Here is a 57,671-nt window from a genome sequence, read left to right as displayed (position 1 = left end):
TGACTGCGGCCACAAAACTCTTCACTTTGTTTGATAGCATGTTGAATTCCCTCCCCATGAAAACTGGGCTTGATTGATGACCGGCAAATTGGTCATACCGGTCTTACCAGTTGATACAGCCTATGTGCTGACTGTTCAAGAAAATACTCTGCAACCCTGTCTCATCGGTGTAAGGGGGAACGCGATGGCAACGACACAGGACCAACAACGACATGATTGACCGGACGCCCGTCTCGCAAGCTGTTGCGCGCAAGATTCAATCGCTGATCCAGCGTGGTGAGTTCTCTCCATCCAAGCGCCTGCCTTCTCAACGCATCCTGGCCGAGCAGCTGGGCGTATCACGTCCCTCCCTGCGCGAGGCTTTGATGACGCTTGAAACCCTCGGACTGATCCACACCTATCCTGGCCGGGGTACCTTTGTAGCGGATGACGGTGCCACGCCCGAAACGCCGGATAGCAGCCGCTGGCGTTATGCCGAACGTTACGCCATGCAGGATGTTTTTGAAGTACGCATGTTGCTGGAGTGCCGGCTCGCGCGGCATGCCGCAGAAATGGCGACCTTTGACGACATTGCCTATCTGGTGGCGGCGACCGATGCGATGGAGGCCGCATGGGCCCGCCAGGATCTGATCGTTAACGTTGAAGAAGACCTCAAATTCCATCGTCATATTGCCAGCAAAAGCCGCAATGCCCTGTTGTCTCAGCAATATGAACAGGTTGCGGCCTATCTTGCTGAAACCCAGCGGCAACCGATCCCGTTTACCGCAGTGAACCGTATGGCCGATTCCATCGCCGAGCACCGCGCTGTAATCCAGGCATTGAATGATCGCGATGCCGATGCCGCCGAAGCTGCGATGAAGGCGCACATACGTAACACCGCAGCCTGCACCGGACTATCGGTCTGACACACTCGTACAGGCCGATGTTACCTTGGGCTGAGCCTGCCCGGCATGCGCCCCAATCTGTCGGATGATCCGGTCGATCACGTCGGAACCTTGGGCTTTTGCCTGCCACTACTGAATGTCGACAGGATCACATTTCTTTGCCTTGGTTGCATCAACGATGCGGTCACAGCCGGCAGACACATTGCAACGGTCTGAACCTGCTCTGCTCCTGAGGCGCATAAGATGCCACGATACGCCAAGATCACTCTTTTTGGTTCAAATCTGCACGCGGTTGTAACCAACCCGTTCGCTAACCGTTCTTCCAACTGGAGGTAAAACCCTAACGAGGGGCTTCATGTCTCTGAAATATTTCCTGCATTTTGGGTTCTCGCAATACCGCTGCAGGCTTCATTCCCGCAAGTTTTGTGAGATCGGTTACACCGGTGAATTGGGCGCAGAGAAAACTGCCCGTGTAACAGGCATAGAAATCTCCTTGCTGACGATCAAACCAAAAGACGCGGCGTTTGTAGTAATTCCCAAAGACGAGCGGTTCATTCGGGCGATTCAATCTGTCGATCTCGTGAAAGTCCCACGCCCCCGCCAGACGCAGGGCTAAATCACGGAATGCTGTGGCACCGAGGGGCCAGTCGATCGCGCCACGCTTGCCATTCGGATGGGCAACGATCAACGGCAGCCAATTCAGCAATATCTCGTTTTCCAGATTGCTCCGTCCACCCGGTTCGCGGGATTCATCGGCTGTGAAGACTACGACTGTTTTATCGAGTAAACGACGTGACTGCAGCCCCTCTATCAGCTTTTCGGCTGCAAGGTCCGCATATCTGATGGCCCGCAGGCGACTGGGTGCTTCCGGCATGAAATTGGCAGGAACGTTATACGGGGCGTGGGTGCCAGAGGTCAGCAGTGAAACCAACCAAGGCGCGTCCCGAGGAAGCCCGTCAATGTATTCAAGTGACGCCTCAAACAATCCCAAGTCATCGATCCCCCAGCCGTTCTCGGAATGGAAATCCGTCCAGGCTTCGCGGCCTTTGACCTCTTGAAATCCGAGTTGGGAAAGATGGGTCGCCTTTTGCATGAACGCGAGATCAGCGCTTTGCAAAAACGCCGTGGTATAACCGCGGCTTGCAAGGATGTTGGGCAGTGCTGCGCGTGCGGCAGGTGTATCGGCGTGCAAGCTGTCCCAGGGGGAGGAAACCCCAAGGAAATTCGGGTAATGGCCTGTCAGACTGGTATATAATCCATTGTTGGTTTGCAGTTGATTGCCAAAATAACGGGTAAAGGACAGGTTGTCGGCCGCAAGCTTCTGAAGAAACGGCATATCGCCGGTGGTCAGGCTGTATTGCGAAACGCCTTCCAGATAGACCACCAAGACATTGTAGACGGGACCGTCACCCGAAAGCGGCGCAAGAGAGGCGCTGTCCAGGGCATTTGTCGGGAAATCCTGTTGGCCAACCGCAGTCCGGTCAGCGCGAACAGAGAACGCCAAAGGATGGGTTTGCATCCAGCCCGGATCAAGCGGGCTGAACTCCTGCGGCAAGAGATAGACCGCCCCACACAGGGCAGCCGCGATAAATCCCGCAAAAGCCCTGACCAGCGCCGAATGGGTGGCGCGATATATGACCACGGCAATTGCCGACATTGCAAAAAGATTGAGTAGAAAAGCCGGCGTGAGGCCCGAACCTTCAATGAAAGTCGGATTGAGCGCCATATGTAGCGTGCCAAGACGGATGTGTGAAAAATTGTAATGCAGATGTTCCGTATTTGCCGCGTAAAACAGGCAAAGAACAATCAAGAACAGGATGGTCAGACGCGACTTGAAAATGAAGGCCAGGCAGGATGCAATGAGCACAAAAAGGATATCACTACGCAAACCAACCAGTATCGCGGTTTGGTTTTGCGGCCACCAGGCCTTGTAAAGAGCGATTTTGGTTTCCGCACCATGATAGACGGCGCCAAAATTATAAGTCGCATCGAGGTCCAGGACCAAAAACCGATGCACCAGAGTCAGCACCAATAAAGGCAAAATCAGCCGCAAATATCGGTGAAGGCCACGAAGTAGATTAGGCATAATGTGTTCTACACCAGATCGCACATCATCCGCATTTGCTGTGCCCGCAAGACCCACAGGTCATGCATCCTTCGACCATGCGCAATTCATATTGACCGCAGCTCGAACATGCTTTCCCGCGCGGTGCATCCAAGCCGACGACTTTGGCATGCGGATCCGCCTTCAGCCCCATACCTTCGCCGGCGATGAAGCCTGTGGCGATCATGTGCTGTTCGATTACACCGCCAATGGCAGCCAGGATCGACGGGATGTATTTGCCGCCCATCCATGCGCCCCCACGGGGGTCGAATACGGCTTTCAACTCCTCAACGACAAAGGACACATCACCACCACGACGGAACACAGCCGACACCATGCGCGTCAGGGCAACTGTCCATGCGAAATGCTCCATGTTTTTTGAGTTGATAAAGACTTCGAAGGGGCGCCGGTGGCCATTCAGCACGATGTCGTTGATGGTAATATACAACGCATGTTCGCTATCGGGCCATTTGACCTTGTAGGTGTTGCCTTCCAACTCTTCGGGACGGTCCAGCGGTTCGGACATATAAACCACCTCGCCCCCTTCGGTCACCGGCACGGGTTTGTCAGCTTTGGTTTCTTCGGAAACACTTAACACCGATCCTGTCACTTCATTCGGTCGATAGGTGGTACAACCTTTGCAGCCGGTATCCCATGCTTCCATGTACACGTCTTTAAAGGCATCAAAGCTGATGTCTTCGGGACAATTAATGGTTTTTGAGATACTCGAATCCACCCATTTTTGCGCAGCGGCCTGCATTTTCACATGATCCAGTGGCGCAAGTGTCTGTGCATTCACAAAATAGTCCGGCAAAGGTGCGTCGCCTTTCAGGTCGCGCCACATCTGAACGGCGTAATCGACAACTTCTTCTTCGGTGCGCGAACCGTCCTTTTGCAATACCTTACGCGTGTAGGCATAGGCAAAGACCGGTTCGATTCCGCTGGACACATTGCCCGCATAGAGGCTGATCGTTCCTGTGGGGGCTATGGACGTCAGCAGGGCATTGCGGATCCCATGTTCACGGATGGCATCGCGCACATCATCGTCCATTTGCGTCATGGTCCCGGAGGCCAGATAGGCCTCAGCGTCAAACAGCGGAAACGCCCCCTTTTCCTTGGCCAACTGCACCGAGGCCAGATAGGCCGCCCGCGCAATAGCCTTGAGCCATACTTCGGTTTGTGCCGCAGCTTCATCGCTGCCATATCGCTGCCCCACCATCAACAAGGCGTCAGCAAGGCCTGTCACACCAAGACCGATACGACGTTTCGCCTGAGCTTCGCGTTCTTGTTCGGGCAGCGGGAATTTGGAAACGTCTACCACATTGTCCATCATCCGTACTGCGGTGGCGACCAGATCCTGCAGCGCGGTTTCATCCAGGCACGCCGCGGCCTCAAAGGGGTTGGAAACCATCCGCGCAAGGTTGATCGAGCCCAGCAAACAGGCTCCGTAGGGCGGCAGAGGCTGTTCGCCACAGGGATTTGTCGCCGAAATCGTTTCGCAGTAATTCAAGTTGTTGGCAGCATTGATCCGGTCGATAAAGATGACCCCCGGTTCAGCATAGCTGTAGGTCGCCATCATCATCGTATCCCACAATTCGCGGGCCTGTACCGTTCGATACACCTTGCCATCAAATACCAGATCCCAAGGTCCATCCGCTTTTACCGCATCCATGAAAGGGTCAGTGATCAAAACGGACATGTTGAACATGCGCAGCCGTGCGGGATCCTGTTTGGCTGCGATGAAATCCTCTACATCCGGGTGATCGCAACGCATCGTTGCCATCATTGCGCCGCGCCGCGATCCTGCCGACATGATCGTTCGGCACATCGCATCCCAGACATCCATGAACGACAACGGCCCGGAAGCATCCGCAGAGACACCCAAAACATCCGCACCCTTAGGCCGGATCGTACTGAAATCATAACCGATTCCGCCGCCCTGCTGCATGGTCAAAGCTGCCTCTTTCAGCATATCGAAAATGCCGCCCATGCTGTCGGGCACAGTGCCCATCACGAAACAGTTGAACAGCGTCACGCGCCGCGCCGTACCTGCCCCCGCGGTGATGCGTCCGGCGGGCAGGTATTTGAAATCTTCCAACGCGGAATAGAATTTTTCTTCCCAGACTTCCGGCTGTTCCTCGACCTGTGCCAGATCCCTGGCGATACGCCGCCATGTGTCTTCAACTGTCACGTCATGCGGTGTGCCTTCTGCATCCTTGAACCTATATTTCATATCCCAGATCTGTTCAGCGATGGGTGCGGCAAATCGGGTCATGGTATGGCTTTCTAAATTGGATAGATGTGGGCAGAGCAGCAGGATATAGAGGGAACAGGGATTCTGGAAGCTGCATGAATATCTATATGTTGTAGATCAACCCAACTCAACCACTATATAGGCGATATTTTGAAATTATTAGCCTTGAACATATCCGTCATGAATGGCATGCAAATGTATGGGTAAAACCGTCAATCTGATCAAACTCTCTGTCGGCACCGAAACAGTCGAAGACCTTGCCGCGTGGCAAGCGACCAAGCGTGCGCAGGCAGCGGACGGACATCCGCGTCATGTGACGCGGATGTGGCCCAAGCGCGAAGCTGAAATCGTGAATGGCGGTTCGATTTACTGGGTGATCAAAGGAGCAATCCAGTGTCGACAAATCGTAAATCGCCTTGACGAAGTCATCGGGGCTGACGGCATTCGCCGCTGTGCAATCGTATTGGAACCCGAGATCATTCGAACCCAGTCGAGCCTGAAGCGTCCCTTTCAAGGATGGCGGTATCTATCCCTGGAAGATGCCCCGATGGACCTCCCGGATGGACGCGCCGAAGAAGATGCATTGCCGGTCGAGCTTAATCAGGCACTGGCGGAGATTGGCGTGCTGTAACCGCCCGACCGCCGTGCAACTTTTCCATCAAAATGGCCAGCGCCTCCGTTTCCGCGGTATCAAAAGGTGCGGTGCGGCTGTGCCAAAGGGTAGCTTGCGATTGCAAAACCAACGCATCGGTCAGAATCTTTAGATGATTGGCGCGCAGTGTCTCTCCAGTTGAGGTAATGTCGGCAATCGCTTCTGCCGTTTCATTCGCGACGGTGCCCTCAGTTGCGCCTTGGCTATCAACCAGGGTGTAATCGGCGACTCCGTGTTCACGCAGAAATTCCCGGACCAATCTGTGGTATTTTGTGGCAATCCGAAGTCGATGTCCGTGTTCTGCGCGAAAAGCCGCCGCTGCCGCGTCCAGATCGTCCAGTGTATCCACATCAATCCAGCATTGCGGGACGGCAATAATCAGATCCGCATGGCCAAAGCCCAACTTTTCGATAGGCGTGACAAGCTGTTGCCACAGCGCCAGCTTTTCGTGGATGAGATCCGTACCCGTCACGCCCAGATGAATACGCCCCGCTGCCAGTTCGCGAGGGATTTCGCCAGCAGACAACAGGATCAGGCTTACCCCCTGAATGCCTTCAACACGGCCCGCATATTCGCGTTCCGACCCCGTACGTTCCAAGGTGATGCCGCGTTCTCCGAACCAGTCAAAGGTCTTGTCCATCAACCGGCCCTTGGACGGTACGCCCAATTTAAGCGTCATGCCGCGCCCTCCAGTTCCAACATCAAGCCCGGCCGCATCACACCGCCTACAGCGGGAATTTCACCGCCATGGCCGAGTTGGCGGGTCAAGGCATCATAGCGGCCACCGCTGGCAATTGCGGGCAGATCCGGACGCATTTCCGACCGAAAACCGAAAACAAATCCGTCATAATATTCCATCGACGAACGACCAAAGCTGGCCTCGAACATCAAGGTCTCAGTGTTGATCCCCCGCGCTTTCAAAGCCGCCTCGCGCAAAGCGACACGTGCCACAGATTCTTGGATTTGTGGCAGGTCCATCGCCAGATCACGTAGACGCCCAAGAACTTGCGGCATGGTGCCCTTGAGATCAAGTAGCCCCTCGATCAGATCCACCTCGCGGGTTGAAATCGGCGGCGATGCTGCATCAGAACGAAGCGCTTCGATGCGTGTATCGATCTCGCTTTGTGCCCGTTTTCCGATAACCGGCGTTTGCGCCGTCACTTCACCAGCCAAGAGCGCAGCACGTGTCTTCGGCATGGGTGCGCGCCCGGCATACCGCTCAAGCAGTTGGCGAAAGCGTTTGGGTCGCCAGATATGACGCATCAGCGCCTTTTTGCGCGCATCAGTGGTTTGCAACCCATCAACTGCCGCCAAAAGCACCCCGATGTCACCCGTCACGGGTGTCACCTGCAACCCGGACAAGGCCTCTGAAATCAATGCAAAGACTTCAGCATCCGCCGCCGCCGGGTCAGTGCGGTCAAACACTTCATACCCCACCTGTATATATTCATTCGCGCGTGCAGGGTCGTCTTCTTGTCGGCGAAATACCTCGCCTGCGTAGGTATAGCGTGCGGGATCCGCCCCATGCGCCATATGCATCTGAACAACGGGCACCGTGAAATCAGGCCGCAGCATTTGTTCACCGCGCAAGGCATCAGAGGTCACATAGGCGCGCGCGCGAATGTCCTCGCCGTAAAGGTCCAGCAGCGTATCAGCAGGCTGCAAGATCGGCGGTTCGACCAGAGCCGCGCCTTGCGTTTCGAACATGCTGCGAAGCGACGTCGCCTTTGCGAGGGTTTGTGAGCGTGTTGGCATCAATTCTGGCTGTCCAGAATTTCGCGCACCCTGGCGATTAATTGATCGCGGGGCACTTCATATTGACTGGGACGTTCGTTGTATTCTTCCAGCGTTGCATTTTCGGCCAACTTTGCACCAAGGATCAGGTCCTTGATCTGGATAACGCCTTTTTCATATTCATCCCTGCCTTCGATGACGGCAATGGGAGAGCCGCGTTTGTCAGCGTATTTCAGCTGGTTGCCAAAGTTCTTGGGATTGCCGAGGTAGACTTCGGCGCGAATGTCCGCATCACGCAATTCCGCGACCATTTTCTGGTAATCGGCCATACGGTCCTTATCCATGACCGTGACGACAACAGGTCCGGACGGCGCCTTGTCAAGGCGGCCTTTGGCGTCAAGTGCCGCCAACAAGCGGTCCACACCGATGGAGACACCCGTCGCGGGCACTTCCTGTCCGGTGAAGCGTTTGACCAGGTCGTCATACCGCCCCCCGCCAGCAACGGAGCCGAAGTTGCGGGTGCGCCCCTTTTCGTCTTTGATCTCGAAGGTGAGTTCGGCCTCAAAGACGGGGCCGGTGTAGTAGCCGAGGCCTCGGACGACGGAGGGGTCTATGACGATGCGGTCTGCTTCGTATCCACCGGCAATTAAAAGGCTTTCAATTTCAGCTAGTTCTTCGACGCCACTTCGACCTATAGGAGACTCGGAAACGAGTTCAGATAGATGCGCAGTCACTAATCCATTCCACTGAGACCTATATGAGATCGCATCTTCGCGCTCCAAAAGATGTTGGACGTCACCGGCATCAGCGATTGCGTTCGCGACACCGGCCATAGCAGGATCTTCATCAGATAGCTGTCTTGCTTCATCACGAAGCTTTTCTAGTACTGCCGCATTAGCATTTACAAACCCCATCACAGCATCGGCCTGCGCCTCGCTCAGCCCTGCACCCTTCGTAAAATCCCCACTCTCGTCCTTACGGCCCTCACCCAATAGCGCGCGCACGCCATCAACACCCAACCGATCCAGCTTATCAATCGCACGCAGCACAATCCCGCGCTCGGCCTCTTTGTCGTCGCCCGACAGGCCTGCAACCTCCATCACCCCATTCAACACCTTGCGGTTGTTAACCCGCACGATGTAATCACCGCGCTCGATGCCGACTTCCTCAAGACAATCCGCCAGCATCGCGCAAATTTCGGCATCCGCCGCAACGCTAGAGGCACCAACCGTATCCGCATCGCACTGATAGAACTGGCGAAACCGCCCCGGTCCGGGCTTCTCATTCCGCCACACTGGCCCCATCGCATAGCGACGGTAGGGTTTCGGCAGATCGTTCTGATGCTGCGCATAGACCCGCGCCAATGGGGCCGTCAGATCGTACCGCAGGGCCAGCCAATCGCCGGGTTTGTCGGCGTCCGCGTCTTCCTGCCACGCAAAAACCCCCTCGTTCGGGCGGTCCACATCGGGCAGGAACTTGCCCAGCGCTTGTACTGTTTCAACACCGGAAGACTCCAACGCATCAAAGCCATAGCGGTGATAGACGGCGGCAATCTTGGATAGCATGTCAGCGCGATGAGTGACTTCGGTCCCGAAATAGTCGCGAAATCCCTTGGGCGTTTCTGCCTTGGGGCGGGGGGTCTTTTTTACCTTGGCCATGGTGGTCCTTTTGGGGTCCGGTGCATCTTTGCTGCGCATCTAGCGGATGGGGCGCGGTGGGGCAAGGTTATCCCCCTTACCGCCGCTGAAAACACATGGTACAGCCACGGACATGGAAAAGTTAGAAGAACAGATCGCGCATTTGACGCGCACCGTTGATGACCTGAGCGACATCGTGGCGCGGCAGGAGGCGGAGATTACGACGCTGAACCGGCGGGTCCATATGCTGATGCAGCGCGAGGGTGAGCGGGAAGCTTCGGGCAGTGGTGCAGTCGTCATGGGCGACGAGCAGCCACCGCACTATTAAAGGGTCACCTATCAACGGATCTGGTTTTGTTAACCAAAATCGAAACTTGGTGAAGCTCCCTCTGCCCGGTCAGCCGCTGCTCTTCATGGCACTCGCCAGAACCTGACCATCGTGAATCAACTGTTCTGACCAACGATTGTTATCATCCTGACGTCCATAGGCGTTCACAAATATTGTTTCTCGCTCCAACCGTTTCATTTTCGCGCCGCAAGGCTTGCCTTTGCGGACACCGCAAATCCGTCCCTTTATCTTTTCATAGGCACGATCTGTCTCTCCGATCGGAAGATGTTGTCCTGCGGGACCGTAATACAACTGTTCATAAAACGACGGTTCACCCAATAAAACATGGGCAGCGGTCAATTGGCGCGGGCAGCCATCATCAAAGCCGGTAATATAAAAGGTGCGCGGGCCGGCAGCACCGGGGTTGGTATCATAGAGTTTGTAACCGCTTGCCGGCGCGGCATCCACCTTTCGTCCCAGTGGTTGACGCCTGGACGCGCAACTCCGGGCGATCACGCCATAGGGCAATTGGGTACCGTATTCGACTTCAGGCAAGTTACTTTCTCGAGCCTGTTGAGATGTCGTTGCAGAACGTGAATTGGCCAGCCGACCAAACAGCCCGCGTTTCACTGGCTTCGTGGTAGTAGCAATCTCTGCAACAGGATCTGAAGCTGAGGTCAGTGATGCCAGCGCGGTTGGCTCTTGCGTTGTTTGGTCTTCCGATACGACAGGCTCGGCAGCCTTGGCCGCCTCGAACGCATCCTCTGACAATGTATCTTTGGCCCCTGTGGCCCCTGGCTGGCGCTCGGTCGTTGCACGTCGCAACAACCCAAGCAATCCTCCAGATCGCGGAGCGGCTTGGTCCACCTTCGCAGGCTGGCTCTGAGCTGTATCAAGCTGTTTGGGAGGATCTATTGCACCTGAATCCAGTTGCGACGAAGGGGTGTTAAAAAAACCCTCGCGGGAAATTTCCTCTGCTGTAGGAAGAGCTTGGGCAGTAGGGTCCGTTTCGACGAGATCAACTTCGGAGATGCGCGGCACCCCCGCCAACGGGTCACCGCAGGCCGCAAGCACCATCAAAAATCCAACCGCGAAACCGATTTTACCCATGATCATCCCACATTCGTTAAGGCCTCGTTTACCTTATCCTACATGAGAGGTCCACGCACATCATCGCGCAGTTTCAGATCTCTTCGACCTCCAGAACACCGCCCAGGGACCTGATCGCACTTTTGATCTTCGGTGTCACAGGGAATTCCTGACCCAGATCGACCTCGACCTCTCCTGGCAGGTTCGGGTCCATCAAGCATAACTGTACTGGTCCGCGCCCCGCTGTCTTGGCCGCACGACGCGCACTGTCCAGTACATCGGCCACAGCACCAATCGCTTCTGCACCGTCAATGAAAACGCGCAGCCCCATGTTGCCCGCATCGGCGACCGCGGCATCTACCGGTGCCACCGACCTGCCCAATAACTTCAACTGGTCCGCTTCCATCGTCGCCTCTACGGTCACGACAACCTTGGCACCGGTTTCCAAATGGTCACGCGCAGCTTCAAGCGTATCAGAAAACAACGTGACCTCGTATCCGCCCGTCGGGTCGGACATCTGGGCAAAAGCAAAACGGTTGCCGCGTGCGGATTTCCGTTCCTGACGTCCTGCGACCACACCCGCAAGGCGCGCGTTCATGGCCCCCCGGTCTGTCACTTTCTCAGTCAATTCATCCAAAGTCATGAAGGGCACACCCGCGTCCCGCCCCCATTTGCGTTTCAGCGGGGTCATGTAATCGTCTAACGGATGACCGGAAAGGTAAAAACCAACCGCCTTGAACTCTTCAGTCAGCCGCTCGGCGGCTTCCCAATCATCACAAGGCATCATACGGGGCTCTGGCAAATCTTCCCCGGCTTCGCCAAACAGCGACACTTGATTTGACGCTTTCTGTTCATGGATCGCAGCAGAATAACTTACCAACGAATCCAGCGCCTGAAACACACGACGGCGATTTGTGTCTAGTTGGTCAAATGCCCCGGAACGCGCCAGCATTTCGAGCGGCCGTTTGCCGACACGTTTCAGGTCAACCCTACGAGCAAGATCATACAGGGTCGCAAAGGGTTTGTCCTCCGCTTCAAGCTTGCGTCCTTGGGTGATCAGCTTCATCGCTTCTGTACCGACGTTTTTCAACGCGCCCAGCGCATAGACCAATGCGCCGTCAACCACCTTGAAGGTCGCGTCAGAGCGGTTCACGCAGGGCGGAACCCAGGGAAGTTCCAACCGTTTACGTACCTCTTCGAAATATACTGACAGCTTGTCAGTCAGATGAATATCGCAATTCATCACCCCGGCCATGAACTCGACCGGATGGTTCGCCTTGAGCCATGCGGTCTGATAGCTGACCACGGCATAGGCCGCCGCGTGGGACTTGTTGAAACCGTAGTTGGCGAATTTTTCCAACAGATCGAAAACTTCCGTGGCCTTTTTCTTGTCAACGCCATTGGCCATCGCGCCCTTTTCGAATTTCGGGCGTTCCTTGGCCATTTCCTCGGCAATTTTTTTACCCATCGCCCGGCGCAACAGATCCGCTCCGCCAAGTGAATACCCCGCCATGACCTGCGCAATTTGCATGACCTGTTCTTGATAAACGATAATGCCTTGGGTTTCGGCCAACAGATGGTCAATCGACGGATGCACCGATTCAATCTCGCGCAAGCCATTCTTGACTTCACAATAGGTCGGAATATTTTCCATTGGCCCTGGGCGATACAGCGCGACGAGCGCCACGATATCTTCAATACAGGTCGGTTTCATGCGTTTCAGGGCATCCATCATGCCACTGGATTCAACCTGGAAAACTGCGACGGTCTTTGCACTGGCATAAAGCTTAAATGACGCCTCATCATCCAGCGGGATCGTGGCAATGTCGTCCAACAGGCCTTGCGGCGGCTCGAACAATTCCGTGCCGTCCGCAGCCAGATGCAGGTGACGCCCCGAGGCTTTGATCTGGTCCACAGCGTTCTGGATCACGGTCAGCGTTTTGAGTCCCAGGAAATCGAACTTGACCAAGCCCGCCTGTTCAACCCATTTCATGTTGAACTGTGTCGCAGGCATATCCGACCGCGGATCCTGATAGAGGGGCACCAACCGGTCCAACGGCCGGTCGCCAATCACCACCCCCGCCGCGTGGGTTGACGCATTCCGCAGCAATCCTTCGACCTGCTGCCCGTAGTCCAGCAATCGGGCCACGACCTCTTCGTTCCGGGCTTCTTCGCGCAGACGCGGTTCATCGGCGAGGGCCTTTTCGATCGACACCGGCTTAACCCCTTCAACGGGGATCATCTTGGACAGACGGTCCACCTGACCATAGGGCATTTGCAGGACGCGACCGATGTCGCGTACCGCCGCTTTGGAGAGCAGCGCACCAAAGGTAATGATTTGCCCAACCCTATCGCGGCCATATTTCTGCTGAACGTATTGAATGACCTCTTCGCGACGGTCCATGCAAAAATCGATGTCGAAATCCGGCATCGATACACGTTCCGGATTCAAGAACCGCTCAAACAGCAGCGAATAGCGCAGCGGGTCAAGGTCTGTGATCAACAGAGCATAGGCTACCAGCGACCCCGCGCCCGACCCCCGCCCCGGCCCCACGGGAATGTCGTGTTCCTTGGCCCATTTAATAAAATCCGCAACAATCAGGAAATAACCGGGGAACCCCATGCCCTCGATTATGCCAAGTTCGAAATCCAGCCGCTTCTGATACTCTTCCACAGGTGCCGCATGTGGAATGATAGCAAGTCGCGCCTGCAATCCCTGCTGTGCCTGCCGGCGCAATTCCGCAATCTCATCGTCAGCGAATTTCGGCAAGATCGGGTCGCGGCGATAGGTCATAAAGGCACAACGCCGCGCAATCTCGACGGTGTTTTCAACCGCTTCGGGCAGATCGGCGAATAAGGTCACCATCTCGGCTTCGGACTTGAAATAATGCTGATCTGTCAGTCTGCGCCGGTTTTCCTGTTGGTCCACGTAGGCACCATCCGCGATGCAAATCAGTGCATCATGGGCCTCGTACATCGTAGCTTTTGGAAAATAGACATCATTGGTCGCAACCAATGGTATCTCCAATGCATAGGCCATTTCGACAAAAGCTTGTTCGGTGGTGCCTTCGCTTTCCGGCCTGCCCCCTTCGCCTGGATGGCGTTGCAGTTCGACATAAAGTCTGTCGCCAAACATGCCTTTCAATCGGATCAATAGCGTTTCGGCGGCGGGACGCTGGGAGTTTTGCAACAGCCGGCCAATTGGCCCGTCTGCCCCCCCGGTCAAACAAATAATATCTTCTGACAAAGCCTCCAGTTCGTCCAGCGTAACCTGTGGCAAGGCTCCACCCTTGTCGAGGTAGAGACAGGAGTTCAGTTTCATCAGGTTTTCATATCCTGTCTCGGTTTGCGCAAGAAGCACCACGGGTGCCGGGTCTTTGGGCCGCTCCCCTGCTTGCGGGGTCAGGTAGGCCAGATCAACCTGGCACCCCATGATCGGCTGCACCCCAGCACCGGCCATTCCGACAGAAAACTCCAGTGCCGCAAACATATTGTTGGTATCGGTAAGCGCGAGCGCCGGCATACCCGCATCCCGGCACATCTCAGGCAGTTTTTTCAGGCGCAGCGCCCCTTCCAGCAAAGAATATTCGGAATGGGTGCGAAGGTGGATGAATCGGGGAGTTTTTGTCATGCCCCAAGATTAGACGCAGCGCGCGCCCGCCACCAGTGCCAGCGTAGGAGCCACGCATTTTTTCTTGCAATTGAACCGGCCCTGCGCGTAGCCTTGTCATCAACGCCCTGCACCCGTGTTCTACGTCGCATCGGACACAACTGCCATTAGGGGGCACCTGTACCGCGACAGGCCAACACCATGGACGTCACGTTTCTGCTTAACGGAACGCATGTCTCCCTTTCAGACATTTCTCCTACCACTACATTACTTGACTGGCTGCGCGAGGAACGCCACCTTTGCGGCACAAAGGAAGGCTGCAACGAAGGTGATTGCGGCGCTTGTACGGTGATGATCACCGACACTGAAGGTTCGCGTGCCTTGAACGGCTGCATCCTGTTTTTGCCCCAAGTGAACGGTAAACAGGTCACCACCGTCGAAGGCCTTGCCGCGGCCGATGGTGCCCTGCATCCGGTACAAACCGCGATGATTGACCATCACGCCAGCCAATGCGGCTTTTGCACACCGGGGTTTGTCGTCTCCATGGCCACGGCACATCTGAACGGGGCCACCGACCATGACACCCAGCTTGCGGGTAACCTGTGCCGTTGCACCGGTTATGCCCCCATCATCCGCGCCGCCGTTGCCGCAGAGGGTCAACCGGTACCACAACACCTTATCTCCTTGGCCAAAAATCCCACTGCACCACAGCAACCCCAACCGCAACCTGATGACTCCAGACACATCCAGCCCCGCACATCGGACTCGCTGGCACGTTGGTACGTCGACAACCCCGACGCGACCCTCGTTGCAGGTGCGACCGACGTAGGTCTGTGGGTGACAAAACAGTTCCGTGACCTGGGGCCGATTGCTTTCCTCAACAACTGCGCGGATCTGCGCGGCTTGCAGGAAACCGTCAGCGACCTCAAATTCGGAGCGATGACCACAATGTCCGATGTAGAGACAGCCATCGCCCCTCATTTTCCCAGCTTTGCGGCGATGATCCGCCGCTATGGGTCCGTGCAGGTCCGAAATGCCGCGACCATCGGTGGCAATATCGCCAATGGCTCGCCGATCGGCGATGGTCCGCCTGCCCTGATCGCACTGGGGGCCACGCTGCACCTGCGCAGGGGCGACAGGCGTCGTACTCTCCCCATTGAGGATTTCTTTATCGAATACGGCAAACAGGACCGGCAGGCAGGTGAATTCGTCGAAGCAGTCAGCATCCCCAAGCAACCCGACACCCTGCGTTGCTACAAACTGTCAAAGCGCTTTGATCAAGACATTTCTGCAGTCTGCGGCTGTCTTTCCATGGACCTGTCGGGGGGCAAAGTCACTGCTGTCCGTCTTGCCTATGGTGGCATGGCAGGCATTCCCAAACGTGCCGCGCATGCAGAAGCTGCAATCATCGGCCAGCCCTTCACCGAGGAAACAATGCGCCACGCAATGGCGGCAATGGCGGATGATTTCCAGCCACTTAGCGACATGCGCGCATCTGCCGCATACCGTTTACAAACAGCGCAAAACCTGTTGCTGCGCTACTTGTACGACATTAACGGCACTGCAACCAATGTTCAGGAAGTCCGCCCATGAGCATCGCCAAGCCGTTGCCGCACGACGCCGCCCGCCTGCATGTGACCGGTCAGGCGAGATATACCGACGATATACCGACGCCAGCGGATGCTTTGCATCTCGCTTTTGGCACAAGCAAAATTGCCGCGGGCACTCTCACCGCTTTGCACCTGGAGGCGGTTACGAACGCGCCAGGTGTGGTTGCTGTCCTGACGGCGCAGGATTTGACACATGATTGTGACGTCTCGCCGTCCAATCAGGACGAACCCCTGCTTGCCGCTGGCAGCGTTCATCATGTTGGACAACCCCTGTTTCTCGTGATTGCAACCAGTCATCTTGATGCGCGACGGGCCGCTGCCCTGGGGCGGGCCGACATCGCCGCAACCAAGCCAATCCTGAGCGTACAAGACGCGCTGGACGCCAACAGCAGGTTTGAAGACGGCCCACGGATCTATCAGAAAGGGGACGCCAAGGGCGCTTTGGCGTCAGCTTCTCAAATTCTGACCGGGCGCCTCATGATGGGCGGGCAGGAACATTTCTACCTTGAAGGGCAAGCGGCTCTGGCTCTGCCACAGGAAGGTGGCGATATGCTGGTTCATTCTTCCACACAGCACCCCACTGAAATTCAACATAAAGTGGCCCATGCCATCGGCAAACCCATGCACGCCGTGCGCGTTGAAACCCGCCGCATGGGTGGTGGGTTCGGTGGCAAGGAAAGCCAGGGTAATGCACTGGCAGTGGCCTGTGCTGTCGCGGCGCAAAAGACCCAAAAACCCTGCAAGATGCGCTATGACCGCGATGACGACATGATCATCACTGGCAAGCGCCATGATTTCCAGATCGACTATTCCGTCGGTATCGAACCGGACGGCCGCATCACCGCAATGGACGTGACGCATTATACCCGCTGCGGCTGGGCACAGGATTTGTCCCTGCCCGTTGCGGATCGTGCGATGTTGCACGCTGATAACGCATACCATCTCAACAATGTGCGCATAGTCTCGCATCGGCTCAAGACCAATACCCAGTCGGCCACTGCCTTTCGTGGATTTGGCGGCCCTCAAGGGGTGCTGGGCATCGAAAAGATCATGGACCATATCGCGCAGCATCTTGAACTTGATCCTTTGGCTGTCCGCCGCATCAATTATTATGCAGACCGGGTTGTGCCATCTGAACCCGTCGCAGTACCACCGCCGCAACCGATCCATAACAAGGCAGCCGACATGACCTCGCGCGGTTCTGAAAAACCGCGCCCCTCTTCTGTACCGGCCGCATCAGAAACCGCGCAAACGACGCCCTATCATCAACCCGTCACGGATTGCATCATCAACGCGTTAACCGACGAGTTGGCAATCAGCGCGGACTATTCCAACCGACGCGCAGCCATTGCCGAATGGAACGCGAAAAATACCGTCTTGAAACGGGGCATTGCCTTCACCCCGGTGAAATTCGGAATTTCCTTTACGCTCACCCATCTCAATCAGGCCGGTGCGCTTGTGCATGTCTATCAGGACGGATCCATCCATCTGAACCATGGCGGCACCGAGATGGGTCAGGGCTTGTTCCAGAAAGTCGCCCAGGTTGCTGCCAGTCGGTTTGGCGTGCCGATCGAGATGATCAAGATCACTGCAACCGATACTGCCAAAGTGCCCAATACATCGGCCACCGCCGCTTCTTCGGGGTCGGACCTCAACGGCATGGCAGTGCAGAACGCTTGCGATGAAATTCGATTGCGTATCGAGGCGCATCTGGCGGAACGCTATCAGACCCGTGACATCACCTTTGCGGATGGGATGGTCAAAATCGGTTCTGAAACGATCACTTTTGCGGATGCTGCGGCCCTTGCCTATCAATCCCGTGTCTCCCTTTCGGCCACCGGCTTTTACAAAACTCCCGACATCGAATGGGACCGTATCGCAGGCAAAGGGCGACCGTTTTTCTATTTTGCCTATGGAGCGGCTTGTACTGAAGTCGTGATCGACACACTGACAGGGGAAAACCGTATCCTGCGCACCGACATTCTGCATGATGCGGGTGCCTCGCTCAATCCGGCTCTCGACATTGGCCAGATCGAAGGCGGTTATGTTCAGGGTGCCGGTTGGCTCACGACCGAAGAACTGGTCTGGGATGACAAGGGCGCTTTGAAAACCCATGCTCCCTCAACCTACAAAATTCCGGCCTGCTCTGACCGGCCTGATATTTTCAACGTCGCTCTTTGGGACCAACCCAACCCGGCCCAAACAGTCTACCGATCCAAAGCCGTAGGCGAACCGCCCCTCATGTTGGGTATTTCCGCCTTCCTTGCGCTCTCCGATGCCATTTCGGCGACCGGCCCTGGTTACGGCGACCTGCAGGCCCCTGCAACCGCTGAGGCGGTTCTTGCAGCCATCGGGCGGGCCCAAAAATGAGGTGGATCACAGTTGAGATCAGCGCAACACAAGGCTCTGCTCCACGTGACGCGGGTACGGTCATGCGGGTAAGCGAAACCTGCGCTGAAGGGACGATCGGCGGTGGCGCCCTGGAACATCAAGCGATGGCCACAGCGCGCCGGATGCTGCGCGAGGGGCGTAGACACCACCAGGAAAAGCTGCCGCTTGGGCCAAATCTGGGTCAATGTTGCGGTGGGGCCGTAACCCTGGAATATTCTGATCGCCCGCTTTGCGTAGATGCCGCACATCCGATCCCTATTGATCCAGGGCTGTTGCCCGACACCCTTTTGGGGCCGCTGTGGATTTGGGGTGCTGGTCATGTGGGCCGCGCAGTTGTACGTAGCCTGTCTGTGGTGCAAGCCTTTGACATCACCTGGATTGATTGCGCCGCATCGCGTTTTCCAAAGGAAATTCCACCTTTGCTTCGCATACTGCCAACTGTCGACATGCCCCGCCTTGCGGGGTTTGCACCGGTATCGGCACATCACCTCATCTTCACCTATTCACACGATATCGACCTGGCGCTGTGCGCCGCGCTTCTAAAGCGAGGTTTTGCCTCATGTGGCCTGATCGGATCGGCAACCAAATGGATGCGTTTCCAAAAACGCCTGCGGGCACATGGCCTTGACCCCAACGCCATCACCTGTCCAATCGGTGATCCGCGTGCCGGCAAACATCCCGATCAAATCGCCCATTCCAGTGCAACCGCGCTCTTGCGTTTTGCGCAGACTGTGCAAGATAAATCCGAAACAGAAAGAGCAGCCTGCTGATGACGGATGTCCCTCTCCTTGACCTATCTGGCTTGACCAAGGCCTATCCCGGCGTTGTCGCAAATGACAATGTTTCCTTGCAAATAGCACCCGGCGAAGTCCATGCGTTGCTTGGCGAAAACGGTGCCGGAAAATCGACATTGGTCAAGATGATCTATGGGCTGGTTAAGCCGGACGCGGGCAAGATGCAGATGTTCGCCGCTCCCTTTGCCCCCGCAGAACCACGCGCGGCGCGGGCGGCCGGGGTTGGTATGGTATTTCAACATTTCTCTCTGTTTGATGCACTGACCGTGGCCGAAAACATCGCACTGGGCATGGAAAACGCCCCCAAGCTCAATGCCCTCAGCCAACAAATTCGTGACGTTTCCGACACCTATGGCCTGCCCTTGTCCCCTGATCGCGTCGTGGGCGATCTGTCTGCCGGGGAGCGTCAAAGAGTCGAGATCATCCGGTGTTTGCTGCAAGACCCCAAACTGTTGATCATGGATGAGCCGACATCGGTGCTGACCCCGCAAGAGGTGGAAATCCTGTTCAAGACCCTGCGCAAGCTCAGTGCCGAGGGCACCGCGATCCTGTATATTTCACACAAGCTCGAAGAAATCCGCAGCCTTTGTGACAGCGCCACGATTTTGCGGTTGGGCAAGGTCGTCGGGCATTGCATCCCGCGCGACACCTCGGCACGTGATATGGCGGAAATGATGGTGGGCAAGATGCTGCAGACGCCGACCCGGGCGGGAAAAGAGCCGGGCGAGGTCGTGCTTTCACTTAACAAGCTTTCCGCAAAATCGCCCAATGCATTTGGCATGCCACTGCGCGAAATTTCGGTCGACGTGCGCGCTGGTGAAGTGCTCGGCATTGGCGGTGTCGCGGGCAATGGACAGGACGAATTGCTTGCCGCCCTGTCAGGCGAGATGCTCAGCGCGCCTGGCATGGTGGCTTTTCGCGGGGTCGACGTAGGCAAGCTTGGCCCGACACCGCGCCGCGCCCTGGGTATTCTGAGCGCGCCCGAGGAGCGCCTGGGGCATGCTGCGGCCCCCGATATGTCACTGACGGAAAACGCCATGCTCACTGCTGCGGTACGCGAGAAACTGGAAAGCCGCGGCTTGTTGAACTGGGCGCGCGCAGGCCGCTTTGCCGAAAAGATCATTGAAACCTTTGATGTTCGCACGCCTGGCCCATCCAACGCGGCACGATCGCTCTCTGGCGGGAATTTACAGAAATTCGTGATCGGCCGCGAGGTTTTGCAACGCCCTGACCTGCTGGTTGTGAATCAGCCGACCTGGGGTGTGGACGCCTCTGCTGCAGCTGCGATCCGTCAGGCATTGCTGGATCTGGCAGAGGGCGGCACGGCACTGGTTGTCATCAGTCAGGATCTTGATGAACTCATGGAGATTTCTGACCGCTTTGCCGCGTTGAACGAGGGAAGACTTTCGCAACCACGTCCAGCGGGGGGGTTGAGCGTCGAAGAAATCGGTCTGATGATGGGCGGCGCACATGGAATGGAGGTGGCGCATGTCTGATCAGTTGCGCCGTGAGTTTATTGGCAAGATGAAGTTGGGGGACCCTTTGTGATCCGATTGGAAAAACGCCCGCAACCAAGCCGCCTCTTTTCGCTGGCAACGCCTCTGCTGGCGGTCCTGGCGACGATGTTCTTTGGCGGGCTGTTATTTGCTGCTTTAGGAAAGGAGCCGCTGACTTCGATCCAGACGATTTTCTGGGAACCGTTATTCGGCGAGTTTTCTTTTTTTTACCGTCCGCAGCTATTGATCAAGGGAGCGCCACTGATTCTGATCGCCATTGGGTTGTCGCTGGGTTTCAAAGCGGGAATCTGGAACATCGGCGCGGAAGGGCAGTATATCATGGGTGCCCTTTTTGGCGCAGGGGTGGGACTGGCGTTCTATCCCCTAGAGGGGTTTTATATCTTCCCCCTGATGGTGCTTGCTGGTGCCTTTGGCGGCTGGATCTGGGCGATGATTCCGGCGTTGTTGAAGGTGAAGTTCGGGACCAACGAAATTCTGGTTTCTTTGATGCTGGTTTATGTGGCAGAACAGTTTCTTGCGTCCATGTCACTGGGCCTGTTGAAAAATCCGGAAGGCTTTGGATTTCCCGGCTCACGTAATCTTCAACAATATGAAAGCGCGTTCAATGGTGATCTGATCGCAGGCTCGGGCATGCATTGGGGGGTCGTCTGCGCGATGATCGCGGTGATCTTTGCCTATGTGTTATTGACCCGGCACCGACTTGGCTTTGCCATTCGTGTCACCGGCGAAGCCCCGAGGGCTGCAAGGTTCTCAGGGGTGAATCCGACGCGGCTGGTGGTGTTCTGCCTGGGCATATCGGGACTGCTGGCGGGCCTGGCGGGGATGTTCGAAGTATCGGGGCCTGCCGGTCAGGTCACGATTGATTTCAACGTCGGTTACGGGTTTACCGCGATTATCGTCGCGTTTCTGGGGCGGTTGCACCCGATCGGGATTTTGCTGGCGGGGTTGCTGATGGCGCTCACCTATATCGGCGGGGACATCGCGCAGAGCCAGCTTGGCCTGCCAGCCGCGGCCATTCAGGTGTTTCAGGGGATGTTGCTGTTTTTCCTGCTGGCGCTGGATATGTTCACGAATTACCGGCTGCGCTTTGGCCGGACGGAGGTGGCGTGATGGACCTGTCTGCAATCAACCCGATCCTCTTTGTCGCCGGCTTCCTTGTCGCTGCAACGCCGCTGATCTTTGCCGCTATCGGTGAACTTGTCGTCGAGAAATCCGGCACGCTGAACCTTGGCGTGGAAGGTATGATGATCACTGGCGCGATCTGTGGCTTTGCCACGGCGGTCGAGACCGGATCACCCTTGCTGGGCTTTGCGGCGGCGGCTGTTGGCGGTGCCCTTCTCAGCCTGCTGTTTGCATTCCTGACACAGATCACCCTGGCAAATCAGGTGGCCTCGGGTCTTGCGCTGACCCTCTTTGGTCTGGGGCTTTCCGCCCTGCTGGGGCAATCCTATGTGGGGATCAAGCCGCCGCGGCTGAATGACATCAACTTTGGCCCGCTTTCCGACATTCCCGTCATCGGACCCATCCTTTTCACCCATGACATCATCCTTTATCTTGGAATCGCGCTGGTTGCCGCCACATGGGCGGTGCTGAAATTTACCCGCGCGGGGCTGATCCTGCGGGCGGTTGGAGAAAGCCACGATGCCGCCCATGCGCTTGGCTACAAGGTCGTGCGCATCCGCACGCTGGCGATCATGTTCGGCGGAGCCTGTGCAGGCATCGGCGGGGCCTACATCAGCCTGATCCGCGTGCCCCAATGGACCGAAGGGATGACCGCCGGTGTCGGCTGGATCGCTCTTGCGCTGGTGGTTTTTGCAAGCTGGAAACCCTGGCGGCTGCTGCTGGGGGCTTATCTTTTTGGAGGCATCACCCAGTTACAACTGAATCTGCAAGGCGCAGGCGTTGCCATTCCTGTGGAGTATCTGGCAATGTCACCATATGTAATCACGATCATCGTTCTGGTGATCCTGTCGCGGGACAAGTCTGCTGCACCTGCATGTCTTGGCCGCACCTTTCACGCCTCTTCTTAGGGGCCAAATCTGCAAACACCCCTCTAGGGTGACACAACTGGGGAATAAAATGAAACTCACCACACTCCTGACCGGTGCTGCGATGGCATTGGGTTTGGCCACCACGGCAATGGCGCAAGATAAAACCAAGGTCGGCTTTGTTTATGTCGGGCCGATTGGCGATGGCGGCTGGACACATGAACATGACAAGGGCCGTCTGGCCGTTGAAGCAGAATTCGGCGATAAAGTTGAAACCGTTTACGTTGAATCCGTGGCCGAAGGCCCCGATTCAGAGCGGGTGATGACGCAGATGGCATTGGACGGTGCCGACCTGATCTTCACCACATCCTTTGGCTACATGGACCCGACCATCAACGTGGCCAAGAAATTCCCGAATGTGAAATTCGAACATGCCACTGGATACAAGCAGGCCGAGAACGTTGCGACCTATTCCGCACGTTTCTACGAAGGTCGCGCCATTCAGGGCCATATCGCGGGTTCCATGACCAAATCCAACATCATCGGTTATATCGGTTCCTATCCTATCCCCGAAGTCATTCGCGGCATCAATTCCGCGTTCATTCATGCGCGCAAGGTAAACCCTGATGTGCAATTCAAGATCGTCTGGGCCTATACATGGTTTGACCCCGCGAAAGAAGCGGACGCGGCGAAGGTATTGATCGAACAAGGCGCGGATGTTGTGTTGCAACACACTGATTCCACTGCACCACAGGCGGCGGCACAGGAGGCAGGCAATGTGATCACCTTTGGCCAGGCCTCCGATATGGCTCAATACGCCCCATTGCCGCGCGTGTCGTCTATCATTGATGACTGGGCCCCCTACTACATTGCGCGCACAAAGGCAGTGATGGATGGGACATGGACCTCCGGTAACACCTGGGATGGCATCGGCGCGGGCATGGTTGGCATTGGTGAAATTTCCGATGCGGTTCCCGCAAACATCAAAGCCGAGGCATTGGCCTTGAAGGCATCCCTGGCTGATGGCTCATATCACGCCTTCACCGGACCTTTGAAAAAACAGGACGGAAGCGATTTCCTGGCAGAAGGGGAGGTTGCTGATGATGGCACGCTCGCGGGTATGAATTTCTATGTCGAAGGCATCGAAGGTGACATTCCGCAGTAACGCGATGCCGTGAGAAAACTGGGAAAGGCCTTGCAACTGCGAGGCCTTTTTTGCTTTGGCGAGGGCGTTCAGACCGGAGTTGGATCGCAGAGATGGATGTGCTGGCGCAATCCAGGTGGTGGCGATACCAATTTCAATCGGTTACAATGAACCTTTGATCAACCTTGCGCCGCCGCTGCGTAACTTCCGTCCGGTCCATGTACTTCGTTCCCTTCCAGCGCAGGCGAGAACACGCAGATCAGTCGCAATGCCCCTCCGTCTTTGGGCACATGCACTTCATGTCGGTCGTGGAGGTCCGGGGCATAGAGCATTCCCGACGTGATCTCATGTCGCGCACCTGTTGCCACCTCCACCACAGTTGCACGTCCGCCGATGCAATAGCATGCCTCGATATGATGTTTGTATTCCAGTTTCAGTACTGCGCCCGGCAGTACTTTGGTCTCTGTCATCGAAAACCCCATACCATCCGAGCGCACCAATAGTCGCAGCGACTGCCATCCCGGTCCGGCGGCATCCCGTGCTGTGCCTTGTAACTTTGTCTTGTCCTGAATGATCATGCTCTTTCCTTTCGCTGCCCTTCGCATAGTGTGGATACAGACCCTCAGGAAAGCCAGTCCCATGATCAAGCTGCACCATCTTAACCGTTCCCGTTCGCATCGCATCTTCTGGCTGCTCGAAGAAATCGGTATCCCCTACGAAGTGGTGCACTATGAACGCGACCCGATCACCAACTTTGCTCCGTCCGAGCTATTGCAAGTGCATCCCCTGGGTAAGTCCCCGATGATCGAGATGGACGGCAAGCTGGTCATCGAAAGCGGTGCAATCGTTGAACTGCTATGCCAACGCCATGCACCTCAAATGATCCCGGATGCTACAAGCGATGCATATTTGCGCCATCTAGAATGCATGCATTTTGCCGAAGGTTCCGCAATGATTCCGATCTTGCTGAACCTCTATGTTGGCAAGCTCAAAGACGCAGGCGCGCCGCTGCATCCGCGCATCAATGCCGAACTCAACAGCCACTTCAGCTATATGGAGGGGATGGTGCGCACATCAGGGCATTTTGTGCTGGATGAATTGTCTGCTGCCGACATCATGCTCAGCTTTCCTGCTGAAATTTCAGGACGCCTTGGATATTCCGACGATTTCCCCAAGCTGACTGCGTTTCAGGACATGATCCAATCCCGCCCTGCCTATAAACGCGCCATGGAAAAGGGTAATTGCTAAATTGGTAGCATCATTTTGAATATCACAATGAAACAAACCCTTTCAGCGCCAGATGGCACACCTGCCAGCAGGTTGGCCTTTGGCACGATGCAATTTGGCGGTGGTGCGGATGCATCCCAGTCGCAAAAGATGTTCGAGGCCTGCATCGCAGCGGGGATCAACCATTTCGATACGGCGCATGTCTACACTGATGGTGCGTCGGAAACCCTACTTGGAGGTTTTGTCCAGAACACGCGTGAACGTCTGATCATTGCCACCAAGGCCGCCTATGAGGGTGGGGCGACGCGCGACAATATTCTGACCTCCGCCGAGACCTCGCGCAAGCGGATGAACATCGACACACTGGATGTTCTCTATCTGCACCGCTTTGATCTTGATACTGATATGGATGAAAGTTTTCGGGCTCTTTCCGACCTCAAGACCAAGGGCCATATCCGCCATGCCGGTTTATCCAACTTTGCGGCGTGGCAAGTGGTCAAGGCTGCGAACATCGCAAAGCGATATGGATTAAATATCGATGTGATCCAGCCAATGTACAACCTTGTCAAACGTCAGGCGGAGGTTGAGATCCTGCCAATGGCCGACGATCTGGGTATCCTTGTTGCGCCCTACTCCCCTTTGGGCGGTGGGCTACTCACCGGCAAATATGCCTCTGGAGGCTCCGGTCGACTGACCAAAGATGACCGTTATGCCGCCAGATATGCCCCTTCCGGGATGCATGAGACCGCCGCGGGTCTGCGTGACCTGGCGACAAGAAATTCTGTGCATCCCGCAACGCTGGCCGTTGCATGGGTTGCGCATCACACAACTGGGCCAAGCCCGATTATTTCGGCCCGAACCCTGGCGCAATTGCAACCGTCCCTGGAGGCCATGAAATTTGATATGACCTCCCGCCTGTACGCTGAAGTCACCTCATTATCGCCAACACCTGCCCCTGCAAACGACCGCCTGGAAGAACAGGTTTGAGCGACATCATCGTCATAGGTGCAGGCATCGCAGGTCTTTCTGCCGCCGCACGACTGTCGCCCGAGGCAAAGGTAATCGTGTTGGAACAGGAAGCCAGCACTGGGTATCACGCCTCCGGCAGGTCCGCGGCGCTTTTCGAAGAAAACTACGGCTTACCCAGCGTCGTGGCGTTGAACAAGGCAAGTGCTGATTTTCACAAGCATGCCAACGGCGGATACCTCAGTCCGCGTGGGTCGCTGTTGTTGGCGGGAACACAGGAACGCACGGCTTTTTTTCAGGATGTCGTATCATTGGGACTGACGCAAATATCCATTGATCATGCCTGCACATTGGTCCCGGTTCTAAGAGGGGAACACATCGGTTTCGCCGCTTATGATCCCGCGGCCCAAGACATCGACACCGACCGCATGATGCAGGACTTCACCCGCGACATCAGGTCCAATGGCAGTCAGATCATTGTCAAAGCCCCTGTCACGGCTATTGAACGCAGTGCATCAGGTTGGGCAATCACCACGGGAGCAACAACCTACAGATGCCGTTTACTGATAAACGCCGCTGGAGCCTGGGCAGATGACATTGCGCGGATGGCTGGAATTGCACCGATCGGAATCACTCCTTTTCGGCGATCCATGGCGCGCATCCCGGCTCCCGCGCAACATGATGTGAGCAAATGGCCGGTGATCTTTGGTGTTGGCGAGGATTGGTATGCCAAGCCGGACGCAGGCGCTTTACTGGTTTCTCCCGCCGAAGAAGACCCCGTCACGGCCCAGGACGCCTGGGCTGACGACATGGTTCTGGCCGAGGGCCTTGCCCGTTACGAAGCCTTCGTCACCGTACCTGTTACGCGGCTGTTGACATCATGGGCAGGACTGCGCAGTTTCGCACCCGACCGTGCATTGGTATTGGGGCCTGATCCAGAAGATGCCAATTTTTTCTGGTGTGCGGGGCAAGGCGGTTACGGGTTTCAAACGGCACCAGCTGCTTCACAGTTTCTCGCCGATCTGGTGATGAAACGTTCCCCTGTGTTGGCCGCTGAACTGGTGGCGGAAATTACCCCTGAAAGGTTGCGACCATGACACAACAATTGCCGCCCAGCGCCAGCGTTGCCTTTCCGGCGGAGGGCGAGAAACTGCATGCACCCTCTGCCGCTCGCAACGTCGATCACATTGCACTGATTTTGCAAGAGCACGCTCCGAACAACGGGAGCGCACTGGAAATCGCAAGCGGTACTGGCCAACATATTATTGCCTTTGCAGCAGTATTGCCGAATGTGACATGGCAGCCAACCGATCTGGATCCAGATCGGCTGCGGAGTATCGACAGCTATGTTCACAGTGCTGGTTTGACAAATGTCAGGCCCGCGCAACGTCTGGATGCCAGCATGGCGGGGTGGTCAGCGCAACATCGTGATCAGGATCTCATCGTAATTGTCAACCTGCTGCATCTGATCTCCGAAACAGAAAGCCGCCGCGTTTTGCAAGAGGCTGCACAAGCGCTCAATGGAAACGGCACCATGGTCATCTACGGCCCTTTCAAGCGGAATGGGGAATTGACCAGCGATGGCGATCAGCGATTTGACCGTGAATTACGCGAGACAGACCCAAGGATCGGCTACAAGGACACACAGGACATAAACAACTGGCTCGTCAGTACCGGTCTAACGCCCGTCGTCCATGAATTGCCTGCCAACAACCTTGCATTTGTCGCCAGAAAGCCCGCAACATGATCTCGCGCATTCTCAGCATTCTCCTTGTCTTGACCCTGGCCGCCTGTGGCAATTCGGGGGGCAAACCACCCGCCGCACCGGGAGTATTGTTCGCCGCAAATTTCCGCGATGCCGATCCGGTCGATTTTTCAAATCCGCGTCCTGGACGCTTCCCTGTGCATGGTATCGATGCCGCACGGTTTCAAACCAGCATCAATTGGAACAGCGCGCGCGCCAATGGCGTGAACTTTGCGTTTCTCAAGGCCACTGAAGGCGGCGATCTGCTTGATCCGGCGTTCAAGGACCACTGGCAAGGCGCCGGGCGAGCTGCTGTGGTGCGTGGGGCCTACCATTTTTATTACTTTTGTACATCGCCCGAGGTACAGGCCCAGTGGTTCATTCGCAATGTACCGCGGAGCCGCGGCACCTTGCCTCCGGTGCTCGACATGGAATGGAACCCATTTTCTCCCACCTGCGCCAAAGTCCGCCCCCCCGCCGCCGAGGTTCAGCGCCAGATGCGCGTCTGGTTACGGATCGTCGAAGCGCATTACGGCCAGCGCCCGATCATCTATACCACCCCGCGGTTTTACGAGGAAAACAACCTGAAGTCGTTTCACGGGTATGAATACTGGCTGCGCAGCACCGCCAAGACCCCACGTGAGGCATACCCCGGCGAAGGCTGGACCTTTTGGCAATACTCCGCGACCGGATTGATCCCCGGCATCCAAGGCGAGGTCGATTTGAACGCCTTTTCGGGCAGTCGTGAGGTGTGGAACACGTGGTTGGCGCGACGGGCGCAGTAGGGCATCGGCTTACAAACGCACCACCCTCAACTTTGCCGTCACATCAATCACTTCCGGCCAATCCCAGACGGCATCACGCAGATAAAAGAGATGGCTATTAGTATGGCTGGAGCTTCTGGTATTTTCCAGAACCGCCGCGTGAGGGATCAAACAAGCGCGTAAAACGCTGAAATCCGCAGCAAACAAGACACCCGCCAGATAGTCGAACGGCATCGTTTCCAGGTTTCTGAGCGCCTACAATTGCCGCGATGTTTTTTCGCTGTTCAGCTTGCGTGCCTTTATCTGATACCTGACATTTTCACTATCAAGCGCGTCATATCCTTTGACCGATGCCCCCTGCATTTGCCATCCGAAAGCGGTGCAAAACAGTGTCTCGGCATAGTCACCAACCGGGCTATTGGCGGAGCGGATGACATTGCGTGCCCTCAATTCAGCTTCAATTTTGGCATGTTCCGTGAACAAACGCGTAACGCTCAAGGTGTTCAGGCATGCAGGTTCATGCGGTTTCACCCCGGTCACGAGTTTTTCCAAAGCGCATTTATCGCATGTTCCACGCTCTCGCGTGAACTCCCCAGTTGTGCCAAGGGCACTTGTTACCCGAAACGCCTGCTGCCGCCGGCTCAGATCCAGGTCTTCCGCCAAACAGTCGTCGCACAAGTTAACACCCGCAAGCTTGCGGAGATGACCACTGACCTGTGCCGCGATGTCCATTTTTTTCCTCTTATCGATCTTGAGGTCAGGATCGCGCCGATTGGTTAATGAATTGTGAACAGTTTAGCCATCGATGCGGATCGTGGTATTCTTTGGATCATAGGGGCTGTCCTCGACGATCTCAGCGTCCCACAATTGATCAAACATCTTGACCTTCAGTTTGGTCCCCACAACCGCATGTTCGGGCTTTACATACCCCATGCCGATAGATTTTCCGAAGGCCACCGAATAGCCACCTGATGTCAGACGCCCCGTGCGTTCGCCCTCAACATAGAGAACCTCACGACCCCATGGGTCGGCATCTTCCGGCCCGTCAATCAACAGGGTCACACATTTCGCGTTGATGCCATGGGCCTCCATCGCCGCCTTGCCGTGAAACTCTTTCGACAGGTCGACAAAGCGCGGCAGATCGGCCTCCAGCGGCGTCGCGTCGCGGCCCAACTCGGTGCCAAAGGCGCGGTAGGATTTTTCCTGCCGCAACCAGTTCTGCGCCCGTGCGCCCACCAGTTTCATCCCGTGCTTTTCACCGGCTTTCTCAAGCTGATCAAACAGGTAGTTTTGCATTTCAATCGGGTGATGCAGCTCCCAGCCCAACTCTCCGGTATAGGCCACGCGGATCGCCCTTACCGGACACATGCCCAGCTCGATATTACGCATGGTCAGCCAGGGGAAACGCTTGTTGGACAATACCGTTTCGGGCTCGCCGTCCTTGACGATCTCGTTCAACACATCGCGCGATTTCGGACCAGCGATGGCGAAGACACCCCATTGCGTGGTCACATCATGGCATTCGATATAGTCGAATTCGGGTGCCTTATCCTCAATCGCCTTGCGTAGGTAATCACTGTCATAGGCGGTCCAAGCCCCTGCGCTGACAAGGTAATATTCATCCTGTGCAATCCGCACGATGGTATATTCCGTGCGTGTGGTGCCCGCACCGGTCAAAGCATAGGTCAGGTTGATGCGGCCAACCGACGGCAGTTTGTTACAGGTGAACCAGTCAAGGAATGCCGTTGCACCGGGTCCTTTGACCACATGTTTGGTGAATGCGGTCGCATCAATCAGGCCAACACCTTCGCGCACGGCCTTGGCTTCGTCCACCGCGTACTGCCACCAACCGCCCCGGCGGAAGGAGCGTGCATCGTGGTCGTTGAACCCCTCAGGCGCGAAATAGTTCGGACGTTCCCAGCCGTTGACCCAACCAAATTGAGCGCCACGTGCGGCCTGACGGTCATAGGCCGGTGAAGTACGCAGAGGCCGGCAGGCGGGGCGTTCCTCATCAGGGTGGTGCAGGATGTAAACGTGTTCGTAGCATTCTTCGTTTTTGCGGGCCGCAAATTCGGTGGTCATCCAATCGCCGTAGCGTTTGGGGTCAAGCGAGGCCATGTCGATCTCGGCCTCCCCTTTCACCATCAATTGCGCGAGGTAATAGCCGGTGCCGCCCGCCGCAGTGATGCCGAATGAAAACCCTTCGGCCAGCCACATATTGCGCAAACCAGGTGCCGGACCAACCAAGGGGTTGCCATCAGGCGTGTAACAGATCGGGCCATTGAAATCATCCTTCAGGCCAGAGTCCTCACAGGAAGGAATCCGGTGGATCATCGCGGCATATTGGTCTTCGATCCGCTCAAGGTCCAGTTGGAACAGATCGGCGCGGAAACTGTCAGGCACACCATATTCAAAACGTGCAGGCGCGTGTTTTTCATAGACACCCAGAATCCAGCCACCACGTTCCTCCCGTACATAGGACTGCGCATCCGCGTCACGGATGACGGGATGTTCCGGGTTGCCAGCGTCCTTGCGGAACGCGACCAATGCAGGGTCCTGATCCATCACGATGAACTGGTGCTCGACGGGGATTGCCGGCATTTTGATGCCCAGCATTTTCGCTGTGCGCTGTGCGTGGTTGCCCGATGCGGTCACCACATGCTCAGCAATGATCACCATTTGCTCTTCGGATGGCACCAGATTGCCGCCTTTTTCGACCATCTTGGTCACCGTGACTTCCCAGTGGGTACCGTTCCAGTGAAACGCATCCGCCTGCCATTTGCGTTCAATCGCGACACCACGCTGACGCGCGCCTTTGGCCATCGCCATGGTCACATCCGCAGGGTTAATATAGCCATCTGTCTGATGATACAGCGCCCCTTTCAGATCCTCCGTGCGGATCAGCGGCCATTTCGCTTTTACCTCGTCAGGGGTCATGAATTCATAAGGCACACCACAGGTTTCCGCGGTTGAGGCATAGAGCATATATTCATCCATGCGTTCATCGGTCTGGGCCATGCGCAGGTTGCCGACAACGGCAAAGCCCGCATTGAGCCCGGTCTCAGCTTCTAAGCCTTTGTAAAACTCAACGGAATACTGGTGGATATGGGTCGTGGCAAAGGACATATTGAAAAGCGGCAGCAGCCCGGCCGCATGCCAGGTGGAGCCTGACGTCAATTCATCACGCTCAAGCAACATCACATCATCCCAGCCTGCCGCCGCCAGATGATAGGCAATCGAGGTTCCAACGGCACCACCGCCGACAACCAATGCTTTGACGTTCGTTTTCATTTGCCCCGAATCCTTCTGACAGTGTTGTTCCTGTTGTACGCTCCCCCACTTGAGGAGCCGCGCAGCAGCCGACCCTACATATCAAAAAACCGACCTCATGTTCTCGGGGCGACAGGTCCTTTGGCGACAGCCAGGCGCATCACGCGGGAAGTTGATTTGACGAGGATGATCATGACGGAAAATTCTTGGCCACCCTTGATGAAACTTCCGCTTCGGATTGCGCCTGCAAGTTTTCTGACCCCGACGGGTCATGGATCAGAGGTCAGGGTTTTCCGCTTTTAACTGCAGGTATTTCATAACGCAGCCTTGCAGGAACTGTGGTTTGATTGTGCTGTCGCCTTCGACATTGGCTCCAAGCCAAAGACCTGGCCCGCCGCAAGGCAGGGTCGCAGCCTACCAATCCAGCGTTTGACTATTATAACCTGACATGTCCATGCCTTCGGTCGCAGCCTTCATGTTGTTATAGGCGGTATTGGCCAGACCTTCGCTAATCGCGGCGCGGTTGCCATAAAATTCAACCGCATTCATCCCCGACAATGCGCTTGGATCAAGCCCCTGTCGCGGTTTCGGGAAATTGCGTTCCCTAATATCAGCAAGGCGGTCGGATCTTGGCCTATCATTATCACCCACTACCTTCTGTCTTATCTTCGCCCACCAACTTTTCTTTGCTTGGGCGCGATCCGCTTTGATCAATGCCTGCAACTGCGGACTGTCTTGGGCAAATTCATCGATTTGTTGGCCTGTGCTGCGTGGGTTTTGCCCCATCGCAGTCTCAAAGGACGTGGTCGACATGCCGCGTCCAATCTGCGGCAACACAGAAATCCTCGGGCCGACATCTTGTTCCATCAGGTCCACCACACGGAGTTTCAGGCCTGCCGCGTAGTGCACCAACTCAAGCGGTTCGCCCGACATCCTGGCCGTTTGTTGCGAATAATCATAGGCTAACCCGCCGGACCCGATGGCCATTGTCAGTCCAAGAGCCAATACTGCCTTTAACATGGTGCCGCCTTCCAATTGTTTGGAAAACACTGCATCCGAAATGCGTAGACATCTGGGCAACCTTTGGGCAATGGAATGTCTTATGCCACCCAGCCAGAGCCCCCTCATACCCTTCAGGACAAGAATATTTTTCCAGGGTTCATGATATTGTCGGGATCAAGCGCCTTTTTGATCGCACCCATCACATCCAGGGTCTCCTGCCCCAACTCCCTGACCAGATACTTGCGTTTGCCCTGTCCGATACCGTGCTCACCGGTGCAGGTGCCCTCCATCCCGATGGCAACGTCATTGAGCCAAGAAATAAAGCCAGCGGCGCTTTCGACTTGGACCTCATCCTTCATATCGATCAGGATGGTAGCGTGAAAGTTTCCGTCGCCCGCATGGCTGACAATCGGTGCTGTCAGCCCCAGTTCCTTTGCCCTTCCCTCTGCCTTGGTCAGAGCCTCAGCCAGTCGGGAGATCGGCACGCAAACGTCTGAGGTGACCGCATTACACCCCGGCCGCAACGCCAGCATCGCCCAGTAAGCATCATGCCGCGCCTGCCATAATTTGCTGCGCTCCTCAGGCGTTGTCGTAGCAGTAAAACCACTACCCCCTTCTTCTTCAGCCAACTGTCCAAAGGTTTCCGCCTGTTCTGTCACACCTGCTTCAGAGCCATGAAACTCCAACAGCAAGAGCGGTGTCTCGGGCAAATCAAGCTTGGAATAGGCGTTTACCGCCTGGACCATCAAAGCATCCAGGAGTTCGATCCGCGCGACAGGCAGTCCATATTGTACGACCGCCATCACCGTTTTCGCCGCAGCTTCGACTGAGGGAAATGAACAGCGCGCGGCCGACATCGCCTCTGGGATCCCCTGTAGGCGCAGGGTGATTTCCGTGATGATCCCCAGGGTACCTTCGGAGCCGACCATCAGCCGCGTCAAATCATAGCCCGCCGAGGTTTTCTTGGCCCGTTGTGCGGTGCGGATAACGCTCCCGTCGGCCATCACGGCTTCGACGTTCACAACATTGTCCTTCATCGTGCCATAGCGCACCGCGTTGGTGCCCGACGCGCGCGTCGCAGTCATGCCCCCTATCGAGGCATTGGCCCCCGGATCAATCGGAAAGAATAATCCGCTATCGCGCAGATGGGTATTGAGAGCCTCGCGGGTGACACCCGGTTGCACACGGCAATCCAGATCCCCCGCGTTGACCTCCAGCACCTTGTCCATTTGGCTCAAATCGATCGAGATTCCGCCAATTGGTGCATTCACATGCCCCTCAAGGGAAGTTCCAGTGCCAAAGGCAATGATCGGCACACGATGTGCTGCACATACCTTCACAATCTCGGAAACCTCTTCGGTGGAATGTGCAAAAACCACCCCATCGGGAATCTGGTTTTCGATCCAGGTCGTAGTATGGCCATGCTGCGCACGGATCGCCTGCCCGGTTTGGAACCTTTCACCGAACTGTTGCTTCAATACGCCAAGAGCCGCCGCAATCCCATTGTCATTGCGCGTCAGTGCTGCACCCTCTGCCATATCTTCGCCCTCCTACCTGCCAAAGGCTATCCCCTCGCGCCGGGGGTCTGCCCCGCCGCGCAGATCATCGCCAATCGCAATCACGTGCAAACCCGAGGTCAAACCCCGAGTTGCCACTTCAAACCCCATGGTTGTCAATCCGTCGCTCAACTCAACTGAAGGTGTATCTTGTTCCAAATCATATGTGCCGAACCGGTTTACCGCATGGGGCAGGCTGACCGCCTGTTGTACATCCAAACCCCAGTCGATCACCGCCACAATGACCTGTGTGACATAGCCGATGATGCGGCTGCCGCCGGGTGATCCAACGGCCATCACGGGCTTGCCGTCCTTCATCACTATGGTGGGTGCCATGCTTGATCGGGGTCGCTTGCCCGGCTCAACCCGATTGGCCACGGGTATGCCGTCCTTGTGACTACGAAACGAGAAATCCGTCAGTTCGTTGTTCAGCAAAAAACCACCGACCATCAATCGCGAGCCGAACCCGTTCTCGATCGTGGTTGTCATGCTCGCCACATTACCCATGCTATCGACGATCGAAATATGGGATGTCGACGGCAATTCTATACTCTCGTCATCCGCCCAGATCATCGCATGATCCCAGGTAGGTTCGCCCGCGCTGACCTCTTCCAACGCCATTTCACTGTCAAGCAGTGCGGCACGCCCGGCCAAATAAGCCGGATCCAGCAAACCTGTCACCGGCACCGGTACATAATCGCTGTCCGCCAGGTACCGTCCCCGATCCGCAAAGGCCAACCGCGCGGCATCCCCCATCAGGCGCCGTACATTCAGGTCCTGAGGTCCTGCGCTCAGGTCATAACCTTCGAGCGCCGCCAGTATTTGCCCGACCGCAACAGCACCAGACGAAGGCGGTCCCATGCCACATACCTCATGGCCACGGTAGGGTGCGCAGATCGCCTCCCGTTCCTTGACCTGATAAATCGCCAGATCGACATCGGACAATACACCTGCATTCTCGGCATTCTGTACAGTTGCGACAATATCGTGTCCGATTTTTCCGCCATAAAAAACTGTCGCGCCCTGCTCGGCAAAAGCTTTGAGCGTTGCCGCATAGGCAGGGTTCTTCAACGTCGCTCCTGCCTTGATCGCTTCTCCGTCTGGCATGAAATAGGCCGACGCAACAGGCGAGATGGCAAGGCGCTCAAGATCCTCCTCAACCAGCTTGGCCAGACGCGGTGAAACAGTAAACCCGTCTTGCGCCAAGGTTAGGGCCGGCTCCAGCAGCGATCCCCACTCCTGAGTGCCCCATCGCCGATGAATTTCCGCCAAAAGTGCCGGTGTGCCCGGCGTACCAACAGAGCGCCCCCCCACAACCGCATCAAAAAACTTCAGCGGTTCGCCTTCCGGGTCCTGAAACAGGCGCGGGGTTGCGGCCAGAGGCGCAGTTTCGCGACCGTCCAAGGTAATGACATCCCCCGTGGCGGCATCATACCAGACCAGAAAGGCACCACCGCCCAGACCTGATGACTGTGGCTCAACCAGGCCCAAAACAACCTGAACCGCCACCAGGGCATCCGCTGCGGTGCCGCCCGCCGCCAGCACATCCGCGCCCGCTTTCACCGCCAGCGGATTCGCCGCCGCAACCATCCAGTCAGAGGCAACGACCGGCCGTCCTGCTTCTTTTGCGTCAAGTGCCGCTGCCATGTCGGCAGGCAGGGATTCAAATGCACCAATCCCGGCCGCCTCAGGCTCAACAGCATCTGCCGCCTGTTGCGCTTGCGCAGTGCCGACCAACACCACAAAAATCGCACTCAACAAAAATCGCACGTCATCTCTCCCCTGTTTCTCTTTTTGGCCCTTATATCCCGCGGAGTTTGAGGCAGAGCCTCAAAAAACCAATTCACGTGCAGGCTTTGCCTGCTCAATCTTCCGGCCCTGCATTCATAGCATTGACGGCACCACCTGATCCGGTGGGCGATGTCCGTCGTCAAAGGTCTTGATATTGATGATCACCTTCTCACCCATCTCCAGACGTCCTTCCAAAGTCGCAGACCCCATGTGGGGCAACAACACGACGTTCTCCAACTCGCGCAGCCGCGGATTGATTTCGGTGCCATGCTCGTAGACATCCAGACCTGCCCCCTTGATCTCACCGGCGCGCAGCATGCGCGTTAGGGCGTTCTCGTCGATCACTTCACCCCGCGATGTATTTATGATGACCGCATCAGGCTTCATCAGTTTCAAACGCCTGGCGTTCATCAGATGAAAGGTCGAGGGCGTATGCGGGCAATTGACCGAAATCACATCCATCCGGGCCACCATCTGGTCAAGGCTTTCCCAATAGGTAGCCTCCAGCGCAGTTTCGATGCCTGCGTGTAGTCTGCGTCTGTTGTGATAATGTACCTGCATGCCAAAAGCTGCCGCGCGTTTTGCGACGGCCTGACCGATCCGGCCCATTCCGAGAATACCCAATCGCCGTCCGCTGACCCGTCCGCCCAGTAACGCAGTCGGTGCCCAGCCGGACCATTCTCCTTTTTGCATCATTGCCATGCCTTCCGACATTCTACGGGTGACGCTCAAAATAAGCGCCATCGCCATATCAGCGGTATCATCGGTCAGCACACCGGGGGTGTTGCTGACCAGAATCCCGCGCTGGCGCGCCGTTGTTACGTCGATATGGTCAACACCTGCGCCGTAATTGGCGATCAATTTGAGCCGCTCGCCGGCCTGAGCGATCATTGCCGCGTCGATTTCATCGGTAACCGTTGGCACCAGAACATCCGCCGTCTTCATCGCCTCTGTCAATTCAGAGCGGGTCATTGGCACATCATCAAGCCGTAGCTTGACATCAAAGAGTTCTGACAACCGAGTCTCAACCGCGTCCGGCAACCGTCGCGTGACTACAACACTCAACCGTTTCTTTGACATATCTATTCTCCCAGACCTTGGCCTTTTCTTTCCTTACCGCCATGGTGTCCCATGCAGCGACGAGGCACAAGAACCTCGCGCGGCAAAAGAGCAAACAAATCAAAGTGCAGGCAGCACCCATGTTCCGTTCCTCGCTGACAGGCGCCCTTTTGACGCTGTTGCTGATGCTACCGCTTGTCCCCACCCGCCTTTGTGCCGGTGAGGTTGGACCGGTTACGAACCTGCCTCTCCCCCGTTTCGTGTCGATGAAGGCCTCCGAAGGAAACGTGCGGCGCGGCCCGTCACTGTCGCATCGTATCGATTGGGTATACAAGCGCCGCGACATGCCTTTGCGGATCACGGCAGAGCATGGTCACTGGCGGCGCGTCGAAGACCGCGACGGTGTCGGTGGTTGGGTGCATTATTCGCTCTTGTCAGGCACGCGCACGGTTTTGGTGGAACGCGACATGCTGGCATTGCACACACGTCCCGACCCTGCGGCCCCCGTCGCCGCCGCGCTAGAACTGGGAGTTGTCGCGCGTTTGGGAAATTGTGACCTTGAATGGTGCGAGTTGCGCTCGGGCGGCTACAAGGGCTGGGTACCCAAGTCCCGCATCTGGGGTGTCGATCCCCGCGAGATTCGCGAATAATCCCCACAGCAACGCCTTGTTCGACTTCACCAGCACTTTGGATAGCGGCAAAAACAATTGTTGCCTGCGCACGATCGCCAGTTTCCACTTTGGGCTCATGCCGCGTATGCCCTTCACCTGATTGCATGGTGCCACTGTTTGCGACAGAGTGCGCCAACCGTGATCATTCCGAAGGACCACCCCCATGCGAGCCATCACCTATTCCAGCCTCGGTCCTGCCGCTGACGTCCTCACCCTCCAGACAATGCCAGACATTCCTCCTGCACGCGGGGAAGTCCGCGTGGCCCTAACCTATTCAGGTGTAAACCCGTCTGATGTTAAATCACGCATGGGCAGGCCCGGCATGGTCAAACCTGCCTTTGACAGCATCACGCCACACAGCGATGGGGCCGGCGTGATCGACACTGTTGGGGACGGCGTTGATCCTTCGCGTATCGGGCAGCGGGTCTGGATCTGGAACGGTCAATGGCAACGTCCCCGAGGCACTGCGGCCAACCATATTACCTTGCCTGAGGATATGGCCGTTCCCTTGCCTGATGCAGTCGCGCTCGAAACCGGCGCAATTCTCGGGATTCCCGGGCTGACTGCAGCACAGGCGGTCTTTGGCGGCGGATCCGTCGACGGCACAACGATACTGATACAGGGGGGCGCGGGCACCGTTGGTTTACTGGCCGTCCAACTGGCCAAATGGGGCGGCGCCAAGGTTATCGCCACCTGTAGCCCGCGCGACTTTGATCGCGTGGTGCAAGCCGGGGCGGATACCGTGCTGGATTACAGCGCGCCCGATCTCGCAACGCAGATCCTTGCCGCGAGCGGAGGTGCGCTGATCCCGACGGTGGTCGAAGTTGAATTCGGGCTCAACGTCGCAATGGACGCAGAGATCGTCGCACCCAATGGCCGGATTGCGGCCTATGGATCGGCCAAAGAGATGTCACCAAGCCTGCCTTTTCTGCCCCTGTTGTTCAAAGCCGTGACAATCGACATTATCCTGATCTATCTGCTCCCCCTGGCAGACCGCAAAGCAATGATCGAAAGGCTGCATGCCGCTCTGCTTCAGGGAGCACTGACCGGCCCTGTCGAACGGGTGTACCCGCTGGATCAAACCGTGCAGGCGCATGAAGCCGTCGAGGCGGGTACGCGCAGTGGCGCAGTCTTGATCGATTGTCGCGTCTAACCAACCGCCGGTCTGCCCTGTTGCTTCATTTACGACGTGGCAAAGGCCAAGGCTGTTGGATGGAATTGCCATACCCAACTGCGCCCCCTAGGCTGGCCTCATTTGGATTCGGAAATACCCAATGCGCATTCTTGCCTTCCTTCTATGCCTCTGGCTGCCTGCCTCTGTTTTCGCCCAAACTCCTGATCAACCAACGGGGACAATTGGCCTTGCCGATGACGCAACGGCAGACGCTGCCATCGCCAACCGGATTCGTGACATTCTGGGAGAGTTGGAAGGCTACGGCGACATCAGCGTTACCGTTTCATCGGGAATCGTTACCCTGCGGGGCAAGACAGTGGATCCAGGCACCGCTGCACGCCTGAATGAACTGACAAGCCGGGTCGAAGGTGTCGTCGCCATCGAAAATGCAGTGCAGGAAAGCACGGATGTCGCCGAACGCCTCAGTCCGGCTATGGCGCGCTTTAAAACCCGCGCTTCACAGATGATTGCCTTTTTGCCCCTGGCAATGGTGGCGGTTTCTGTCTTTGCCCTGGTGTTGTTATTCGGATTTTGGCTGGCACGCCGGAAACAGCCATGGGAGCGCCTGTCACCAAACGCCTTTATCGCGGATATTTATCGTCAGATCATCCGGTTGATTTTTGTCATCGGCGGTCTGGTCATTGCACTGGATATTGTGAACGCCACTGCGTTGTTATCCGGTATCCTTGGCGCTGCTGGTATCGTGGGCCTCGCCATCGGTTTTGCCGTGCGTGATACGGTAGAGAATTTCATCGCCTCGATCATGCTGTCGATCCGTCAACCCTTCCGCCCGAATGATACTGTTGAGATAGAAGGCGACACCGGGAAGGTGATCCGCCTTACCTCCCGTGCGACGATTCTGTTGAGCTTTGATGGCAACCATATCCGCATTCCGAATGCGACAGTGTTCAAAAGCCGAATCGTCAACTTTTCACGCAATGCCGAACGCCGATTTACCTATTCCCTGAGTGTCGCTTCGGATGCTGACCTTGACAAGGCCCGTAGGATTGCCCTTGACGTGATGAACGACCTGCCCTTTGTACTGGAAACACCGGAAGCCGCGGCCTGGGTGGAGTCCGTCGATGATTTCTGGATCACCCTGTCGATGGCAGCATGGATCAACCAGAACGAAACAAATATCACTCTGGCGCGTTCCGAAGCCATCCGCCTTACACAGGCCGCATATGATGCCGCGGGAATAGCAGCACCCGTTCCCAGTTATCGGATCGAAACCCATGCAGGCGTCAAATCCGCCACGACGCAAAATCGGGAAAATGATGAACCCAAAGTGCAGGTTCCCGCCCCTGCACCTGCTCAGGATGTTCAGGCGACACAGGATGAAGAGCTTGCCAAAATCGTGGACCAGGAGCGCACCGAATTATCCCGTCACGATCTGCTAAGCGATACAGCATCAGAAGAATGAAAGATTCTGCCATTTCGGGTCTTGCGCCCCCCGCACTTGCCGATTAACAAGCGCGGTGTATTGGGGTGTGGCCTAGTGGTAGGGCAACTGTTTTTGGTACAGGAGATCGTAGGTTCGAATCCTACCACCCCAGCCAGTACCTTCTGAACCAAGTTAGCAAGACGTTGGAGCCCCCCCGGTCACGGGAATGCCCCAGGTGGTTCGGGTGTGTCGGGTGCGCCTTAGACAGTCCTAGACGCCGCTGCCACAGCGCTACAGCAGCTCGCAGTCAACGCCAGTGGCCTCGTATTCCCAGTCGTCCCGTCGATTATCCGCCGCTGACCCTGGCTGCAGGTGTTCGGGGCGGCAAGGAGGTCACTACCCTGCAGGGAACGCAAGCCCTCAAGCAGTTCCTCACACCGGTGATGCCACAGGGCGCGTCAAACGGCCGCTGAAGTCAACACGCGGTATGACGAAACCGTACAGCAGGCCCTGTCAAGGACTGCTTCTCAGCCACTGACAACAACGGCTGTTGGAGGTACATATGCTACCCGATCTGAGCACCCTCCGGGCCGCACTGCAGCACTCTGATCCAGTTCAGTATCAGGTTGAGGCACAACCCAGGCAGACCGTGCAGGACGCAGCACGGGCCTACCTCATGATACGACAGCATGAGCTGAAACCTGGTGGGCTCAAGTCGGTGTGGTAATCCATAGAGCTGTTCCAGTCCATGTATGCTGGAATGACCCTATCGAAGCCTGGCAGGGATGAATGTAGGGAATTCCTTAGGGGCCGTGAACGGCAGAAGGCATGGTTTTCAATTCGATGATGTTCTGTGATGCCGAAACTGTCTCTCTTTGAGCCCTTTTGACCCGGATCCAACACGCGGATACAAGGGAAAAAAGAGATGCGTTCAACTGGCAGCAGGGCGGTGCCGGTCGCGAGGAGTGTGAATGGACAACAATCCGACTTGGGGACAATGCCTCTGCGGCGCAGTGAAATTCCGCATATCAGGAGAGTTCGAGAGCTTTTTCCTGTGCCATTGCTCCCGCTGCCGCAAGGATAGCGGTTCGGCCCATTCGGCAAACCTGTTTTCTTCCTCAGCCGAACTCATCTGGGTTTCAGGCGAGGCAAACATCAAGACGTTTCATCTCCCTGGTTCACGCCACATGAAGAGCTTTTGCTCCGACTGCGGATCCGCACTGCCTGTTTCCCAGCCAGAGATTGGTTTGATTGTGGTGCCGGCAGGGTCGCTTGACAGCCAGTTCCACATGCGACCCAACGCGCATATCTGCTGTTCCAGTCGCGCGAATTGGGACAACGATCTGGCCTCCATCGAAAGGATCAACGGATTTCCCCGTTGAAAGCTTGCGCCGATGATGTCGTTCAGAGAACCCGACGTCGACAAATCAACATATCACATGATGCTGCGCTGCATCCGAGGTCTCAAAAGAGCCCATACTACCGGATGCTACGGAAAGCTCGAATGTCGGGGCCCTGCGCGATCCGTCAATGCGAGCTACGTCTTTTCGCACTGATTGTGACAATCAATCCAGAGGTAGCGATTAGGACAGCTCCCACGATGGTCAATAGAGTGGGCACATCCGAAAAAAAGAAAAAACCGATTGCCGCAGCCCCGATAAGTTCGACATAGACAAGCGGTGCAAGCGTTGATGCTTCTGCTTTCTGGAAGGCAATGATCGTCAAGAAATGACCCAGCAGTGAGAACAGGCCAAGGCCAATGAACAGAGGCACCAAATCGTATGCCGGTATCTCAGCAACAAAGAGTGCGGGAGGCGTCAGCAACAATGTGCCGAAAAAACATTGAAATGAAAGTGCCCTGATTGGTTCGCTCTGAACAGATGTCCGGCGTGTGATCACCAGATAGATTGCAAAGAGGCACCCAGCACACAACGCGAGAATTACATAGGCGTCAAAGTTGCCGGACGGCTTCAGGACAATCAAAGCCCCAATTAAACCAACCAGCATACCCGCAACTTTGGTCGTAGTTAGCCGCTCACCGAGGACCGTAACGGACAGGGCGACCGCGACCAAAGGTCCCACGAAATAAGCGCTTGCAGCGATCACCAACGACACCTTCGATATTGCAAAGAAATACAGCGTCATTGCCCCGACGAGGCAAAGTGTGCGTAGGGCATGAAGCGGAATGCCATCGGACGGGAACATTCTTCGCCCATTGCGCGCGAACGCAATTGGCAGGATTAAAGCAGTTGAGGCTGCATATCTGGCCCAACTTACGAACAAGGGTGAGAAATCGGCACTCAGGTACTTTGCCATCCCATCCACAATTGGGATGACCAGCATTGCAGCAGTCATCAAAACTATCCCGACGCATTGACCAGATGTGTTTGCATCACCCCTGCTTTGCGCCTGCATCTAAAGCCCCCGGACAGCGCCGGTCTCAGCGAGCCAATCCTGTGTTGCCTCATTTATTCCGGGAATGGGTTCGGCAGTGGCGGATTGCCTCAAATCGGCAAGGCTGGTTGTTGCAAGAACACGCCGCCATTCGGCATCCGCTTTGTGCATGACCCGTGCGATGTTGCAGGGCGTTCGGTAGTGTTTTGGTGCTGCAGCGCAGGGGCCTTTCTGACGGATTTCAGTGCAACGGAAGAAAGTTTTATGGTCCTCCAAGGCCATCACGATCTGGAGAAGTGAAACATCTTCAGCTGGTTTCGCTAGGGCCAACCCACCAGACCGACCTTCCACAGATTGAATGATCCCGGCAGCCACGAGCTTTTGCATCGCCTTGGAGAAATAACCAGGTTTGATCCCGTGGTATTCCGCCAAAGAGCGCGCTGGAATGCGCGCGCCGTCAGGCATCATAGCAAGGGCAAGGCAGGCATGAAGCCCCCACTCGACAGTTTCTGAAAGCTGCATTATAAACTCCGATAGTGTTTATCGTAGTTTAATAAAAATTCAGCGAAAGGGAAGCAGAATGTCTCACACACTAGAGGAAGAGGGGTTCACGGTTATCGGCCTGTCAAAGGTGGTCAGAAATGATGACCCAGCAGCTATTGGAGCGCTCTGGGAAGCCTTCCATTCGAGCGATGTTCGCAGAACGGTTGGTGCCGACGCTTCTGAAGATATCTACTGCGTGTATCACGACTACGAAGGGGGTTTCATGGACCCGTATCGCATGACCATTGGGTATCGCGCCTCGTCGGCAGATGCGCCAGAGGGTCTTCATAGCGCGGAAGTGCCCAAACAATCTGTCGTTACATATGAGGTGAAAGGTCCGCAGCCGGAGTCCTTGATCTCTCAATGGCAAGCCATTTGGACCGGTGACCTCAACCGATCATATCTCGCTGATTACGATGTCTATGATGCAACTGACCCAGAGACAGTCAGCGTAAGAGTAGGAGTTAGGATCTGACAAAGGCTTCCAATGCAGACATTAACGCAATCGCAGCGAAATCAAACCTTGTCCGCTTTTCAGCCATCCATGTTCCTTGCAGCTAAGGTCCGGAGCGAGCCTATTTTGTTGAAGAGGTCTTTTCTACTTTGCGCCAAGTCGTTTGATTCACTTCTCTGTGTAGGAAGAGGTGGGGTTTGACGATGATGGGTGTTCAGGAAGCACCAGCTCGGTCGTTTTAGACTTTGATCTTGAGACCCATGTCTCTGCGGACCATCTTCTGCGCGAGATTGATCGGTTTCTGGATGCCGGCACTCGTGGATGCCGCACAAACCATGATCGACCGGACAGAGGAACGCTTCGGCATCAAGCCCGACTGGTAGGCGGCGCAGACAGCCTATGGGTCGGCCGTGTCCCTGGCTTGGCTGACAATGAAACGCGGCACCATTCCGTTCATTCCTTTGGTCGACAAAGGGGAGCGCACAGAGGGCACATTCTCCCGATCAGTCTTCGATTGGGATGCAGAAAACGACCGCTATTCTTGTCCCGAAGGTCAGCATTTGTTGCAGTCTCGTCGCAGGAAAGAACCCAAAACCGGGCGGCGCAGATACCGCGCCACCATTGCCATATGTGTTGCCTGCGGGTCGAAACCAAAATGCTGTCCAGATCAATGAAGCAGTGTGTGAGGTCCGGCTGCGAGGTTGTTTGGAAAGTTTCGCCTCATGACCTAAGGTGTCAGAATGAAGCAACTATTGATCGTTTATCATTCTATGACCGGGGGCAGCCGGCAAATGGCCGAAGCAGCCTGCACCGCTGCCAGCAGCGAGGTGACGACTCAACTGAAAGCAGCCTCCGAAGCAGGGCCAGAAGATCTCTTGCAGGCCGACGGGTATATCTTTTGCGCACCCGAAAACCTTGCCGCGATCGCGGGCATGATGAAAGATTTCTTTGACCGCAGCTATTACCCGGTTCTCGGGCGGATCGAAGGGCACCCCTATGCGCAGATGGTCTGCGCCGGATCGGACGGGGCAAATGCGGCGCGTCAAACCGCCCGCATCGCACAGGGGTGGCGGTTGAAGGAAATCCAACCCCCCTTGATCATATGCACAGACGCCCAGGCACCGGAAGCGATCTTGGCGGAAAAGGTCATTCCCGAGGGAAAACTCAAACTCTGCCGCGACCTTGGCTCTGCGATGGGTGCCGGAATGCAGATGGGGGTTTTCTGACCGGGACGTGATCATCAGCTTTGCGACCGGCCTCACAGCAACGATGCACCAGTGATCACAGAGTCTCCCGGCGGGCCTTGCGTCCGGTCGGGATAAAGGGTTCCATGTCGTCGCCGTCAGACCGAGCGAACAGGTAAGAAATTTTTTTGCCTGAAGGGAAAAGTCTGACCAACACCGAATATGTGGCATTGGCCACATGCGTATCATGAAGGAGACGTGATCATGTCAAATGACAAGGGTAAATATACCACCAACGACGGAGGTGCGCCTGTCGCCAGCGACGAACATTCGCTCACAATCGGGCCAGATGGCCCCATTCTGCTACAAGATCATTACCTGATTGAACAGATGGCCGCATTCAACCGCGAGCGGATCCCAGAACGCCAGCCCCACGCCAAAGGCGGCGGTGCCTTTGGCCATTTCGAGGTGACGCAAGACGTCAGCAAATACACCCGTGCGGCAGTGTTCCAGCCCGGTACGAAAACTGACATTCTGATCCGGTTTTCCACAGTGGCCGGCGAACAGGGCAGCCCGGACACATGGCGCGATCCGCGCGGCTTTTCGTTGAAGTTCTATACAAGCGAAGGCAACTACGACATGGTCGGCAACAACACGCCGGTCTTCTTCCTGCGTGACCCGATGAAGTTCCAGCATTTCATCCGCTCCCAAAAGCGCCGCGCCGACAGCGGCCTGCGCGACCACGACATGCAATGGGATTTCTGGTCTCTGTCCCCGGAATCTGCGCATCAGGTCACATGGTTGATGGGTGATCGCGGCATTCCGAAAACCTGGCGTCACATGGACGGTTTCTCCAGCCACACTTATAGCTGGGCCAATGCGGATGGCGAAAAATTCTGGGTCAAATATCACTTCAAGACCGATCAGGGCAATGAGTTCCTGACCCAAGCGGAGGCCGACAAGATCGCTGGCGAGGATGGCGACTATCACCGACGCGACCTGTTCAATGCGATCAAGGAGGGCAATTTCCCGACATGGACGCTGCACATGCAGATCATGCCGTTCGAGGAGGCCAAGACCTATCGTTTCAACCCATTCGACCTGACCAAAGTCTGGCCACATGCGGACTATCCGCTGATCGAGGTGGGCAAACTGACGCTGAACCAAAACCCGACCGATTTCCACACCCAAATTGAGCAGGCCGCTTTTGCACCGGACAGCCTGGTGCGCGGGATCGGCCTTAGCCCCGACAAAATGCTGTTGGGGCGGAGTTTCTCCTATTCCGACGCGCACCGCGCGCGGCTGGGGGCAAATTTCAAGCAGATCCCGGTGAACCGTCCCAAATCACCCGTCCACAGCTACAGCAAGGACGGTGCCATGCGGGTCGATAACGTCAGTGATCCGGTATACGCACCGAACTCCTATGGCGGACCGCATGCGGATCCCTCACTGACCGATGATGCAGGCAAGTGGCACGCAGACGGTGAAATGGTCCGTGCCGCCTATACCCTGCGCAAAGATGATGACGATTGGGGTCAGGCCGGAACGCTCGTGCGCGATGTGCTGGATGATGCCGAACGTGCCCGTTTGGTGTCCAACGTTGTCGGCCACCTGAAGGGCGGTGTATCCGAACCCATCCTCAAACGCGCTTTTGAATACTGGCGTAATGTCGACAAAACACTTGGCGACCAAATCGAAAAAGGTGTGCGCGAAGGCTAAGCACTGAAACGACCTTTGCGCCGGGTTGAACAGCCTCGCGCAAAGGTCAATCCAACTACACGATTTCTGATCACTTCATGTCACGGCTAAGCAAGGCGCTGCGCATTTTGGAAATTCGCCCCGTGTTGCGGACATTGCAAGGGTTGCAGAATGTTCAACATGACGGGTCTGCACTGAAACCGGCAGTCTTCCGGTTTTTGCCATGTTTCCAACAAAATGGGCTCGCCGGATTTCCCTCCGATTTAATGATGTTGCGTCAGGTGCGCGATCAGCCCTCCCGCCTTTTTCAATGACAGACTGGGGTTGAGAGACATAACGAAATCGGCATGCCACAGTCTGACAAACACCCCAACAGCTTCAGTTGCGCCTGCGATTTCCATTTCAATTCGCGCGACGAATACCACTGTCAACCGACAGGTTTGAACCGCATTGGGATCGGTGCGGGACTTTGGGGCGATCCTGAAAAACTGCATCAAAATTACTTCTTTTTTGGGCGCTGAAATTCCACCCTCACCAATTTTTTTGGAAATTTTCCAAATAAAACAAAACACTATGAAGGCAACCGGCTGCGTAGCGATGCCTACATAACCATGCCTGATCTGGAATGCCACAGCGACGCGGGCTGCACACTCCCTAATCATTTTCGAAAGGACGTCTGTCTCACTGGGAACTGAGCGCGCGTATTGCACCGCGAGAGGGTGCCTGCCCGGAATTGTTTTACCTGTCTCGGGGAGTGTTCATTAAAACGTAGGATCTTTCGATTAGCTCCTAGGGCTCTGACGGGGCGCCGCAAACATTTCTCAATTGGCCCGCAATCTCGCCCCATAGGCTTTGTACTTCTGTTCGATGAAACCAGCCGGCACTTCGAGCATCGATCGATGTCTCCGACGACCCGGAAAGTAACGGAAGAGAGGACGTTTAGGCTTGGCATACACGCTCGGAAGACCACGAGGTTGGGTGATACCCGACACAATCGCCAAGGCGATCCTGTACGGCACTGCCAACTCTGCCTGCCCTGCCACCTCATACACCAAGACCCTCTGTGAAACCTGTCATCTGCTGCGCGGAAGGAACTGAGCATGCCTACGAGTTTTTCACTCTTTTTTCTGGGAATCGCCCCCGAGATTGACACTGTCGAAGGTAACAATACCTCAGAAAACCACGCAGCCCTGAACGGGCTGTCGTTTGGTGGTCCAGGCACGGAACTGTCAAAAAACATTCAGCAGCTTTCTGACACCCCAAGCAACAGTTATGGCTCTTCGGGCAGTACCTCTGCCTATGACGCTAACAATGCGGCGTCCAACGAAACGTTTTCGATCGATGGTGGTGCTCCGCAAACGCATGACGCCACCATGGCCTACAACAACACGCTCATCACCTATTCCGACGGCACCACTGCCACAGTGAATGCACTGGTGATGCAGGATACCGATGGCAATCTTTACCTTTTGCCGCCAACAAGCGGCCCAAGCACCTATTCAGATGCTCTTGAAGCGAAGCCGATTGAATCCATCACATTGGGTACGGCGGCTCCATCAGGTGGTAGCAACGTCTATGGTATGACCGCCAACCGTTACGATCTGGATTTTGCCTATGACGTTCCAACACCGAACTACATTGTCGATGGTACCGCCGGCAGCGACCTGATCGATGCCTCCTACAACGACGACCCAGATGGCGACCGTGTGGATGACAATGACAATCTCGCTGGAAATAACGACGACAAGATTGACGCAGGTGCAGGCAATGACACCGTCGTTGCCGGGGATGGCAACGACACTGTCCTTGGTGGCGAAGGCAACGATTCGATTTCCGGAGGGGTTGGTGACGACGTCATCTATGGCGATGCAAGTCTTGCCCCCCCGGTCTTCACTGTTCAATACATCGACATCAACGGTTTAACCGACAATGCCGAATCCACCTCTCTGGATACCTATTTCGATCTGACGGATGGCACGATCGATGTCAGTTCAGGCGATACCGCACCCAGCGGCGCCACGTTTCAGGTCAACCCGTTCGGAACGGCCACCACAAACGATCTAGACCCCGAGATCCAGAGCCAGGGAACACCGACCGGTATCGGCTATGGCGATAATGCGGGCCATGCATTGGTCTATTCGACCCAGATCGATGTCCAAGGCGGCACATATACCTTCGATGCAGATTTTTATAATTCTGCTGCGCTTTATATCGACGGGCAACAGGTTTTCCTGTCTGAAGGACTCGGCGCGAATACGGCGAACGGATCTGTCGTGCTCGGCCCCGGCACCCATGATGTTGTGATCCTTTACGCCAAGGATGATGAAAACGCGACCGAGCAAGACCTGAATATGACGATCAGCGGTGGGGAACTCGGCGCGAATCCGGTTCCCTTCCAGAATGCACCAATTTTTGGCACCACAACGACAGGTGCAGGCAACGACATTATCGATGGCGGCACTGGTGACGACAGTATCTTTGGTGAGGGCGGTGATGACACGATCACCGGCGGAACCGGCAGCGATACGCTTTTTGGCGATGATGGCGACGATTCATTTTTCCTTGCCCAAGGCGATGTCGCAGATGGCGGCGATGGGGAAGACCTGTTTATTCTCACCGATCTGGGGGAAGCCGGATCCAGCCCAATCACCATCGACGGCGGGACAACGGGTGAACCGGGTGGTGACACGCTTGACCTGAATGGCCTGGCCGACAGGTCCACATTGGTCTATTCCGCATCCGCTGGTGACTCAGATGCGTTTGACGGCACCATCACGATGCTGGATGGCACCATTGTGAACTTTTCAAATATCGAAAACATTATCTGCTTCACCCCCGGCACGATGATCGCGACCTCCAATGGCGAACGTGCCGTCGAAGCGCTGCGTCCCGGTGATCTGGTCCTGACCAAAGACGATGGCCCACAACCGTTGGGCTGGACCGGACAAAGCACCGTCCCCGGCACCAGCATACATGCTCCGATTACATTGGCCGCCGACCTGACCGGTGCACGGCGCCCGCTTACCGTATCTCCTCAACACCGGATGCTGATCGCCGACTGGCGTGCCGAATTGTTGTTTGGCGATACCGAGGTTTTTGTGCCGGCAAGTCACATGCTTGATTTTGAAGGTGCCGACGTAACCCCAACTGCGCGCGTGACCTATATCCATCTCATGCTTGACCGACACCATGTGATCTTTGCCGACGGCGCAGAAACCGAAAGCTTTCACCTCGCCGAAGAGGGGCTCAAGGCGCTGCACCCGCTTGCTCAGAAAGAGCTATTCACCGCCTTTCCAGAATTACGCTTTGATCGTGCAAATCACGACCTCACTGCCCGACGTTGTCTGAAACTATATGAGAGCCAGACCCTGCTTTCACGGATGTTCGCCGCGAAGAAACGTGAAAACTCCATCGCAGCCTAAAAACTGATTAGCATCAAACAGATTCCGGGTGATTTGTTTACCTGAACACGCTGGAATATTCTGGCATAAACCAGTGTAACTTTCTTGGGTGAAATATAGCCGGGCGGGGGACCACAGGTTTGATCGTGCTGTCAATCTAGCGCGGGCCAGTTCCGTGCCACGAGCCGGAAAAGGAGCGACCCAAGTGTCAATTCGTCGACCGCGACAAGACGAAATATGGCCAAGCAGGCCGGATAAGACAGGAAGGCCCTGCAACATCTCCCTTTATCCGTCGGGGCAGTTTATGGACCCCATTTACCAAACACCTTGTAACGCCTTATCAAAACAGTGACTGCGGTGCCTCCGGCAGTAAGGTCAGCTTGTCATTTCAACTTGGAAATCGCGTCTTTGGTTTTCTCAGATGCCTGCTTTTCAGGTTTGGCCAGCTTTGCAGAGTATCCCTTTACCGTCACGACGGCCTGCTTTGTTCGCTTGCCATCTTGGCATTCCGTTTACCGATTTTTACAAGCATGTCGCGAGCTTTATCTCGTTTTTCGCCATGCTATCGAGAACAGGACCAAACGCGTCCTTACAAAGAGGTTTTGCCTAAGCTTTGCCGGTCTTCCGGTCTTTGCGTGGTCGAGAATGTCGTGCCATTCATTTCTCCTGAAGTAATCCGGTCATGGGTTTGGAAAGGCATACACGCCGTAGTTTCGAATTCGGACTGCCCAAAACTTGGAGGATGTAGATGTCTGGCATTGCTCGACCATTTGGCCAATACAGGTATTGGCGGTAACTACTTTCAACTGCCAATAAACGCAGTACACATCGGGATCATTTTACATTTCTCAAATGACGACGCAGCCTGCGGTATCGACCACCCTGCGGCCAAAGGTAGGTCGTTTGTTTCTTGAAATTCAAACCGCCGCCATCGATCTGGCTGAAGTCGTCATGGATGGTTTAAGTTTGATCCCTGTCTGAAACTGGGAATGAAGGTTCCGAATCCTCAAAAAAGGCGAGCATCAGTTGCAGAGGAACGCCGCCCTCAAGTATCGCTTCTGTAAATGTTTGATCTGCAACTTCCGAAGTAACCTTTTTTGCTTCAGGTAGTTCACGTCCGGTCTCTACCAAAACACCGGTGATGCCTGGATTTACAAAATCGAAAATTTTGGAATTGAAAAACACAACATATTTCCAAATCAATTTATTTAACCAGCAATTCTCAGTAAGCCGAGTCCCAAGCATAAAGCTGATCGTTCGATAGACAGATTGATCAAGCGATCAGTAGCTGTCAAGCTTTTAGGAAATGTTCCCGTCTGAGTAGTCTTTACAGGAGTAGACTTGCGTTGTGAGCATCCCCAATTTTTGGTGTTTGCTCGGTCATAGAGGCTTGTGATTGGTCAGGCGGAAGCCGCACGCTTAGCAGCGATGGCACGCATACCCGCGCAGATGAAGAAAATTACATCATCAAATGAAAACTGAACTTCGGAGGCTGAAACGGACAACCCGGCCAAGCCGGGTAAGCGATTTTTGTGGGCGATGGCATACATCCCGACAGGTAAGGCATAAAGATATGCTTTCGCGGCGGAAAGTCGATCAAAACCGTTGTCAGTCAACAGAATCGCATCAATAAAATGAACTGCCATATTATCAAAAGCTTCAAAGGTGACAGACAATGAATATGCCTCATTGCCGAGGCCGAACTGCGCGACAAATTTGTTGAATTGTGCTTCATGCGCCGGTACTTCCTTTTCCGGCGAATTGTAGGGTTCAAACAGAACCCTGACGATATCCTCCAGTTCGGGCACACCACCCTTACCCAGCAACAGCTCAAGCTTGGCAACACGTGTTATTGTGGTTGCCTTCACCCCCCGCTGGATGACCGCGCTAAAGAGCTGTTCTTTGCTTTTAAAATGGTAGTTGATTGTAGGTTGAGCAACTTTTGCAATCTTGGCAATTTCACGCAACCCAGTGCCATCATAGCCGCGCCGCGAAAACGCTTCCAATGCAGCGTCAAGAATCGCATCATATTTATCTGCCATATCAATACCTTAAATTCCGGCCGTCCGAATCCATTCGGTTTCGGCAGTCGCCGCTTTCAACGCTATTTCTCACGATCACTTCTGAACGGTCCGCAAAATCCAATGGCTAGAATGACCGAATCTTAAATCAGGAAACAAAAATGTATGGTGAAATTCATCATTTGTTCAGTAACCTACCGCATCAATGCCCTTTAGGCCCAGCATTTTCCGTGTCTCATCCGCAGTGGCTATCTGATTACCTTGTGTTTCAAGTATGCTTTTAATCTTTTCAACCTGCTGGGCGTTCGATTCTGCCAATCGACCCCGTGCTATGAATAATGAATCCTCAAGACCAACCCGCACATGACCGCCCAACTGGGCACCCACTGCGGCCAGTTTCATCTGTTGCGCACCCGCACCGATGACTGACCATTGATAGCCATCGCCAAACAGTTTGTCAGCGGTGCGCTTCATGAAAACCAGATTGTCGATGTCGGCGGCAATTCCGCCAAGGATGCCCATCACGAATTGAAGAAAGATCGGAGTTTGAAACATCCCCTGATCCAGACAAAATTTCAGGTTATATAAATGACCGACATCATAACACTCGTGTTCGAATTTCACCCGATGTTCTGCCCCGCCAAGAGCATCGGCAACCATACGTATATCGGTGAAGGTATTTCGAAAAATATTGTTCTCTGATCCACGAATATAACCTTCTTCCCAGTCGTATTGCCAAGTCTCGTACTTCTCGGCCATCGGGTGCAGCGCAAAGTTCATTGAGCCCATGTTGAGGCTGCACATCTCAGGGCTGAACGCACGGGCTGCAGGAATGCGTTCTTCGACGGTCATTACGGGATTGCCCCCCGTCGAGATGTTAATAACTGCGTCTGTCTCGGCTTTGATGCGTGGAAGGAAGTCGGCAAAATGCTCCGGATCAACCGTGGGTGCCCCCGTTTCAGGATGGCGCGCATGCAAGTGAAGTATGGCCGCCCCCGCTTGTGCCGCCGCAATAGCCTGATCTGCGATCATATCCGCATTGATCGGCAGGGCAGGCGACATTGTCGGCGTGTGAACCGCCCCTGTAACTGCGCAAGTGATGATGGTCTTATTCATGATCTAGTCCTCGAATATCGCAACAGCGCGGGTGAAACCTGCAGAGGCTGCTTTGATCTTGAACGGGAAACAGGACACCAGAAATCCGTTCCCCGGAAGCTGGTCGAGCTGCGCAAGCTTTTCAATATGGCAATATCCAATTTCCATGCTCGCGCGATGCCCTTCCCAAATGATCTTCGGATCTTTGTCACGGGCATAACGCTCTGCGGTGATGTTGAATGGCGCATCCCAACTCCAGGCATCGGTCCCTGTCAGGCGTACACCGCGCTCCAACAGATACATCGTTGCATCGCGCCCCATACCGCATCCACGACCAAGGTAGTCCGGCTGCCCATAGCGGGCACCGGCAGAGGTGTTGACCAATACAATATCCAACGGCTGCAGATCATGATCGATGCGTTTCAGCTCTGCCTCAATATCTTCGGGCTGCACGATATAGCCATCCGAAAAATGACGGAAATCCAATTTGACACCCGCACTGAAACACCATTCCAGCGGTACCTCGTCGATAGTGATCGCCCGCTCTCCATTGTTCATTGTCGAATGATGGTGATAGGGCGCATCCAGGTGCGTGCCGTTGTGCGTGGCAATTTGCAACCGCTCAATCGCCCATCCTTCTCCGCCGGGCAATTCATCTTTTTGCAAGCCGTCAAAGAAGCTGGCGACCTGCCCCGCTGTCTGATCGTGTCCCAGATATTCGATCTGCGGCAGCATCATTTCCGGGTCTGATTGTATATCCGCCTCAAGCGCGACGGACAGGTCAAGAAAACGTCTGGGCATGGGGATCCTTTCAAAGCAGAAACGAGGTGAGACCCGGAAGGGCAATCACGATGGCCAAGCAAATCAACATCAACGCGGCAAAGGGGGCCGCCCCGATGAAAATATCCGAGAGCGTAATCGTTTTGTCATGCAGGGTTGATTTGATGACATAGACGGAAATGCCAAAGGGCGGTGTCAACAATCCGATCTCGATCGCAATAACGGTGACGATCCCGAACCAGATCAGATCAACGCCCATGGGTTGCAATACCGGCAGCATGAGAGGCACCAGAATCAACATGATCGAAGATGAATCAAGGATCATCCCGAACAGGACGACCACCAGGCAATAAAGACTGATAAGTGCGATCAACCCAAGGTCCGCATTGACCACAAGCGCCCCGAAGCCGCCTGGAAGGCCGGAAAACGCCAGCATGCGGCTGTACATCTGCGCCGCAATGATCAGGAAACAAACCGAGGCCGTGACCATTCCGGTTTCAACCAATATCCGCCACAGAGCACGAGGCGAAAGCGTGCCCTTGGCGAACCCGAAAAAAAGCGCGCCAACAGTTCCGATGGCCCCTGCCTCGACCGGCGTGAACAACCCGCCATAAATGCCGCCAAGCACCAATGCGATCAGCAAGGTAATTGGCATACCCTTGGCAATGAGTTCCGAAGCGGTCACACCGTCTTCATTCGGGCTCAAGTTCTCGCCTACAAATCGCGGTGTAAAAATAGCCATTAATATCGTACCTGCACCAAACAAGACTGCCAGCAATAGACCCGGACCAATACCCGCAACAAAAAGATCACCAATGCTTTGTTCGGTCAGCAATCCATAAAGGATCAACAACAGACTGGGCGGAATCAACATGCCCAGAACCGAAGATCCGGCCACCAACCCCACGGAAAAGCGCGCAGTGTAACCATGTCGGCGTAATTCAGGCACGGCGATTTTGGTGAACACAGCAGCAGAAGCAATCGAGATACCGGTAATGGCCGCGAAAATGGTATTGGCGGCAATAGTACCTATCCCGAGCCCCCCTTTGATCCTCCGAAATGCGCTATTTGCAACCTCAAAGGCATCGCGCCCCATTCCACTTTCGCTGACGATAAACCCCATTAGCACAAACAGCGGCACAACCCCGAAAAAATAGGACGAGATTGCATCGTTTGCCGCCAAGCCAAGCATTTTTGACGCAAGCAACGGTGACCCTTTGATCGCCCAGACACCAACAAACGAACAGGCAATCAGAGCGATGGGCACATACATCCCCAGTAGTACCAGCAGCGCCATCACACCCAAAGCAACAAGGCCAATGTCAAAAGGTGTCATTGCACAAACCTACGTATAATCCGGGCAATGAACTGCAATGCCAGCAAGATGCAGCCCAAAGTCAGCATCGTCTTGATTGGCCAGGTAGGCGCGGTGAAGTCACCGATCGCACCGACAAAATCGCTGCGTAGCCACGACCGTATCATCATTGGCCAATGGGCATAAAGAATTGCCAGGAGAACCAAGACCCCCACCAGATCAAAGGCTGTCTCAAGCCCTTTGGCCAAGGTCGGAACCCGTTTGTGCAGTATGTCGATCATCCCGTCACTGCGGGTCATGCGCCCCGCCTTCAGAGCCTGCGGCGCTTGCAGGAAAACAATTGCCACAATTGAAAGGGATACCAATTCGGGCACACCGGACAGTGGCGCACCCAGCAAGTTGCGCCCCGCCACGTCTGCCGTGATCAACCCCACAAGAGACACAATCAACAAAGATCCCAGAACATTGGCCGCCAGCGTCACAAGGTCCAGTGCTGCAAGCAGCCGGCTGGGCATCACTCCTTGTCCCAGTCTCGCAGTGGTGTCGCGCCTGCATCGCGCATCGATTGCATATAGAGGCCCAAAATTTCGGTGCCGGGTTTACCCTGCGCATCCAGCCCTGTGGCCCATTCCCTGGCAGCGTTGTCCATGCCAGCAGCCCAGGCCTGGCGCATCTCTTTGGAAGCGTCGGTTATTGTGGCACCATTTTCGCCCATCACCTTGATCGACGTGGCAACACCTTCTTCCAGCGAAGCAAGATACCATTCGCGTGCAGCGTCTGCACCTTCGCTCAAGGCGGTTTTGACTTCCTCAGGCAAAGCCCCGTACCAATCTGCATTCGCGCAAAGAGCACCGGCAAATTGTGCCCCAAGACCTGCGCGGGTCACATAGGGCGCAACCTCATAAAGTTTGCTTGGCAGTGCCGCAGAGGCAAATACGATGACACCGTCATAAACGCCGGTTTTCAGCTCATTATAATAAGTGGTCAGGTTGCCCGACACACCCACAGCGCCTGTCCCCTTAAGCCAGTTGAGCGCCGCCCCGGGTGCCGCAAGCTTGCGCCCGTCCAGATCATCCAGGCTCGCAACGGGAAAATTTGTCATCAAAAGATAGTCATCAATGCCAACAGGTGCCCCAAGATATACAACACCGTTTTCAGCATAAGCCGAGGTCATCCGGGTATCCTCGCGATGCAATTTATCCATCAGTTCTGAAACCTGGCGTGGGTCGTCGCTGACAAAAGGCGTGTAATATGTTACATTCTGCACGCCGAGTTTGGCCGGATCGAAAAGCGACTGGCAAATCCCGATCTCGGCCAGACCTGCCTCAACGGTTTCCAACTCGTCACCCACTTTGGCAATGGCACCGCCATATTGACCGTCAAAGGAAATGGAATGACCGGATCCCTCAAGTAAGGTCTGCACTTGAGGAATGAAGGCCTCATCAACCATCTTGACCCAGCGAAATACACCCGGATGTCCCGCCACGACGGTTGCATTGAATTCTTCGGCCTCAACAACGCTCGTCATGCTGAACAGCGCTATCGCTGCCATTTTCAACCACTTCATCACATTTCCTCCCAGTTTGAATTTGATTTATTGTTTTCGGCCAGCGCCTTTGTCCCCCCGATGACAAAACATACCAAAGCCGCGGTCAAAGCTGCGGTCCCTGTCTGACGGGTAATTCCGATCAACCGTTCCATTCGTCCGTCACGTGAAATGACCGATGCCAAAACGCCGAGGGCAAATTGATAGATCATACCCGCGGTGGCACGATCGAGGCCGGTGCGTTCAAAGGCATCCAGAAACATCCTGGCAGTCGGATCGTAACATTCGCGGACCAGATCCTGATCGCGAACGCGGCCCGCAATGAGACCGGCAAAGATGCGGGCATAGGATTTGCCGCCACCTTCCGGGCCCAATGCTGGCCTGAACAATGCATCCAGTATCTGCATCTGCGCAGCTGAATCACCGGCATCAAATTCGACCCTGTTCAACAAGGTGACCCGCGCATGGTTGATCCGCTGTGAGCGGTGGCGGATAACCTCGCCGTACAGATGTTCCTTGTTGCCAAAGTGATAATGCAGCAAAGCCTGGCTCACCTGTGCACGCTTCGCAATCGCTTTCATTCCTGCACCTTCGAACCCTGCCTCCGCGAATTCAACTTCGGCGGCAACCAGGATGGCGATTTGCATGGAAGAAAGGTTTTCTGTCTGTCTGGGTTTCTCGGCTTGCATGGTGCCATTCAACACCTGACTGATTGGCCAGTCAAATTTTTAGTACGTCAATTGCCGAGGCAAAGACAGACCACACCGTTTGATTTTTTTGTATTTTTATCGTTAGAGAGATATTTATGTTTCTGAGTTCTTGTTAGGTTTGGCGATGACCTACTCTCCCACGCCTTAAGACGCAGTACCATCGGCGCTAAGGCACTTAACGGCTGG

At 55.5% G+C, this 57,671-nt stretch carries 50 protein-coding genes, 1 tRNA gene and 1 pseudogene (1 of these 52 running past the window's edge); 25 read left to right on the top strand and 27 right to left on the bottom strand.

Annotated features, from left to right (window positions below; genetic code table 11):
• Positions 1-40 carry the beginning of a transporter substrate-binding domain-containing protein gene (locus OS190_RS15540; RefSeq protein ID WP_267159636.1) on the bottom strand. The gene continues 743 nt to the left of window position 1, outside the view, so only the first 40 of its 783 coding nucleotides appear in the window; its start codon is at positions 38-40; its stop codon lies beyond the left edge, outside the window.
• Between the two features lie 172 nt (positions 41-212).
• Here OS190_RS15540 and OS190_RS15535 point away from each other — a divergent pair, with 172 nt between their 5' ends.
• Positions 213-905, top strand: coding sequence for a FadR/GntR family transcriptional regulator (locus OS190_RS15535; RefSeq protein ID WP_267159635.1), 693 nt, complete (start codon positions 213-215; stop codon positions 903-905).
• Positions 906-1,224: 319 nt separating this feature from the next.
• Here OS190_RS15535 and OS190_RS15530 read toward each other — a convergent pair whose 3' ends face one another.
• Both OS190_RS15530 and OS190_RS15525 read right to left on the bottom strand, forming a co-directional pair.
• Positions 1,225-2,970, bottom strand: coding sequence for an LTA synthase family protein (locus tag OS190_RS15530; RefSeq protein WP_267159634.1), 1,746 nt, complete (start codon positions 2,968-2,970; stop codon positions 1,225-1,227).
• A gap of 25 nt (positions 2,971-2,995) precedes the next feature.
• A complete protein-coding gene (locus OS190_RS15525) occupies positions 2,996-5,263 on the bottom strand; it encodes an adenosylcobalamin-dependent ribonucleoside-diphosphate reductase (RefSeq protein ID WP_267159633.1) in 2,268 nt (755 codons plus the stop codon).
• 178 nt (positions 5,264-5,441) lie between these two features.
• Here OS190_RS15525 and OS190_RS15520 point away from each other — a divergent pair, with 178 nt between their 5' ends.
• Positions 5,442-5,873: a DUF1489 family protein gene (locus tag OS190_RS15520; protein ID WP_267159632.1), complete on the top strand. Its 432-nt coding sequence runs from the start codon at positions 5,442-5,444 to the stop codon at positions 5,871-5,873.
• Here OS190_RS15520 and hisG read toward each other — a convergent pair.
• The 3 genes from hisG to hisS are packed head-to-tail and all read right to left on the bottom strand — an operon-like array spanning position 5,839 to position 9,286.
• Entirely contained in the window at positions 5,839-6,573 is a 735-nt protein-coding gene (hisG, locus tag OS190_RS15515; protein WP_267159631.1) for an ATP phosphoribosyltransferase, read from the bottom strand. The two genes, OS190_RS15520 and hisG, sit on opposite strands and share 35 nt — an antisense overlap.
• The gene (locus tag OS190_RS15510) at positions 6,570-7,649 is read right to left on the bottom strand and encodes an ATP phosphoribosyltransferase regulatory subunit (protein WP_267159630.1); all 1,080 of its coding nucleotides are present in this window, start codon (positions 7,647-7,649) and stop codon (positions 6,570-6,572) included. Before OS190_RS15510 ends, hisG begins: the two co-directional genes overlap by 4 nt.
• Positions 7,649-9,286: a histidine--tRNA ligase gene (gene hisS, locus OS190_RS15505; RefSeq protein WP_267159629.1), complete on the bottom strand. Its 1,638-nt coding sequence runs from the start codon at positions 9,284-9,286 to the stop codon at positions 7,649-7,651. The genes OS190_RS15510 and hisS overlap by 1 nt, the downstream gene beginning before the upstream one ends.
• Positions 9,287-9,398: 112 nt before the next feature.
• On the opposite strand from hisS, the gene OS190_RS15500 reads away from it, so the two are divergent.
• Positions 9,399-9,593 carry a SlyX family protein gene (locus OS190_RS15500; protein WP_267159628.1) on the top strand — a complete coding sequence of 65 codons (195 nt, stop codon included), beginning with the start codon at positions 9,399-9,401 and terminating at the stop codon, positions 9,591-9,593.
• Between the two features lie 69 nt (positions 9,594-9,662).
• Here OS190_RS15500 and OS190_RS15495 read toward each other — a convergent pair whose 3' ends face one another.
• Together OS190_RS15495 and dnaE are read right to left on the bottom strand one after the other, a co-directional pair.
• The gene (locus OS190_RS15495; RefSeq protein ID WP_267159627.1) at positions 9,663-10,709 is read right to left on the bottom strand and encodes a hypothetical protein; all 1,047 of its coding nucleotides are present in this window, start codon (positions 10,707-10,709) and stop codon (positions 9,663-9,665) included.
• A gap of 67 nt (positions 10,710-10,776) precedes the next feature.
• Positions 10,777-14,313: a DNA polymerase III subunit alpha gene (gene dnaE, locus OS190_RS15490; RefSeq protein ID WP_267159626.1), complete on the bottom strand. Its 3,537-nt coding sequence runs from the start codon at positions 14,311-14,313 to the stop codon at positions 10,777-10,779.
• Positions 14,314-14,493: 180 nt separating this feature from the next.
• Between dnaE and xdhA the strand changes: the two genes are divergently transcribed.
• The 7 genes from xdhA to OS190_RS15455 are packed head-to-tail and all read left to right on the top strand — an operon-like array spanning position 14,494 to position 23,757.
• Complete coding sequence (gene xdhA / locus OS190_RS15485) at positions 14,494-15,885, top strand: xanthine dehydrogenase small subunit (RefSeq protein WP_267159625.1); 1,392 nt, start codon at positions 14,494-14,496, stop codon at positions 15,883-15,885.
• Positions 15,882-18,272, top strand: coding sequence for a xanthine dehydrogenase molybdopterin binding subunit (gene xdhB / locus OS190_RS15480; protein ID WP_267159624.1), 2,391 nt, complete (start codon positions 15,882-15,884; stop codon positions 18,270-18,272). Before xdhA ends, xdhB begins: the two co-directional genes overlap by 4 nt.
• Complete coding sequence (gene xdhC, locus OS190_RS15475; RefSeq protein ID WP_267159623.1) at positions 18,269-19,063, top strand: xanthine dehydrogenase accessory protein XdhC; 795 nt, start codon at positions 18,269-18,271, stop codon at positions 19,061-19,063. The genes xdhB and xdhC overlap by 4 nt, the downstream gene beginning before the upstream one ends.
• Positions 19,063-20,583, top strand: coding sequence for an ABC transporter ATP-binding protein (locus OS190_RS15470; protein ID WP_267159622.1), 1,521 nt, complete (start codon positions 19,063-19,065; stop codon positions 20,581-20,583). The genes xdhC and OS190_RS15470 overlap by 1 nt, the downstream gene beginning before the upstream one ends.
• A 48-nt stretch (positions 20,584-20,631) precedes the next feature.
• A complete protein-coding gene (locus OS190_RS15465) occupies positions 20,632-21,714 on the top strand; it encodes an ABC transporter permease (RefSeq protein WP_267159621.1) in 1,083 nt (360 codons plus the stop codon).
• Entirely contained in the window at positions 21,714-22,634 is a 921-nt protein-coding gene (locus OS190_RS15460; protein WP_267159620.1) for an ABC transporter permease, read from the top strand. The genes OS190_RS15465 and OS190_RS15460 overlap by 1 nt, the downstream gene beginning before the upstream one ends.
• A gap of 49 nt (positions 22,635-22,683) precedes the next feature.
• The gene (locus tag OS190_RS15455; RefSeq protein WP_267159619.1) at positions 22,684-23,757 is read left to right on the top strand and encodes a BMP family ABC transporter substrate-binding protein; all 1,074 of its coding nucleotides are present in this window, start codon (positions 22,684-22,686) and stop codon (positions 23,755-23,757) included.
• A gap of 158 nt (positions 23,758-23,915) precedes the next feature.
• Here the strand turns inward: OS190_RS15455 and OS190_RS15450 are convergent, their stop codons facing one another.
• The gene (locus OS190_RS15450) at positions 23,916-24,314 is read right to left on the bottom strand and encodes an ectoine synthase (protein WP_267159618.1); all 399 of its coding nucleotides are present in this window, start codon (positions 24,312-24,314) and stop codon (positions 23,916-23,918) included.
• Positions 24,315-24,375: 61 nt separating this feature from the next.
• Here OS190_RS15450 and OS190_RS15445 point away from each other — a divergent pair, with 61 nt between their 5' ends.
• Genes OS190_RS15445 through OS190_RS15425 form a run of 5 tightly spaced genes read left to right on the top strand, consistent with a single transcriptional unit; the run spans position 24,376 to position 28,458 of the window.
• Positions 24,376-24,984, top strand: a complete 609-nt coding sequence (locus OS190_RS15445) for a glutathione S-transferase family protein (RefSeq protein WP_267159617.1) — start codon at positions 24,376-24,378, stop codon at positions 24,982-24,984.
• 27 nt (positions 24,985-25,011) lie between these two features.
• Complete coding sequence (locus OS190_RS15440; protein ID WP_267159616.1) at positions 25,012-25,950, top strand: aldo/keto reductase; 939 nt, start codon at positions 25,012-25,014, stop codon at positions 25,948-25,950.
• A complete protein-coding gene (locus OS190_RS15435; protein ID WP_267159615.1) occupies positions 25,947-27,026 on the top strand; it encodes an NAD(P)/FAD-dependent oxidoreductase in 1,080 nt (359 codons plus the stop codon). Before OS190_RS15440 ends, OS190_RS15435 begins: the two co-directional genes overlap by 4 nt.
• Positions 27,023-27,676 carry a DUF938 domain-containing protein gene (locus OS190_RS15430; RefSeq protein WP_267159614.1) on the top strand — a complete coding sequence of 218 codons (654 nt, stop codon included), beginning with the start codon at positions 27,023-27,025 and terminating at the stop codon, positions 27,674-27,676. Before OS190_RS15435 ends, OS190_RS15430 begins: the two co-directional genes overlap by 4 nt.
• Positions 27,673-28,458, top strand: a complete 786-nt coding sequence (locus tag OS190_RS15425) for a glycoside hydrolase family 25 protein (RefSeq protein WP_267159613.1) — start codon at positions 27,673-27,675, stop codon at positions 28,456-28,458. The genes OS190_RS15430 and OS190_RS15425 overlap by 4 nt, the downstream gene beginning before the upstream one ends.
• A 9-nt stretch (positions 28,459-28,467) precedes the next feature.
• Here OS190_RS15425 and OS190_RS15420 read toward each other — a convergent pair whose 3' ends face one another.
• From OS190_RS15420 to OS190_RS15390, 7 genes are all read right to left on the bottom strand, one after another.
• Complete coding sequence (locus tag OS190_RS15420; protein WP_267159612.1) at positions 28,468-28,671, bottom strand: hypothetical protein; 204 nt, start codon at positions 28,669-28,671, stop codon at positions 28,468-28,470.
• 21 nt (positions 28,672-28,692) lie between these two features.
• Complete coding sequence (locus tag OS190_RS15415; protein WP_267159611.1) at positions 28,693-28,977, bottom strand: hypothetical protein; 285 nt, start codon at positions 28,975-28,977, stop codon at positions 28,693-28,695.
• Positions 28,978-29,232: 255 nt separating this feature from the next.
• Positions 29,233-31,728 (bottom strand): GcvT family protein, encoded by a 2,496-nt coding sequence (locus OS190_RS15410; RefSeq protein WP_267159610.1) that lies wholly within the window; start codon positions 31,726-31,728, stop codon positions 29,233-29,235.
• 393 nt (positions 31,729-32,121) lie between these two features.
• Entirely contained in the window at positions 32,122-32,727 is a 606-nt protein-coding gene (locus OS190_RS15405; RefSeq protein ID WP_267159609.1) for a hypothetical protein, read from the bottom strand.
• 113 nt (positions 32,728-32,840) lie between these two features.
• On the bottom strand, positions 32,841-34,247 hold the full coding sequence (locus tag OS190_RS15400; RefSeq protein ID WP_267159608.1) for an FAD-binding oxidoreductase: 1,407 nt from the start codon (positions 34,245-34,247) through the stop codon (positions 32,841-32,843).
• 12 nt (positions 34,248-34,259) lie between these two features.
• Complete coding sequence (ggt, locus tag OS190_RS15395; protein WP_267159607.1) at positions 34,260-36,035, bottom strand: gamma-glutamyltransferase; 1,776 nt, start codon at positions 36,033-36,035, stop codon at positions 34,260-34,262.
• 114 nt (positions 36,036-36,149) lie between these two features.
• Positions 36,150-37,136, bottom strand: a complete 987-nt coding sequence (locus OS190_RS15390; RefSeq protein WP_267159606.1) for a 2-hydroxyacid dehydrogenase — start codon at positions 37,134-37,136, stop codon at positions 36,150-36,152.
• A gap of 164 nt (positions 37,137-37,300) precedes the next feature.
• Here OS190_RS15390 and OS190_RS15385 point away from each other — a divergent pair, with 164 nt between their 5' ends.
• The 5 genes from OS190_RS15385 to OS190_RS15365 all read left to right on the top strand — a co-directional run bounded on the left by OS190_RS15385 (position 37,301) and on the right by OS190_RS15365 (position 41,726).
• The gene (locus OS190_RS15385; RefSeq protein WP_267159856.1) at positions 37,301-37,765 is read left to right on the top strand and encodes an SH3 domain-containing protein; all 465 of its coding nucleotides are present in this window, start codon (positions 37,301-37,303) and stop codon (positions 37,763-37,765) included.
• A gap of 184 nt (positions 37,766-37,949) precedes the next feature.
• Complete coding sequence (locus OS190_RS15380) at positions 37,950-38,939, top strand: NADPH:quinone reductase (RefSeq protein WP_267159605.1); 990 nt, start codon at positions 37,950-37,952, stop codon at positions 38,937-38,939.
• Between the two features lie 121 nt (positions 38,940-39,060).
• The gene (locus OS190_RS15375; RefSeq protein ID WP_267159604.1) at positions 39,061-40,383 is read left to right on the top strand and encodes a mechanosensitive ion channel domain-containing protein; all 1,323 of its coding nucleotides are present in this window, start codon (positions 39,061-39,063) and stop codon (positions 40,381-40,383) included.
• 61 nt (positions 40,384-40,444) lie between these two features.
• Positions 40,445-40,519: transfer RNA gene (locus OS190_RS15370), tRNA-Gln, on the top strand.
• A gap of 796 nt (positions 40,520-41,315) precedes the next feature.
• Positions 41,316-41,726 (top strand): GFA family protein, encoded by a 411-nt coding sequence (locus OS190_RS15365; RefSeq protein WP_267159603.1) that lies wholly within the window; start codon positions 41,316-41,318, stop codon positions 41,724-41,726.
• A gap of 145 nt (positions 41,727-41,871) precedes the next feature.
• Here the strand turns inward: OS190_RS15365 and OS190_RS15360 are convergent, their stop codons facing one another.
• The gene (locus tag OS190_RS15360) at positions 41,872-42,699 is read right to left on the bottom strand and encodes a DMT family transporter (RefSeq protein WP_267159602.1); all 828 of its coding nucleotides are present in this window, start codon (positions 42,697-42,699) and stop codon (positions 41,872-41,874) included.
• A gap of 60 nt (positions 42,700-42,759) precedes the next feature.
• Positions 42,760-43,260, bottom strand: a complete 501-nt coding sequence (locus OS190_RS15355) for an RrF2 family transcriptional regulator (protein WP_267159601.1) — start codon at positions 43,258-43,260, stop codon at positions 42,760-42,762.
• Positions 43,261-43,318: 58 nt separating this feature from the next.
• Between OS190_RS15355 and OS190_RS15350 the strand changes: the two genes are divergently transcribed.
• From OS190_RS15350 to OS190_RS15335, 4 genes and pseudogenes are all read left to right on the top strand, one after another.
• Entirely contained in the window at positions 43,319-43,756 is a 438-nt protein-coding gene (locus OS190_RS15350; protein ID WP_267159600.1) for a GyrI-like domain-containing protein, read from the top strand.
• Positions 43,757-44,046: 290 nt separating this feature from the next.
• Positions 44,047-44,403 (top strand): annotated as a pseudogene (locus OS190_RS20650) (IS5/IS1182 family transposase); the annotation flags it as partial.
• 72 nt (positions 44,404-44,475) lie between these two features.
• Positions 44,476-44,961 (top strand): flavodoxin family protein, encoded by a 486-nt coding sequence (locus OS190_RS15340; protein WP_267159598.1) that lies wholly within the window; start codon positions 44,476-44,478, stop codon positions 44,959-44,961.
• 222 nt (positions 44,962-45,183) lie between these two features.
• On the top strand, positions 45,184-46,638 hold the full coding sequence (locus OS190_RS15335; RefSeq protein WP_267159597.1) for a catalase: 1,455 nt from the start codon (positions 45,184-45,186) through the stop codon (positions 46,636-46,638).
• A 242-nt stretch (positions 46,639-46,880) separates the two neighbouring features.
• Here the strand turns inward: OS190_RS15335 and OS190_RS15330 are convergent, their stop codons facing one another.
• A complete protein-coding gene (locus OS190_RS15330) occupies positions 46,881-47,249 on the bottom strand; it encodes a hypothetical protein (protein WP_267159596.1) in 369 nt (122 codons plus the stop codon).
• A 468-nt stretch (positions 47,250-47,717) separates the two neighbouring features.
• On the opposite strand from OS190_RS15330, the gene OS190_RS15325 reads away from it, so the two are divergent.
• Positions 47,718-50,039: a Hint domain-containing protein gene (locus OS190_RS15325; protein WP_267159595.1), complete on the top strand. Its 2,322-nt coding sequence runs from the start codon at positions 47,718-47,720 to the stop codon at positions 50,037-50,039.
• Between the two features lie 939 nt (positions 50,040-50,978).
• On the opposite strand, the gene OS190_RS15320 is transcribed toward OS190_RS15325, so the two are convergent.
• The 8 genes from OS190_RS15320 to OS190_RS15285 form a co-directional block, all read right to left on the bottom strand.
• Positions 50,979-51,203, bottom strand: coding sequence for a hypothetical protein (locus OS190_RS15320; protein WP_267159594.1), 225 nt, complete (start codon positions 51,201-51,203; stop codon positions 50,979-50,981).
• A gap of 215 nt (positions 51,204-51,418) precedes the next feature.
• Entirely contained in the window at positions 51,419-52,060 is a 642-nt protein-coding gene (locus OS190_RS15315; RefSeq protein ID WP_267159593.1) for a helix-turn-helix domain-containing protein, read from the bottom strand.
• Between the two features lie 165 nt (positions 52,061-52,225).
• Positions 52,226-53,155, bottom strand: a complete 930-nt coding sequence (gene kce / locus OS190_RS15310; RefSeq protein WP_267159592.1) for a 3,5-dioxohexanoate:acetyl-CoA acetone transferase — start codon at positions 53,153-53,155, stop codon at positions 52,226-52,228.
• A 3-nt stretch (positions 53,156-53,158) separates the two neighbouring features.
• Positions 53,159-53,935 (bottom strand): cyclase family protein, encoded by a 777-nt coding sequence (locus OS190_RS15305; RefSeq protein WP_267159591.1) that lies wholly within the window; start codon positions 53,933-53,935, stop codon positions 53,159-53,161.
• A 10-nt stretch (positions 53,936-53,945) separates the two neighbouring features.
• Positions 53,946-55,250, bottom strand: a complete 1,305-nt coding sequence (locus tag OS190_RS15300; RefSeq protein WP_267159590.1) for a TRAP transporter large permease — start codon at positions 55,248-55,250, stop codon at positions 53,946-53,948.
• Positions 55,247-55,744 carry a TRAP transporter small permease subunit gene (locus OS190_RS15295; protein ID WP_267159589.1) on the bottom strand — a complete coding sequence of 166 codons (498 nt, stop codon included), beginning with the start codon at positions 55,742-55,744 and terminating at the stop codon, positions 55,247-55,249. The genes OS190_RS15300 and OS190_RS15295 overlap by 4 nt, the downstream gene beginning before the upstream one ends.
• Entirely contained in the window at positions 55,744-56,796 is a 1,053-nt protein-coding gene (locus OS190_RS15290) for a C4-dicarboxylate TRAP transporter substrate-binding protein (RefSeq protein WP_267159588.1), read from the bottom strand. The genes OS190_RS15295 and OS190_RS15290 overlap by 1 nt, the downstream gene beginning before the upstream one ends.
• Positions 56,796-57,422 (bottom strand): TetR/AcrR family transcriptional regulator, encoded by a 627-nt coding sequence (locus OS190_RS15285; RefSeq protein ID WP_267159587.1) that lies wholly within the window; start codon positions 57,420-57,422, stop codon positions 56,796-56,798. The genes OS190_RS15290 and OS190_RS15285 overlap by 1 nt, the downstream gene beginning before the upstream one ends.
• Positions 57,423-57,671 lie beyond the last annotated feature (249 nt).

Source organism: Sulfitobacter sp. F26204, from assembly GCF_026410305.1.
Taxonomy (GTDB): domain Bacteria; phylum Pseudomonadota; class Alphaproteobacteria; order Rhodobacterales; family Rhodobacteraceae; genus Sulfitobacter.
This window is presented reverse-complemented; position numbering and strand designations above follow the sequence as displayed.

Bases quoted from the DNA above. Each gene is read 5' to 3' on its own strand.
- OS190_RS15535 (WP_267159635.1), top strand. From the start codon at position 213: ATGATTGACCGGACGCCCGTCTCGCAAGCTGTTGCGCGCAAGATTCAA.
- OS190_RS15530 (WP_267159634.1), bottom strand. From the start codon at position 2,970: ATGCCTAATCTACTTCGTGGCCTTCACCGATATTTGCGGCTGATTTTG.
- OS190_RS15525 (WP_267159633.1), bottom strand. From the start codon at position 5,263: ATGACCCGATTTGCCGCACCCATCGCTGAACAGATCTGGGATATGAAA.
- OS190_RS15520 (WP_267159632.1), top strand. From the start codon at position 5,442: ATGGGTAAAACCGTCAATCTGATCAAACTCTCTGTCGGCACCGAAACA.
- hisG (WP_267159631.1), bottom strand. From the start codon at position 6,573: ATGACGCTTAAATTGGGCGTACCGTCCAAGGGCCGGTTGATGGACAAG.
- OS190_RS15510 (WP_267159630.1), bottom strand. From the start codon at position 7,649: ATGCCAACACGCTCACAAACCCTCGCAAAGGCGACGTCGCTTCGCAGC.
- hisS (WP_267159629.1), bottom strand. From the start codon at position 9,286: ATGGCCAAGGTAAAAAAGACCCCCCGCCCCAAGGCAGAAACGCCCAAG.
- OS190_RS15500 (WP_267159628.1), top strand. From the start codon at position 9,399: ATGGAAAAGTTAGAAGAACAGATCGCGCATTTGACGCGCACCGTTGAT.
- OS190_RS15495 (WP_267159627.1), bottom strand. From the start codon at position 10,709: ATGATCATGGGTAAAATCGGTTTCGCGGTTGGATTTTTGATGGTGCTT.
- dnaE (WP_267159626.1), bottom strand. From the start codon at position 14,313: ATGACAAAAACTCCCCGATTCATCCACCTTCGCACCCATTCCGAATAT.
- xdhA (WP_267159625.1), top strand. From the start codon at position 14,494: ATGGACGTCACGTTTCTGCTTAACGGAACGCATGTCTCCCTTTCAGAC.
- xdhB (WP_267159624.1), top strand. From the start codon at position 15,882: ATGAGCATCGCCAAGCCGTTGCCGCACGACGCCGCCCGCCTGCATGTG.
- xdhC (WP_267159623.1), top strand. From the start codon at position 18,269: ATGAGGTGGATCACAGTTGAGATCAGCGCAACACAAGGCTCTGCTCCA.
- OS190_RS15470 (WP_267159622.1), top strand. From the start codon at position 19,063: ATGACGGATGTCCCTCTCCTTGACCTATCTGGCTTGACCAAGGCCTAT.
- OS190_RS15460 (WP_267159620.1), top strand. From the start codon at position 21,714: ATGGACCTGTCTGCAATCAACCCGATCCTCTTTGTCGCCGGCTTCCTT.
- OS190_RS15455 (WP_267159619.1), top strand. From the start codon at position 22,684: ATGAAACTCACCACACTCCTGACCGGTGCTGCGATGGCATTGGGTTTG.
- OS190_RS15450 (WP_267159618.1), bottom strand. From the start codon at position 24,314: ATGATCATTCAGGACAAGACAAAGTTACAAGGCACAGCACGGGATGCC.
- OS190_RS15445 (WP_267159617.1), top strand. From the start codon at position 24,376: ATGATCAAGCTGCACCATCTTAACCGTTCCCGTTCGCATCGCATCTTC.
- OS190_RS15440 (WP_267159616.1), top strand. From the start codon at position 25,012: ATGAAACAAACCCTTTCAGCGCCAGATGGCACACCTGCCAGCAGGTTG.
- OS190_RS15430 (WP_267159614.1), top strand. From the start codon at position 27,023: ATGACACAACAATTGCCGCCCAGCGCCAGCGTTGCCTTTCCGGCGGAG.
- OS190_RS15425 (WP_267159613.1), top strand. From the start codon at position 27,673: ATGATCTCGCGCATTCTCAGCATTCTCCTTGTCTTGACCCTGGCCGCC.
- OS190_RS15420 (WP_267159612.1), bottom strand. From the start codon at position 28,671: ATGCCGTTCGACTATCTGGCGGGTGTCTTGTTTGCTGCGGATTTCAGC.
- OS190_RS15410 (WP_267159610.1), bottom strand. From the start codon at position 31,728: ATGAAAACGAACGTCAAAGCATTGGTTGTCGGCGGTGGTGCCGTTGGA.
- OS190_RS15405 (WP_267159609.1), bottom strand. From the start codon at position 32,727: ATGTTAAAGGCAGTATTGGCTCTTGGACTGACAATGGCCATCGGGTCC.
- OS190_RS15400 (WP_267159608.1), bottom strand. From the start codon at position 34,247: ATGGCAGAGGGTGCAGCACTGACGCGCAATGACAATGGGATTGCGGCG.
- OS190_RS15390 (WP_267159606.1), bottom strand. From the start codon at position 37,136: ATGTCAAAGAAACGGTTGAGTGTTGTAGTCACGCGACGGTTGCCGGAC.
- OS190_RS15385 (WP_267159856.1), top strand. From the start codon at position 37,301: ATGCTACCGCTTGTCCCCACCCGCCTTTGTGCCGGTGAGGTTGGACCG.
- OS190_RS15380 (WP_267159605.1), top strand. From the start codon at position 37,950: ATGCGAGCCATCACCTATTCCAGCCTCGGTCCTGCCGCTGACGTCCTC.
- OS190_RS15375 (WP_267159604.1), top strand. From the start codon at position 39,061: ATGCGCATTCTTGCCTTCCTTCTATGCCTCTGGCTGCCTGCCTCTGTT.
- OS190_RS15365 (WP_267159603.1), top strand. From the start codon at position 41,316: ATGGACAACAATCCGACTTGGGGACAATGCCTCTGCGGCGCAGTGAAA.
- OS190_RS15360 (WP_267159602.1), bottom strand. From the start codon at position 42,699: ATGACTGCTGCAATGCTGGTCATCCCAATTGTGGATGGGATGGCAAAG.
- OS190_RS15355 (WP_267159601.1), bottom strand. From the start codon at position 43,260: ATGCAGCTTTCAGAAACTGTCGAGTGGGGGCTTCATGCCTGCCTTGCC.
- OS190_RS15350 (WP_267159600.1), top strand. From the start codon at position 43,319: ATGTCTCACACACTAGAGGAAGAGGGGTTCACGGTTATCGGCCTGTCA.
- OS190_RS15340 (WP_267159598.1), top strand. From the start codon at position 44,476: ATGAAGCAACTATTGATCGTTTATCATTCTATGACCGGGGGCAGCCGG.
- OS190_RS15335 (WP_267159597.1), top strand. From the start codon at position 45,184: ATGTCAAATGACAAGGGTAAATATACCACCAACGACGGAGGTGCGCCT.
- OS190_RS15325 (WP_267159595.1), top strand. From the start codon at position 47,718: ATGCCTACGAGTTTTTCACTCTTTTTTCTGGGAATCGCCCCCGAGATT.
- OS190_RS15315 (WP_267159593.1), bottom strand. From the start codon at position 52,060: ATGGCAGATAAATATGATGCGATTCTTGACGCTGCATTGGAAGCGTTT.
- kce (WP_267159592.1), bottom strand. From the start codon at position 53,155: ATGAATAAGACCATCATCACTTGCGCAGTTACAGGGGCGGTTCACACG.
- OS190_RS15305 (WP_267159591.1), bottom strand. From the start codon at position 53,935: ATGCCCAGACGTTTTCTTGACCTGTCCGTCGCGCTTGAGGCGGATATA.
- OS190_RS15300 (WP_267159590.1), bottom strand. From the start codon at position 55,250: ATGACACCTTTTGACATTGGCCTTGTTGCTTTGGGTGTGATGGCGCTG.
- OS190_RS15295 (WP_267159589.1), bottom strand. From the start codon at position 55,744: ATGCCCAGCCGGCTGCTTGCAGCACTGGACCTTGTGACGCTGGCGGCC.
- OS190_RS15290 (WP_267159588.1), bottom strand. From the start codon at position 56,796: ATGAAGTGGTTGAAAATGGCAGCGATAGCGCTGTTCAGCATGACGAGC.
- OS190_RS15285 (WP_267159587.1), bottom strand. From the start codon at position 57,422: ATGCAAATCGCCATCCTGGTTGCCGCCGAAGTTGAATTCGCGGAGGCA.